52 protein-coding genes (1 of these 52 only partly in view) are annotated in these 56,061 nt (G+C 66.7%); 22 read left to right on the top strand and 30 right to left on the bottom strand.

Features of this window, described 5'->3' with window-relative positions; all coding sequences use genetic code 11:
- Positions 1-498, top strand: the 3' portion of a protein-coding gene (locus KLP42_RS20390; RefSeq protein ID WP_215568797.1) for a carbohydrate ABC transporter permease. Its footprint begins 339 nt before the window's first position; 498 of the gene's 837 nt are visible here — the last part of the coding sequence; its start codon lies off the left edge, out of view; the stop codon is at positions 496-498.
- Positions 499-531: 33 nt separating this feature from the next.
- Positions 532-1,800 (top strand): ABC transporter substrate-binding protein, encoded by a 1,269-nt coding sequence (locus KLP42_RS20385; protein ID WP_215568796.1) that lies wholly within the window; start codon positions 532-534, stop codon positions 1,798-1,800.
- 75 nt (positions 1,801-1,875) lie between these two features.
- On the opposite strand, the gene KLP42_RS20380 is transcribed toward KLP42_RS20385, so the two are convergent.
- From KLP42_RS20380 to KLP42_RS20370, 3 genes are all read right to left on the bottom strand, one after another.
- Positions 1,876-2,220, bottom strand: a complete 345-nt coding sequence (locus tag KLP42_RS20380; RefSeq protein WP_215568795.1) for a hypothetical protein — start codon at positions 2,218-2,220, stop codon at positions 1,876-1,878.
- 94 nt (positions 2,221-2,314) lie between these two features.
- A complete protein-coding gene (locus KLP42_RS20375; RefSeq protein ID WP_215568794.1) occupies positions 2,315-3,295 on the bottom strand; it encodes a substrate-binding domain-containing protein in 981 nt (326 codons plus the stop codon).
- A 151-nt stretch (positions 3,296-3,446) separates the two neighbouring features.
- Complete coding sequence (locus KLP42_RS20370) at positions 3,447-3,716, bottom strand: WGR domain-containing protein (RefSeq protein WP_252193125.1); 270 nt, start codon at positions 3,714-3,716, stop codon at positions 3,447-3,449.
- 228 nt (positions 3,717-3,944) lie between these two features.
- Here KLP42_RS20370 and KLP42_RS20365 point away from each other — a divergent pair, with 228 nt between their 5' ends.
- Entirely contained in the window at positions 3,945-4,934 is a 990-nt protein-coding gene (locus KLP42_RS20365) for a TAXI family TRAP transporter solute-binding subunit (RefSeq protein ID WP_215568793.1), read from the top strand.
- 92 nt (positions 4,935-5,026) lie between these two features.
- Positions 5,027-7,072 carry a TRAP transporter permease gene (locus tag KLP42_RS20360; protein WP_215568792.1) on the top strand — a complete coding sequence of 682 codons (2,046 nt, stop codon included), beginning with the start codon at positions 5,027-5,029 and terminating at the stop codon, positions 7,070-7,072.
- A 6-nt stretch (positions 7,073-7,078) separates the two neighbouring features.
- Here KLP42_RS20360 and KLP42_RS20355 read toward each other — a convergent pair whose 3' ends face one another.
- Entirely contained in the window at positions 7,079-8,725 is a 1,647-nt protein-coding gene (locus KLP42_RS20355; RefSeq protein ID WP_215568791.1) for an LTA synthase family protein, read from the bottom strand.
- Between the two features lie 113 nt (positions 8,726-8,838).
- Here KLP42_RS20355 and KLP42_RS20350 point away from each other — a divergent pair, with 113 nt between their 5' ends.
- The gene (locus KLP42_RS20350) at positions 8,839-9,792 is read left to right on the top strand and encodes a lysylphosphatidylglycerol synthase transmembrane domain-containing protein (protein WP_252193124.1); all 954 of its coding nucleotides are present in this window, start codon (positions 8,839-8,841) and stop codon (positions 9,790-9,792) included.
- Here KLP42_RS20350 and KLP42_RS20345 read toward each other — a convergent pair.
- Together KLP42_RS20345 and ribA are read right to left on the bottom strand one after the other, a co-directional pair.
- The gene (locus KLP42_RS20345; RefSeq protein ID WP_215568789.1) at positions 9,741-10,532 is read right to left on the bottom strand and encodes a CDP-alcohol phosphatidyltransferase family protein; all 792 of its coding nucleotides are present in this window, start codon (positions 10,530-10,532) and stop codon (positions 9,741-9,743) included. The genes KLP42_RS20350 and KLP42_RS20345 overlap by 52 nt on opposite strands.
- A 472-nt stretch (positions 10,533-11,004) precedes the next feature.
- Positions 11,005-12,111, bottom strand: a complete 1,107-nt coding sequence (ribA, locus tag KLP42_RS20340; RefSeq protein WP_215568788.1) for a GTP cyclohydrolase II RibA — start codon at positions 12,109-12,111, stop codon at positions 11,005-11,007.
- A 157-nt stretch (positions 12,112-12,268) separates the two neighbouring features.
- Here ribA and KLP42_RS20335 point away from each other — a divergent pair, with 157 nt between their 5' ends.
- The 4 genes from KLP42_RS20335 to KLP42_RS20320 are packed head-to-tail and all read left to right on the top strand — an operon-like array spanning position 12,269 to position 15,591.
- Positions 12,269-13,309 (top strand): zinc-dependent alcohol dehydrogenase, encoded by a 1,041-nt coding sequence (locus KLP42_RS20335; protein ID WP_215568787.1) that lies wholly within the window; start codon positions 12,269-12,271, stop codon positions 13,307-13,309.
- A gap of 16 nt (positions 13,310-13,325) precedes the next feature.
- On the top strand, positions 13,326-13,724 hold the full coding sequence (locus KLP42_RS20330) for a 6-pyruvoyl trahydropterin synthase family protein (RefSeq protein ID WP_215568786.1): 399 nt from the start codon (positions 13,326-13,328) through the stop codon (positions 13,722-13,724).
- Positions 13,721-14,788, top strand: coding sequence for a glycosyltransferase family 4 protein (locus KLP42_RS20325; RefSeq protein WP_215568785.1), 1,068 nt, complete (start codon positions 13,721-13,723; stop codon positions 14,786-14,788). Before KLP42_RS20330 ends, KLP42_RS20325 begins: the two co-directional genes overlap by 4 nt.
- Positions 14,785-15,591, top strand: a complete 807-nt coding sequence (locus KLP42_RS20320) for a class I SAM-dependent methyltransferase (RefSeq protein WP_215568784.1) — start codon at positions 14,785-14,787, stop codon at positions 15,589-15,591. Before KLP42_RS20325 ends, KLP42_RS20320 begins: the two co-directional genes overlap by 4 nt.
- Here the strand turns inward: KLP42_RS20320 and KLP42_RS20315 are convergent.
- The 5 genes from KLP42_RS20315 to KLP42_RS20295 all read right to left on the bottom strand — a co-directional run bounded on the left by KLP42_RS20315 (position 15,517) and on the right by KLP42_RS20295 (position 20,223).
- Positions 15,517-16,365 (bottom strand): RibD family protein, encoded by an 849-nt coding sequence (locus KLP42_RS20315; RefSeq protein ID WP_215568783.1) that lies wholly within the window; start codon positions 16,363-16,365, stop codon positions 15,517-15,519. The genes KLP42_RS20320 and KLP42_RS20315 overlap by 75 nt on opposite strands.
- Before the next feature lie 60 nt (positions 16,366-16,425).
- A complete protein-coding gene (locus tag KLP42_RS20310) occupies positions 16,426-16,953 on the bottom strand; it encodes a cytochrome b (protein ID WP_215568782.1) in 528 nt (175 codons plus the stop codon).
- 94 nt (positions 16,954-17,047) lie between these two features.
- Entirely contained in the window at positions 17,048-17,866 is an 819-nt protein-coding gene (locus KLP42_RS20305) for a WecB/TagA/CpsF family glycosyltransferase (RefSeq protein ID WP_215568781.1), read from the bottom strand.
- Positions 17,814-19,160 carry an O-antigen ligase family protein gene (locus KLP42_RS27295; protein ID WP_215568780.1) on the bottom strand — a complete coding sequence of 449 codons (1,347 nt, stop codon included), beginning with the start codon at positions 19,158-19,160 and terminating at the stop codon, positions 17,814-17,816. Before KLP42_RS27295 ends, KLP42_RS20305 begins: the two co-directional genes overlap by 53 nt.
- Positions 19,161-19,326: 166 nt before the next feature.
- Positions 19,327-20,223: a LysR family transcriptional regulator gene (locus tag KLP42_RS20295; protein ID WP_215568779.1), complete on the bottom strand. Its 897-nt coding sequence runs from the start codon at positions 20,221-20,223 to the stop codon at positions 19,327-19,329.
- A 133-nt stretch (positions 20,224-20,356) separates the two neighbouring features.
- Here KLP42_RS20295 and KLP42_RS20290 point away from each other — a divergent pair, with 133 nt between their 5' ends.
- Together KLP42_RS20290 and KLP42_RS20285 are read left to right on the top strand one after the other, a co-directional pair.
- Positions 20,357-21,343: an MBL fold metallo-hydrolase gene (locus KLP42_RS20290; protein WP_215568778.1), complete on the top strand. Its 987-nt coding sequence runs from the start codon at positions 20,357-20,359 to the stop codon at positions 21,341-21,343.
- A 118-nt stretch (positions 21,344-21,461) separates the two neighbouring features.
- Complete coding sequence (locus KLP42_RS20285) at positions 21,462-22,100, top strand: pyridoxamine 5'-phosphate oxidase family protein (RefSeq protein WP_215568777.1); 639 nt, start codon at positions 21,462-21,464, stop codon at positions 22,098-22,100.
- A gap of 61 nt (positions 22,101-22,161) precedes the next feature.
- On the opposite strand, the gene KLP42_RS20280 is transcribed toward KLP42_RS20285, so the two are convergent.
- The 6 genes from KLP42_RS20280 to KLP42_RS20255 all read right to left on the bottom strand — a co-directional run bounded on the left by KLP42_RS20280 (position 22,162) and on the right by KLP42_RS20255 (position 25,929).
- Positions 22,162-22,545, bottom strand: coding sequence for a YkgJ family cysteine cluster protein (locus tag KLP42_RS20280; RefSeq protein ID WP_215568933.1), 384 nt, complete (start codon positions 22,543-22,545; stop codon positions 22,162-22,164).
- Positions 22,546-22,691: 146 nt separating this feature from the next.
- A complete protein-coding gene (locus tag KLP42_RS20275; RefSeq protein WP_215568776.1) occupies positions 22,692-23,009 on the bottom strand; it encodes a hypothetical protein in 318 nt (105 codons plus the stop codon).
- A 28-nt stretch (positions 23,010-23,037) separates the two neighbouring features.
- Entirely contained in the window at positions 23,038-23,271 is a 234-nt protein-coding gene (locus KLP42_RS20270; protein WP_215568775.1) for a hypothetical protein, read from the bottom strand.
- A 170-nt stretch (positions 23,272-23,441) separates the two neighbouring features.
- Positions 23,442-23,651, bottom strand: coding sequence for a cold-shock protein (locus KLP42_RS20265; protein WP_215568774.1), 210 nt, complete (start codon positions 23,649-23,651; stop codon positions 23,442-23,444).
- Positions 23,652-23,858: 207 nt separating this feature from the next.
- Positions 23,859-24,719 carry a polysaccharide deacetylase family protein gene (locus KLP42_RS27165; protein ID WP_215568773.1) on the bottom strand — a complete coding sequence of 287 codons (861 nt, stop codon included), beginning with the start codon at positions 24,717-24,719 and terminating at the stop codon, positions 23,859-23,861.
- 28 nt (positions 24,720-24,747) lie between these two features.
- A complete protein-coding gene (locus tag KLP42_RS20255; protein ID WP_252193130.1) occupies positions 24,748-25,929 on the bottom strand; it encodes a glycosyltransferase in 1,182 nt (393 codons plus the stop codon).
- Positions 25,930-26,059: 130 nt separating this feature from the next.
- Between KLP42_RS20255 and KLP42_RS20250 the strand changes: the two genes are divergently transcribed.
- Positions 26,060-27,535, top strand: a complete 1,476-nt coding sequence (locus KLP42_RS20250) for a lipopolysaccharide biosynthesis protein (RefSeq protein WP_215568771.1) — start codon at positions 26,060-26,062, stop codon at positions 27,533-27,535.
- On the opposite strand, the gene KLP42_RS20245 is transcribed toward KLP42_RS20250, so the two are convergent.
- The 3 genes from KLP42_RS20245 to KLP42_RS20235 form a co-directional block, all read right to left on the bottom strand.
- On the bottom strand, positions 27,497-28,582 hold the full coding sequence (locus KLP42_RS20245) for a glycosyltransferase family 4 protein (protein WP_215568770.1): 1,086 nt from the start codon (positions 28,580-28,582) through the stop codon (positions 27,497-27,499). The genes KLP42_RS20250 and KLP42_RS20245 overlap by 39 nt on opposite strands.
- 187 nt (positions 28,583-28,769) lie before the next feature.
- Positions 28,770-29,264, bottom strand: a complete 495-nt coding sequence (locus KLP42_RS20240) for a GNAT family N-acetyltransferase (protein WP_215568769.1) — start codon at positions 29,262-29,264, stop codon at positions 28,770-28,772.
- 15 nt (positions 29,265-29,279) lie between these two features.
- Entirely contained in the window at positions 29,280-30,428 is a 1,149-nt protein-coding gene (locus tag KLP42_RS20235; protein ID WP_215568768.1) for an FUSC family protein, read from the bottom strand.
- A 243-nt stretch (positions 30,429-30,671) separates the two neighbouring features.
- On the opposite strand from KLP42_RS20235, the gene KLP42_RS20230 reads away from it, so the two are divergent.
- A complete protein-coding gene (locus tag KLP42_RS20230) occupies positions 30,672-31,703 on the top strand; it encodes an AI-2E family transporter (protein WP_215568767.1) in 1,032 nt (343 codons plus the stop codon).
- Here KLP42_RS20230 and KLP42_RS20225 read toward each other — a convergent pair.
- Positions 31,672-32,919, bottom strand: a complete 1,248-nt coding sequence (locus KLP42_RS20225) for a cation:proton antiporter (protein WP_215568766.1) — start codon at positions 32,917-32,919, stop codon at positions 31,672-31,674. The two genes, KLP42_RS20230 and KLP42_RS20225, sit on opposite strands and share 32 nt — an antisense overlap.
- Before the next feature lie 180 nt (positions 32,920-33,099).
- On the opposite strand from KLP42_RS20225, the gene KLP42_RS20220 reads away from it, so the two are divergent.
- Positions 33,100-33,582, top strand: coding sequence for a DUF421 domain-containing protein (locus KLP42_RS20220; RefSeq protein ID WP_252193123.1), 483 nt, complete (start codon positions 33,100-33,102; stop codon positions 33,580-33,582).
- Here the strand turns inward: KLP42_RS20220 and KLP42_RS20215 are convergent.
- From KLP42_RS20215 to KLP42_RS20200, 4 genes are all read right to left on the bottom strand, one after another.
- Positions 33,566-35,842, bottom strand: a complete 2,277-nt coding sequence (locus KLP42_RS20215; protein WP_215568765.1) for an FdhF/YdeP family oxidoreductase — start codon at positions 35,840-35,842, stop codon at positions 33,566-33,568. The two genes, KLP42_RS20220 and KLP42_RS20215, sit on opposite strands and share 17 nt — an antisense overlap.
- Before the next feature lie 187 nt (positions 35,843-36,029).
- The gene (locus KLP42_RS20210) at positions 36,030-37,211 is read right to left on the bottom strand and encodes a M20 aminoacylase family protein (protein ID WP_215568764.1); all 1,182 of its coding nucleotides are present in this window, start codon (positions 37,209-37,211) and stop codon (positions 36,030-36,032) included.
- Positions 37,212-37,303: 92 nt separating this feature from the next.
- Positions 37,304-39,643 (bottom strand): mechanosensitive ion channel family protein, encoded by a 2,340-nt coding sequence (locus KLP42_RS20205; protein WP_215568763.1) that lies wholly within the window; start codon positions 39,641-39,643, stop codon positions 37,304-37,306.
- A gap of 153 nt (positions 39,644-39,796) precedes the next feature.
- Positions 39,797-40,741, bottom strand: a complete 945-nt coding sequence (locus tag KLP42_RS20200) for a 2-hydroxyacid dehydrogenase (RefSeq protein ID WP_215568762.1) — start codon at positions 40,739-40,741, stop codon at positions 39,797-39,799.
- Between the two features lie 161 nt (positions 40,742-40,902).
- Here KLP42_RS20200 and KLP42_RS20195 point away from each other — a divergent pair, with 161 nt between their 5' ends.
- Positions 40,903-41,757: a D-amino-acid transaminase gene (locus KLP42_RS20195; protein ID WP_215568761.1), complete on the top strand. Its 855-nt coding sequence runs from the start codon at positions 40,903-40,905 to the stop codon at positions 41,755-41,757.
- Between the two features lie 51 nt (positions 41,758-41,808).
- On the opposite strand, the gene KLP42_RS20190 is transcribed toward KLP42_RS20195, so the two are convergent.
- A complete protein-coding gene (locus KLP42_RS20190) occupies positions 41,809-42,291 on the bottom strand; it encodes a MarR family winged helix-turn-helix transcriptional regulator (RefSeq protein WP_215568760.1) in 483 nt (160 codons plus the stop codon).
- Between the two features lie 182 nt (positions 42,292-42,473).
- Here KLP42_RS20190 and KLP42_RS20185 point away from each other — a divergent pair, with 182 nt between their 5' ends.
- Entirely contained in the window at positions 42,474-44,057 is a 1,584-nt protein-coding gene (locus tag KLP42_RS20185) for an AMP-binding protein (protein WP_252193122.1), read from the top strand.
- A 378-nt stretch (positions 44,058-44,435) separates the two neighbouring features.
- Positions 44,436-45,044 carry a GNAT family N-acetyltransferase gene (locus tag KLP42_RS20180; protein ID WP_215568759.1) on the top strand — a complete coding sequence of 203 codons (609 nt, stop codon included), beginning with the start codon at positions 44,436-44,438 and terminating at the stop codon, positions 45,042-45,044.
- Between the two features lie 195 nt (positions 45,045-45,239).
- Here KLP42_RS20180 and KLP42_RS20175 read toward each other — a convergent pair whose 3' ends face one another.
- The 4 genes from KLP42_RS20175 to KLP42_RS20160 form a co-directional block, all read right to left on the bottom strand.
- Positions 45,240-46,040 carry an ATP-binding cassette domain-containing protein gene (locus KLP42_RS20175; RefSeq protein ID WP_215568758.1) on the bottom strand — a complete coding sequence of 267 codons (801 nt, stop codon included), beginning with the start codon at positions 46,038-46,040 and terminating at the stop codon, positions 45,240-45,242.
- Complete coding sequence (locus KLP42_RS20170; protein WP_502941329.1) at positions 46,037-47,773, bottom strand: dipeptide/oligopeptide/nickel ABC transporter permease/ATP-binding protein; 1,737 nt, start codon at positions 47,771-47,773, stop codon at positions 46,037-46,039. Before KLP42_RS20170 ends, KLP42_RS20175 begins: the two co-directional genes overlap by 4 nt.
- 77 nt (positions 47,774-47,850) lie before the next feature.
- Positions 47,851-48,798, bottom strand: coding sequence for an ABC transporter permease (locus KLP42_RS20165; protein WP_215568756.1), 948 nt, complete (start codon positions 48,796-48,798; stop codon positions 47,851-47,853).
- Positions 48,799-48,808: 10 nt separating this feature from the next.
- Positions 48,809-50,374: an ABC transporter substrate-binding protein gene (locus KLP42_RS20160; RefSeq protein WP_215568755.1), complete on the bottom strand. Its 1,566-nt coding sequence runs from the start codon at positions 50,372-50,374 to the stop codon at positions 48,809-48,811.
- 262 nt (positions 50,375-50,636) lie between these two features.
- Here KLP42_RS20160 and KLP42_RS20155 point away from each other — a divergent pair, with 262 nt between their 5' ends.
- From KLP42_RS20155 to KLP42_RS20135, 5 genes are all read left to right on the top strand, one after another.
- The gene (locus KLP42_RS20155; RefSeq protein ID WP_286675493.1) at positions 50,637-51,506 is read left to right on the top strand and encodes an ATP-binding cassette domain-containing protein; all 870 of its coding nucleotides are present in this window, start codon (positions 50,637-50,639) and stop codon (positions 51,504-51,506) included.
- Positions 51,507-51,513: 7 nt separating this feature from the next.
- Positions 51,514-52,407 carry an iron-siderophore ABC transporter substrate-binding protein gene (locus KLP42_RS20150; protein WP_252193121.1) on the top strand — a complete coding sequence of 298 codons (894 nt, stop codon included), beginning with the start codon at positions 51,514-51,516 and terminating at the stop codon, positions 52,405-52,407.
- On the top strand, positions 52,404-54,449 hold the full coding sequence (gene fhuB / locus KLP42_RS20145; RefSeq protein WP_215568753.1) for a Fe(3+)-hydroxamate ABC transporter permease FhuB: 2,046 nt from the start codon (positions 52,404-52,406) through the stop codon (positions 54,447-54,449). Before KLP42_RS20150 ends, fhuB begins: the two co-directional genes overlap by 4 nt.
- Positions 54,450-54,644: 195 nt before the next feature.
- The gene (locus tag KLP42_RS20140; protein ID WP_215568752.1) at positions 54,645-54,866 is read left to right on the top strand and encodes a hypothetical protein; all 222 of its coding nucleotides are present in this window, start codon (positions 54,645-54,647) and stop codon (positions 54,864-54,866) included.
- A 57-nt stretch (positions 54,867-54,923) separates the two neighbouring features.
- Positions 54,924-55,220: a hypothetical protein gene (locus KLP42_RS20135; protein ID WP_215568751.1), complete on the top strand. Its 297-nt coding sequence runs from the start codon at positions 54,924-54,926 to the stop codon at positions 55,218-55,220.
- The last annotated feature ends 841 nt before the right edge of the window (positions 55,221-56,061 follow it).

The following is a 56,061-nucleotide window of genomic DNA, read 5'->3' as shown; positions in this document are numbered from 1 at the left end:
ATGCTGGGTCTGCTGGTGCCGATCCATGCCACCGCCCTGCCGCTCTATGTCGCCTTCGACAGGCTTTCGGTTCTCAACAGCTATGTCGCGCTGGTGGCCCCCTTCTCGATCTCGGTGTTCGGCATCTTCCTGTTCCTGCAGTTCTTCCGGGCCATGCCGGACGACCTGATCCACGCGGCGCGGCTCGACGGCATGTCGGAGCTTGGCATCGTGGCGCGCGTCATCGTGCCGAATGCCTGGCCGGCGGTCACCGCCTTTGCCATCTTCTCGGTGGTGGCGCACTGGAACGACCTCTACTGGCCGCTGATCGTGGTGTCGAACCAGGCCTATGCCACGCCGCCGCTCGGCCTTCTCTATTTCCGCGCCGCCGAGGCCGGAGACGATTACGGCGCCCTGATGGCCGCCACCCTCATCATCACGCTTCCCCTCGTCGCCGCTTTCCTGCTGGCCCAGAAACGCTTCGTCGAGGGCATCACCATGACCGGTCTGAAGGGCTGACCGGTTCCGCATCAATCCCACTGGAGACCTGCCATGCAGCATTTCAAGAAAATCCTGGCGGCCGCCGCCGTCACCATGGCCTTTGCCCTGCCGGCAAAGGCAGACACGGTGCTGACCGTGCATTACCCGATGCCGGGTTTCTTCAAGGACGTGATGGACACGATCTCGAAGAAGTTCATGGAAGAGAACCCGGACATCAAGATCCAGTTCGCCAATCCCTCGGCCACCTACGAGGAAGGCATCCAGACCATCATGCGTCAGGCCGGCACGGCCGAAATGCCGGATGTGACCTTCATCGGCCTCAACCGCCTGCGCATGGTCAACGAGCGCGACATCCCGGTCGATCTCGGCCCGATGATCGCCAAGGACAAGCAGAGCATGGCGGAGCAGGGCTTCTCCGACACCATCCTGAAGCTCGCCCAGGTCAACGGCAAGCAGGTGGGCCTCGCCTTCGCCACCTCCAACCCGATCATGTACTACAATGCCGATCTGGTGAAGGCTGCCGGCGGCAACCCGGACCAGCCGCCGAAGACCTGGGATGAGGTCATCGAACTCGGCAAGAAGATCAAGGCGCTCGGCAATGGCGTCGATTCCATCGACTTCCGCTGGCAGGGCGATGACTGGATGTTCTCCGCGCTGCTGTTCGGCGCCGGCGGCACCATGCTCTCCAAGGACGAGGGCCAGGTGGCCTTCAACGGTCCGGAAGGCCTGAAGGCCATGACCGTCATCGACCGCATGGTCAAGGAAGCCGGCATGCCGGTCTTCACCAAGGCGGCCGGCGAACAGGCCTTCGTGGCCGGCAAGGTGGGCTTTGCCTTCCAGACCACCGGCGCACTGCGCAACACCATCAAGAATGTCGGCGGCAAGTTCGACCTGCGCACCGCCGCAATCCCCCTGATCGACCCGGTCAACGGCAAGCTGCCGACGGGCGGCAATGCGGTCGTGATCCTGACCCATGATGCCGACAAGCAGGCCGCCGCCTGGAAGTTCGCCAAGTTCGCCGCCGGCCCCTATGGCGCCTCCGTCGTCGTTCCCGGCACCGGCTACGTGCCGAACAACGAGCTGGCCGCCAAGTCGCCGGATTATCTCGGCAACTTCTACAAGGAAAACCCGCTCTTCCTCGCCGGCCTCAACCAGATGCCGCGCATGATCCCCTGGTATGCCTTCCCCGGTTCGAACGGCGTGCGTGTCACGCAGACCATCGTGGACAACATCTCCCGCGTCGTCGACCAGTCCGCCACCCCGCAGCAGGCTCTGGACGATGCCGCCAAGGAAGTGAAGCGTCTGTTGCCGCGCACGTAAGCCGCGCGTTTCAGGCCGATCACGACACAGCCCGCCGTGTAACGCACGGCGGGTTTTCTGTTGGCTGTGGCGGCCTCAGGCCGGCTTTGTGAAGAGGGCCTGATCGCCCACCCCGAGGGCCATCATTGCCTCGCGGTTGCGATGCTCCGTATCGGCAAAGCGGTAACCGGTTTCGATCAGTTTTTTGGTATAGATGCCATTGTAGATGAAGGCCCAGATCAGGCCAACAATGAACCAGCCGAGGCCGACGCCCAAGGCGCCTGCGACGAAGCCCACGACGATCATTCCTAGCCCGACGCCGACATCGCCCCTGAACAGGGCGGGGAAGCCTCCAAAGAAAAAGCTTGTCCAGCTAAATCCGAAGTATCCGTTTTTACGAATACCGGTCGCCGGATGAATCATTTGAACACTGGTTGCCATGTATCGTCCCCAAGAAATGCGGCATATAATATCATTTTTACTTGGAGAGAGTTTTTGATTTCAAGTGAAATTCTCGAGTCAGCCGAAGTGGCAATCAGATCCGCCGTGCCGTGCCGCCGGTCTTCAGCGAGAAACCCACCTCCAGATGGCGGGGGGCGGCGCCGTTGTCGGCGATGTCGAGCAGCAGCGAGGCGGCCACCGCGCCCATGCTGGCATCCGGCATCTCGATGGTGGTGAGCGCCGGATCCATCAGCTGGCCGATGGCGATGCCGTCGAAGCCGGCGACCGAGATGTCGCCGGGCACCGAGAGGCCGAGGCGGCGCAGCGCGCCGATCACGCCGCAGGCGAGCAGGTCGTTGGAGGCGATGATCGCCGTCGGTGCGGTCTCCGCCAGCGCGGGCGACAGGTCGAGCTGGTCGGCCGCGCCGATGAAGGGGATCTGCAGCGCCGCAAAGTCCGGCAGGCCCTCCTGCCGCAGCACTTCCAGATGTCCGTCATAGCGCAGCCTCGCCCGGTCGGAGGCGCGAAAATCCCCGGAGATGAACAGGATGCGCCGGTGGCCGAGCGAAACGAGATGGCGGGTGATCAGTCGCCCGGCCTCGCGATTGTCCACCGTGACCGCCGCCGGAAAGCCCGTCGTCGGGCGGTTGTTCAAAAGCACGGTGGGCGGCAGCGGCTGCTTCAGCACCCGGCTGGTCTCGGCATTGCAGAGGGTGAGGATCAGGCCCGTCGGCCGTTCGGTGAGCAGGGCCGCCACAGCATCGGCCTCCTGCACCGGGTCGTAATTCGACTGGGCGATCAGCACGCCGTGGCCGGCAACCAGCATGCGGTTCTGGATTGAGGAGAGGGATGCGGCAAACACCGGATTGGTGATGCTGGGGATCAGCACGCCGACGACGGGGCGACCTGCGGCGCGCCGGGTCGCGGGCGGCGGCACGCGGTAGCCGAGATCGGCCGCCGCCTTGCGCACGCGCCGCATGGCCGTCTGGCTGACCGAGCCGGAGGCATTCAGCGCCCGGCTGGCCGTTGCGAGCGAACAGCCCGCCCGCTCTGCCACTTCCTGCAATGTCGTCATCGCTTCATCCTCATGGGAGTGGCTGATTAGCCGCCCAGCATGTCGGGCATGCGACAGGGCAAGATGGCGTGGACAGTCAGCTGCCCGAAAAAGACCCCCTCCACCCCTCCACCCCTTGCCGCAAGGGTGGGGGGCAAGCTGGCCGGCCCCCTCACAAAACCTCCCCCGCCACCCGGTAGCCCCGCCGGCGCTTGGCCTTCGCAAGGGCGGTCATTGCCTGCTCGGCGCTGGCGGTATCGGCAAATATTTCCTCCAGGCAGCGGCCGCGCGTGCCGATGCGGCCCCAGTTGCGGCGCAGGCAGGTTTCGCCGAACAGGTTGGTTTCGATGGCCATCAGGTAGAAGCGCGCCATGTTGCGCTCGGGCTCGATGCGATGCGCGAGAAACATGGGAAAGGCGTCGTTTTCCGTGGTATTTTTCATGCCATGCAGACTGGCGGATGGACTTTCTGCCGTCCAACGACAGTTTTGAATCGATTGCGCGGCACCGATTCAGACGCGTGATGGGAGGATGGCACCGCCCCGGCACCGCGTGCGGTATGGGGGCAGTCCTAAACAGGGGATGGCGGGGAGGTTGCGGGCGCGGCCCGTTGACAGTTTTGCCTCGCTTTGCCCATGGTAGCGCAAGCAAGAGAGAGAAAGGGAACAACAATGAGCTTCAGGAAGAGAATCGTGGCGATCGGCGCGGCTGTCGGCCTTCTGGCGGCGGGCGCCGGTCTGGCGGTCGCCCAGGCGCCGTCCTTCTTCCGCATCGGAACGGGCGGCACGGCCGGCACCTATTATCCGATCGGCGGCCTGATCGCCAATGCCATCTCCGGCGCCGGCGACAAGGGCGTGCCCGGTCTGGTCGCCACCGCCGTTTCCTCGAACGGCTCTGTCGCCAACATCAATGCGGTGCAGAGCGGCGCGATGGAATCGGGCTTCTCGCAGTCGGACGTGGCCTACTGGGCCCATACCGGCACCGGCCTTTATGAAGGCAAGGGCAAGGGCAAGGTCGAGGACCTGCGCCTGATCGCCACCCTTTATCCGGAAACGCTGCACCTCGTGGCCCGCAAGGATGCCGGCATCAAGTCCGTCGCCGACCTTAAGGGCAAGCGCGTCTCGATCGACGAGCCGGGCTCCGGCACCATCGTCGATGCCCGCATCGTGCTGTCGGCCTTCGGCCTCAGTGAAAGCGACATCAAGGCCGAGCACATGAAGCCGGGCCCGGCCGGCGAGCGCCTGCGCGATGGCGGCCTCGACGCCTATTTCTTCGTTGGCGGTTATCCGGCCGGCGCGATCTCCGAACTTGCCACCTCCACCGGTATCGCGCTGGTGCCGATCACCGGCCCGGAAGTGGACAAGCTTCTGAAGCAGTACAGCTTCTTCTCCAAGGATACGGTGCCGGCCGGCGCCTATCAGGGCGTGGGCGAAACTCCGACCATTTCGGTCGCCGCCCAGTGGGTGACCAGCGCCAAGCAGTCGGACGATCTCGTCTACAACATCACCAAGGTGATGTGGAACGATGCCACGCGCAAGGCGCTGGATGCCGGCCATGCCAAGGGCAAGATGATCACGCTGCAGAACGCGGTCACCAATCTCGGCATTCCGCTGCATCCGGGCGCCGAGCGCTTCTATCGTGAAGCCGGCGTGCTGAAATAAGGGCCCGAGGGCCGAACCATCCGCAGGGCGGCGGTCCGCAATCCGGGCCGCCGCCCTGGCTATTGCAAGAGGGAACCACCGGGGCAGACATCATGGCGGAAGACGACAACAGAATCGGGCGCATGGAACTCGACGAGGCGAAGGCGCGCGAGCTGGAGGAACAGTTCGATGCGGAAATCCGCTTCAGGCCGCTGGCGCCGCTCGCCGCGCGCATCGTCGGCCTGCTGCTGGTGATCCTCTCGCTGTTTCATTATTATACCGCCGGCTTCGGCCTGCTGTCGGAAACCCTGCATCGCGGCATTCACCTCTCCTTCGTGCTGGGCCTGATCTTCCTGGTCTTTCCCTTTTCCCGTCGCGGCTATACCGAGCCGACCGATTCCACGCTGCTGCGGCCGCTCGGCATTTCGCTGATCGACTGGGTCTTCGCGCTCGGCGCCGTCGTCGCCGTCATGCACGTGCCGCTGATCCCGCTCGATGATCTCGCCTTCCGGGTCGGCAACCCGACCCTGCTCGACGTGGTGCTCGGTGGCTTCCTGGTGCTGGTGCTGCTGGAGGCGACGCGGCGTTCGGTGGGCTGGCCGCTGCCGGTCATTGCCATCCTGTTCATGCTCTATGCGATCTACGGGCCGTCGATGCCGGGCATTCTGGTGCATCCGGGCGCCACCTTCTCGCAGCTCATCAACCACCTCTACCTGACGAGCCAGGGCATTTACGGCATCGCACTCGGCGTGGTGGCCACCTATGTCTTCCATTTCGTGCTGTTCGGCGTGTTTGCCACCCGCATCGGCCTCGGCCAGCTGTTCCTCGATTGCGCCGCCTGGGTGGCCGGCCGCTATGCGGGCGGGCCGGCCAAGGTATCGATCTTCGGTTCGGCGCTGTTCGGCATGATTTCCGGCTCGTCGGTTGCCAACACGGTCACGGTCGGCTCGCTCACCATCCCGGCCATGGTGCGCCTCGGCTACAAGCGCACCTTCGCCGCCGCCGTCGAATCCGCCTCCTCGACCGGCGGGCAGATCACCCCGCCGATCATGGGGGCCGCTGCCTTCCTGATGATCGAATTCCTCAACCTGCCCTATACGACGATCATCCTCGCCGCCGTGGTACCGGCTTTCATGCATTTCTTCGGCGTGCTGATCCAGGTGCATTTCGAGGCCAAGCGCAACGGGTTGCGCGGCATGACGAAGGAGGAACTGCCGGATCTGAAGGCGGCCTTCCGTCGCGACTGGCCGACCGTCATTCCGCTGGTGGTGCTGATTGCCGTGCTGATGTCCGGCTACACACCCTATCTCGCCGCCTTCTGGGGCATCACGCTCTGCGTTGCCGTCGGGCTTCTCAATCCGCGCCGGCGCATGAGCTTCGGCGAAGTCTTCGACGGTCTGCGCGACGGTGCGAAATATGCGCTGGCCGTGGGGGCCGCGGCAGCCACGGTCGGCATCATCGTCGGCGTGGTGACGCTGACGGGCGTCGGCTTCAAGATCTCCTACATCGTCACCTCCACCGCCGCGCAGATCGCGACCTGGGTCGGCACGCTGCTGCCTGCCGGCCTGTTTGCGCCGCAGACGCTGACGCTGCTCTTCACCCTGATCATGACCGGCGTGGTCTGCATCCTGATGGGCTGCGGCATTCCCACCACCGCCAACTACATCATCATGGCAACGATTGCCGCGCCGACGCTCGGCATGCTCGGCGTCGAGCCGATCGTCGCGCATTTCTTCGTCTTCTATTACGGCGTGCTGGCCGACATCACCCCGCCGGTGGCGCTGGCGGCCTATGCGGCGGCGGGCATGGCGGGGGCCGATCCGTTCAAGACCGGCAATACCGCCTTCCGGCTCGGCCTCGGCAAGGTGCTGGTGCCCTTCGTCTTCGTCTTCTCGCCCTCGCTGCTTTTGGTCACGGCGAACTTCACCTGGACGAACTTCTTCATCGCCTTCATCGGCTGCGTGCTCGGCATCACGTTCCTCGGCGCCGCGCTGTCCGGCTATCTGCTGACGCGCACCAAGGCCTGGGAACGGCTGCTGATGATCCTCTCCGCCGTGCTGCTGGTCGTGCCGGAGCTGACCTCCTCGCTGGCGGGGCTGGCGCTGATGGTGCCGGTGCTGCTGCGCCAGTTTTCCGCCCGGCGGCTCGCTGCCGCCTGAGGAGCGTCAGCGCGCCTGTTGCCCGAGCAGGCGGATCAGGCGGTCGCGCAGCCCGTCCATCCGCCGTTCGGGCAGGCTCGGCGGCGGCAGCAGGCCGGGCGCGAGGCCGTCCGCCTCGAAGCGGGCAACGAGCGCCCTGTCGCGGCTGACCACATGCAGGGGAACGGCGCGCGAGGCATCGGGCCCGGTGACGACCGCGGCCGGCTGGTGGTCGCCGATGATCAGGAACAGGGCGTCGCCGCCATCGCGGGCGATATAGCTGCCGAGCGCCGCAAGGCTGTAGTCGACGGTGTCGACATAATGGCGGCGTATGTTGTCCGGGTCGGCCCAGACCACGGCCGGCGGCTCGTCGCCCTCCGCCTGCCGGTCGAAGATCCGTCCGTCGCCGATCGCGTCCCAGTCGACCAGATGCGCTACCGGCGTCCAGGGCGCATGCGAGGAGATCAGCACCACCTGCGCCATCACCGGCCGGCGGCCCGGCCGGTCGCGCACCAGCCGCTGGAAGGCCGAGAGCGTGTACTGGTCCGGCATGGTGATCCAGTTGAAGGGTTTGCCGCGATAGCCGAGATCGGCGGCCGCCAGCACCCGGTCATAGCCGAAATAGGCCGATTGCGGCCAGTCCATGGTGATCGCCGGCATCACCGCGACGCTTTCCCAGCCGGCCTCGGCAAACAGCCGGTTGAGGCTGGGGCGGCTGCTGATCATCAGCCGGTCATAGCGCGCCTGGCTGTCGGTCCACAGCCCCGAAAGCAGGGTGCCATGCGCAAGCCAGCTCAGGCCCCCGACGGTGGGCGAGGTGACCCAGCCGCTGGCGCTGGCAAAGCCCTTGCCCGCCAGATCCTCTTCAATGCCGGCAAGGCGCGGGCGGATTTCCGGCGCATAGCGCGGATCCTCGATGGCGCTTCGGCCATAGGATTCGACGAAGACGAGAACGACGTCGCGGCCTTTGACGGCGGAAAACAGGCCCTTGCCGCTTGCCGGCCCGGCGGCCTGCGCCAGTTCCCGGTCGAAGGCGCGCAGATCGCGCACGGCGTCGGCAACCAGCTGCAGGCGGGCGGCGAGATAACGCGGCGCCTCCGCTGTCACCGGAGGGCCCGGCAGACCGGAAAATGCCTTCAGGGCGCCCGCCGCAACGAGCACGACAAGGCCTGCCGACAGCATCCGGTGCCGGGCGATGCCGCGGGTGCGGCCGATCGTGCCGAGCGCCATCCGGTAGAGCATCATAAGGGCGAAGAACAGCACGAGCGCGGCCGCCACGATCAGGAATGCCGTCACCTGGCCCAGATTGCCGGCGGCGATGTTCCAGCCGTCCACCAGCATCTTGCCGTCGAGATAGGGGTTGAACGGCCGCTGGAAAGCGGCCTGCGTGCCGATATCGGCGAGCTTGAGGAACAGGATGAGGGCGGCGAGCAGCGTGACGAGCCCGGCGGCCAGCGGCTGCCAGCGCCGGCCGACAAGCAGCAACAGCACCGCCAGCGCCGGCACTTCCAGCGGCAGGCGCAGGAAGAACTCGGCCTTCAGGGCGTCCGGGTGATCCGGCAGGTTGAGAAGCGTGCCGGTCACGACGACGAACAGCAGCCAGGCCGCTGCCTGAGGCAGGTGCCGGCGGCGGACGGCCTGGTCGGCATGGTGCGATTTGCGGATCAGGCCCATGGTCTGCCTCCTGCCTGCCTGCGTAGGATGGACAAGCAATGACGGAAAAAGGCCGGTGCAGCCTGCAGGCGCCGGTCGTTAAATGCCGTGAAGACGGCCGAAAGCGTGAAACCTTGTCCCTGAAAGCCCCTCTTCGCCTCGTCACCAGCCTGATTGCCGGGGCGGCTCTTGTCCTTCTGGTGCTGTGGGTCGATCCCGCCGCCATTCTGGCCGCGCTGTCGCATGTCTCGGCCCTGCATGTGGTGGCGGGCCTTGCGCTGGTGCAGGCACAGATCATCCTGTCGGCGCTGCGCTGGCGCTTCACGGCGGCGCGGCTGGGCCAGCCCATGAGCCGCGGTGCGGCAATCGGCGAATATTACGTGGCAAGCGCCGTCAACCAGCTTGTGCCGGGCGGCATGGCGGGCGATGTGCTGCGGGCCTGGCGGGTGGCGGAGATGGATGCGGGCGGCTTCCGGCGGGCGGCGCGGGCTGTGGTCTATGAGCGCCTGTCGGGGCAGATCGCCTTTCTGGCGCTTTGTCTTGCCGGCCTGCCGCTGTGGCCGCTGCTGCCGGCCCACGGGCTTGCGGTCGAAAGCCATCTGCTGCTGGCGGCGGGGCTGGCCGTCGCGCTGGCGCTTGCCGCTGCGCTGCTGCTGCGCCGCTTTGCCGGGCTGCGCGCCGAACTGGCGCGGGTCTTCCTGCAAGGCGGGGCAGGGCTGGTTCAGGGCGGTCTCAGCCTCGTGGTGGTCGGAGCCTATGTGGCGCTGTTCCTGCTCTGCGCGGATGCCGTCGGTGCGCCGCTGCCGCCAGAGGGCGCGCTGACCATCGTGCCGCTGACGCTTGCCGCGATGCTGATCCCCACCGGGCTCGGCGGCTGGGGCACGCGGGAGGCTGCCGCGGCCGCGCTGTGGCCGCTGGCAGGTCTTGCGAGCGCCGAGGGGATTTCGGCAAGCCTGCTCTACGGTGCGCTGGCGCTGGCCGGCGCGCTGCCGGGGCTCGTCGTCCTTGCCGTCAACCGTCAGCGGCGCAGCCTGACTCACGGCGCGCGCCGCCGCATGAGTGCAGCCACGTCGACGCCGAAGGAATAGATCAGTGCGGCAAGGGCTGTCGCGGCCAGAAGGGTGGAGACCGGCGGCACCACCTGCGGCACCAGCACCAGGCAGAGCACCGCCACCTGCACGACGCAGACCGCCTTGCGCCTCACCGAGGGCAGAAGTTCGGCGCGCAGCTTCGGCACGAACCACTGGGCGGCCACGAAGGCGTAGCGCATCAGGCCGATCAGCACCACCCAGGCCCCGGCCTTGTTCAGAACGGTGGCGCCGATCGAGAGAATGAGGATCAGCAGCGCATCCACCTCCATGTCGAAGCGGGCGCCGAGTTCCGACTGCTGGCGATAACGTCGCGCCAGATAGCCATCGACGCCATCCAGAGCCAGCGCAAACAGCACGGCCGCCACCGTCCACCAGATCAGGCTGTCGAAATGCGCCTGGCCGAAACTGTGCGAGAAGAGCACGGTGGCGCCGACCAGGCTGACGATGCCGGCGCGCAGCGAGGTGACGAGATTGGCAAAGCCGAAGCGCGGATGGCGGTGGGCCGAAAGGCCGAGCAGCACGAGGCCGAAGATGCCGGCCAGCAACCCGCCGGCAATGATCGGCACATGCATCTCCAGCGGCAGGTGCAGCGCCGCCATGCCCCAGCTGAACACCGAGGCGACATAGACGAGGCCGAGCACCTTCAGCGTATCGGCCAGCAGCGGATCGGTGCCGAGCGCGGATTCAACATGCCGTGGTGCCCAGCGAGCACCGGTGAGGCGACTCTTGATGGACATGGAACGGTTCTCCTCCCGCCTGCGGCGCCTGCCTCCCGAGCGGCGTCCTCTCCGGCGGATGTGATTGACGATGGTTTTCAGGGCCTCTGGGGCCGGTTATGGAATCAAGATATTGCTTCGGCGACTGGCCTTCATGCGGATGGTGAACAATCCCGTTTGACTGACCTCCGCCTCTCCTCGGCTTGTCGGCAACGAGCGGAGTGTCATTTCCGGATCCTGTCCGCCTGCCGCCCTCAAGAACGCCTCTGGCTGCCGCCATCTCCCCCACAAGGGGGAAGACCCCGTGTGGGGCCGCCCCGCCCGGTATCAGAACCAACCGAACAAACGGGCTTGTTCGTTCCGTTGGCATGCAGACCTGGTTCAATGGGAAACAGCGTTTCCGCCGGGTTGGCCCCTCCCTCTTTTGTGGAGGGGTCTTTTGAGGCTGGAGTGGCCTTGCGAGCGGATGAGAGTTTTCTCCCACCCGTCACCCTTACTCCGCCGCGACCAGCGTCTCGATGTCCAGCATGTGGCCGGCCCGCAGCGTCTTGGTGCGCAGGTAGTTCTCGTTTTCCGCCGTGACACGGCCGAGAACCGGGGTGCGGGCATGCACGCCGATGCCACCGGCCTTGAGTGCCGCGATCTTGGTCGGGTTGTTGGTATAGACGACCACTTCACCGATGCCGAGCAGCCGCAGCATGGCAACCGCCATCTCGTAGCGACGATGATCCTCGGCAAAGCCAAGCTCCGCATCGGCATCGATGGTGTCGAGGCCGCGATGCTGGTAGCCATAGGCGCGCATCTTGGCGCCGATGCCGGTGCCGCGGCCCTCCTGGTCGAGATAGAGCAGCACGCCGCCGCCGGCCTGTTCGAGAAGCTCCAGCCCGTTGCGCAGCTGGTCGCCGCAATCGCATTTCAGCGAGCCGCAGAGATCGCCGGTGATGCAGGAGGAATGGATTCGGATCGGCACCGGCCTGTTTAGGTCCGGCTTGCCGACCACGATCGCCACCTGGTCCTTCTGGGCAAGGCCGCCGCGGAACACGACGAACTGGGCATTGCCGTAATCCTTCAGCGGCACGCGCGTCTCGACCACCTTCTGGAAGTTTTCCCGTGCCGGCGAGAGCCGCATCAGCCGGTCGGCATGCAGGCGGCAGCAGGCGCTGAAGCGATCCTCAAGGTCGGTGACATCGGCCGCCACCATGGCCGGCAGCAGAAGCGCCGTGCGGGCAAGCTCCGCCGAAGACGACAGCAGCGCCTCGGCCGGGCGCACGCGCGCCGGCATCTTCGCCTCCAGCGCATAGGAAAGCCGCGAGGCCTCGTCGAAGCTCATGCCGGCAAGCGGCACCGCCACGTCGCCATTGGTCCGCAGGCCGAGCCGCGTGGCACGCTGGCGGGTGATCAGAAGTTCATGGCTGTCGCCCACCGCTTCGGCAAACTGGCCGAAGACCTGGGGAGACACGGCATCGAGCGCCAGCACCGCAAGCTGGCGCGTGTCGTTGCCGAACAGCACGGGGCGACCGTAGCGCAGCTCGGAAACGGCACGCTCCACCTCCATGGCGGGATCGGAAAATTCAAGCGAAAATGGGCTCTTGGCTGTCATGCTGGCCTCCTTGTCTTGTTAGGTGGCGCTACGCCCCGCCGAAGGCAACGGATCGCAGGGAGATATAAATTAAATTTGATGCGGGACACCGACGCCTTTTGATCCGCATGCCCTACATCCTGCCGACCGGACCACCGCCGAAAAGCCGAGGAGACCGATGGACAACCCGCCGGACCGCCTGCCCCGCACCGATGCCCGCATCGCCCGCGCCCTCTGGTTCGAGGCGCCGGGCAAGGCGGTGCTGCGCCAGGAACCGCTGACCTTCGACCGGCCTGCGGGCGGCGAGGCAGACTGCATGAGAGGCCCCGTTCTGGTGCGCGCGCTTTACAGCGGCATCAGCCGCGGCACGGAAGCCACCGTTTTTCATGGCCTGGTGCCCGACAGCGAGCACGAGCGCATGCGCGGGCCGCACATGGGCGGCGCCTTTCCATTTCCGGTGAAATACGGCTACGCCATGGTGGGCCGGGTGGAGGAGGGGCCGGCACCACTTCTCGGCCGGCCCGTCTTCGTGCTGCACCCGCATCAGGATCTGTTTTCGGTGCCGGCGGAGGCCGTGGTGCCGCTGCCGCCGGATCTGCCGCCGGAACGGGCGGTGCTGGCGGCCAACATGGAAACCGCACTCAACATCGTCTGGGATGCGCTGATCCAGCCGGGGGATCGCGTCGCGGTGTTCGGCGCCGGCGTGGTCGGCGCGCTGACGGCGCGGCTTGCCGCCTCGATCGCCGGCACCGAGGTGCTGCTGATCGACCGCGACCTGGAGCGGGCGAGCCTTGCCGCGGCGCTCGGCCTTGATTTTTCGCTGGCCGACCATGTGGAAGGCGAGTTCGACGTGGTGGTGAATGCCTCCGGCTCCGGGGCGGCGCTGTCGCGGGCGATCGATCTCGCCGGGCCGGAAGCGCGGCTGGTGGAGGCGAGCTGGTATGGCGCGCGCAGCGCAACGCTGCCGCTCGGCGGCGCCTTTCATTCGCGCCGGCTCGCAATCGTCTCCTCGCAGGTCGGCAGCATTCCCGCCCATCGCCGCGCCCGCTGGAGCTTCCGTCGCCGCCTCGACAAGGCCCTGCAGCTGCTGTCCGATCCGCGTCTCGACGCGCTGATTTCCGGCGAAAGCCGCTTTGCTGATCTGGCAGCGGATTACCCCCGTATCGTGGAACAGGCCGCCACGCTCTGCCACCGCATCACCTATCCCTGCGATCGTTAAAGGAAGAAAAGAACGCATGTTTGCTGTCGAAGTCCGTGACCACATCATGATTGCCCACAGCCTGCCGCGGCCCGTCTTCGGCCCGGCGCAGGGCATGCATGGGGCAACCTTCGTGGTGGATGCCGCCTTCTTCACCCGCGAGCTGGACGAGGACGGGCTCGCCGTCGACATCGGCCTTGCGACGCAGGTTCTCTCCTCCGTGCTGAAGCCGCTCAACTACCAGAACCTCGACGAGCTTGCGGTATTCAAGGGGAAGATCACCACCACGGAGGTGCTGGCAAAGCACATTTTCGACCAACTGAGGCAGGCCGTGTCGGAGGGAAGCCTCGGGCCGGGCAGCGGCCGCATCTGCCGCCTGCGCGTGCTGCTTAACGAAAGCCATGCGGCGCGGGGCTGGTATGAGGCCGATCTGTGAGGACGCCGCTTACCTTCGCCTTTCCTGGCCGCCTCGATCTCAACACCGGCGGCTATGCCTATGACCGCCAGCTGATCGTCGGCCTGTCGGCGCTCGGCTGGGCGGTGGAGCCGCTCTCGCTCGGCGAAGGCTTTCCTGCGCCCGATGCCGAGCAACTGCGTGGCGCCGAAGAGCGCCTGTCCGCCCTGCCGGACGGGCGGCTGGTGGTGATCGACGGGCTGGCCTATGGCGTACTGCCGGATTGGGCCGCACGCGAGGCGGGGCGGCTTGCGATCCTTGCCCTCGTCCACCATCCGCTGGCGCTGGAAACCGGGCTTTCCGGGGACGCGCAGGCCACGCTTCGCGCCTCGGAAATCCGCGCGCTCTCGCTTGCCCGCCATGTCATCGTCACCTCGCCGATGACGGCGCGCGAACTTGTCGCAAACTACGACGTGCCGGACGACAGGATCACCGTTGCCCTGCCGGGAACCGAACCCGGTCCACTGGCGCCGGGCGGAAACGAGCCGCCGCACATCGTCTCGGTCGGCACGCTGACCCGCCGCAAGGGCCACGACACGCTGCTGCAGGCGCTTTCCCGGATCACCGATCTCGACTGGCGCGCCTCGATTGCCGGCAGCCGCGACCTCGATCCGCAAACGGCGCAGGCACTTTACGCCCTGTGCAACGAACTCGGCCTCTCCGGCCGCGTCACCTTTCTCGGCGACCGGCCGGATGCGCGCGCGCTGATGGCGACCGGCGATCTCTTTGCACTTGCCAGCCGCTATGAAGGCTATGGCATGGTGTTTGCCGAGGCGCTGTCGCAGGGGCTGCCGGTGGTCGCCTGCCATGCGGGCGCTGTGCCGGAGGTGGTGCCGCAGGGGGCAGGGCTGCTCGTTGCCCCGGATGATCCGACAGCCTTTGCCGCGGCCCTTCGCCGGCTTCTCTCTTCGCCGCAGGAGCGCCGCAAATTTGCCGAGGCTGCGCGCGTCGCGGGCTTAAATTTGCCTGCCTGGCAGGATACCGCCGCAATCGTGTCCCGTCTCCTCACCGGCCTTGCGGCCGGCATTCCGAAAGGCATTTCATGAGCGGCTTCGACGCCAAATGGCTGACCCTGCGCGAACCGGCCGATCAGGCGGCGCGCAGCCCGGTTCTTCTGGACAAGGCAATCGCTTTCCTCTCCGCGCGGGCGGCTGCCGAAGGGCCGGTGACGCTGCTCGATATCGGCTGCGGCACGGGGTCCACCTATCGCAGCCTCAACCGGCATCTGCCGGCGCAAAGCCGCTGGCGGCTGCTCGATCACGATCCGGCGCTGCTTGCCGAGGCCGAGCGCCGGCTGGCCGGCGGGAACGTCGAATTCCTCGCCCGCGACCTCAATGGCGTGGAAAGCCTGCCGGATGAGGGCGTGTCGATGGTCACGGCGTCGGCCTTCTTCGACCTTGCTTCGGCGGCCTTCGTGGATCGCTTCGTGGCGCGGCTGGCGGAGCGGCGCATCGGGCTTTATGCGGTGCTGAATTACGACGGCAAGGTCAGCTGGGCGCGGCCGCACCCGCTCGATTCCCGCCTGCTCGGCGATTTCAACCGCCACCAGTTGAGCGACAAGGGGCTTGGCCCGGCCTTGGGTCCGGAAGCGGTGCCGCATCTCTCCGCCGCACTGCTGGCGAATGGCTACCGGGTGGAAACCGCGCAGACGCCGTGGCGGATCGGCGCGGCCGAGGCCGACCTGCACATCGCCTTCCTGCGCGGCATGGTCGATCCGGTGCTGGAGGTGGGGACGCTGCCGGCCGAGGTGATCGGCGAATGGATGGCCTTCCGCCTAGCCTATGTCCGGGGCGAGCGCGGCGGGTGCGAGGTGGGGCATCTCGACCTTCTGGCCCTGCCGCCGGGCTGAACCGGCGGCAAGGCCCGCCGCCACCGGGGCTTTCAGTGCGCAGTCGAACAGGATGTCGCTGCCGAGGTTGAACACCTTGGCGGCCGGGCGCTGCGCTTCGGCAAGCGCCTCGATCGGCGGCAGCGAAATGCCCGTCGGGCCGGAGCCGATGATCAGCGGGGCGATTGCCACATGCAGGCGGTCGACCAGGCCCTGATCGATGAAGCGGGACAGCGTGCGCGCGCCGCCTTCCACCAGGATGCGGGAGAGCCCGCATTCCGCAAGGGCATCGAGAATGGCCTGCGGACAGAGGCCGGAGGAGCCGAGCGGCAGGCGGATCACTTCGGCACCGCGCACCCTTGTCCTGGCCTCGCGCGACTGGATGAGGATCACCGGCGCGCCGCAATCATGGAACAGGCCTTCCTCGCCGGTCAGCTCGCCATGGCAATCGATCACCACCCGCACCGGATCGGGTCCCTTCACCTCGCGCACCGAAAGACGCGGATTGTCGGCCTTCACCGTGCCGATGCCGACGATGACGGCATCGACCAGCGCCCGGCAGCGATGCAGATGGGCAAGCCCGTCGGGACCGGAAATATCGCGCGCATCGCCGGCCGGCGTCGCCACGCGGCCATCCAGCGACTGGCCGACCTGGCCCAGCACGAAGGGACCTTCGGCAGCGGCAATCGGGCCGTAGAGTTCCAGCGCCGGGTTGGCGGCCTTCGGTGCCGGCGATCGCGCGCGCATGGCAAGCAGGCTCGCCCAGATCGTCTCGGTCATCTTGATGGTGCGCATGATGGCGTCTTTCCGGTCGTCCTGTTGCAGTCTGGGATCGTGCGCGTTGCCGCCTTCGCCTCACAGGATGCGAAACAGCGTGGCATCGCGGCGGATGAGGTGATGATAGAACACGCCCGCGAGATGTAACGCGAAAGTCGCAAGCAGGATCCATGCGCTCCAGGCGTGGATGGCGGAAAAGATCGGCGCGATCTCGGGCGCCTTGCCGATCGGGCTCCAGACGGGCAGGAGGCCGAACCAGGACAGCGGAAAACCGTGGGCATTGGTGGCCAGGAAACCGCTGACCGGCATCACCACCAGAAGCAGGTAGAGCAGGCCATGCACGGCGCGCGCGGCAACACCTTCCAGCCCCGGCGCCGCCTTCGGTACGGCAGGCGCCGTCAGCCGCGCGCCGATGCGCAGCAGCATCAGCCACAGCACCAGAAAGCCCAGGCTTTCATGCAGCAGGTAGAAATCGAGCTTCACCTCGTCGCGGGTGAAGCGGATGAGATAGCCGAGCGGCCAGACGCCGAGCACCAGCATGGCCACCAGCCAGTGCAGGGCGCGCAGACGGGCCGGGTAGCGGGTTTCCTCCCGGAATTGATGCATGTTCCTCTCCCTCTTGGCGGGGGAGTGTACGCCATCCCGGCCGGTCTGGATCGGCCAATGCGGCGAAGGGCCGATCAACTCCTCGCGAAGAGCCTCACGGCTTTCTCGCCCGGCTGGCCTTGCGATCCTCCGCGATGGCGCGGAAGAAGGACCAGGAGGAGACGAAATAGCGGCGTGCCAGCCGCCGGGGCTCGCAGATCACCCGCCACAGGAACTCGATGCCGGCGCGGCGGAGGAAGAGCGGCGCGCGCTGCTTGGTGCCGGCATAGAATTCAAGCGCCGCCCCCAGCGCCATGCCGTAGCAATCCGGCAATTGGCGGGCGTGCTCGTGCAGCCAGATCTCCGATTTCGGCGCGCCGAGCCCGAGGATCAGATGCGTGGTCTGCTGGCGGCGTGCGGCGGCGATCAGCCAGTGGCTGAACCGCCTGTCCTCCTCGAAATCGGGCGGTGCGGTCATGACGATGTGATCGGTGAAGCCGAGATTCTGCAGACGCTGGTAGAGCCGCCGGCTGGTTTCCTCCTGCGGCGAGACGAGCAGCAGGCGATGCGTGCCGGGCACGAGGTTTTCGATAAGCCGCGGAAAAAGGTCCGAACCCGTCACCTTGCCGGGCAGGGCAAGGCCGCGCAGCCGCGCATAGAGAAAGACCGGCGTACCGTCGACCACCGCCTTCCAGGCAAAGCGATAGGCCTCGCGAAAGCGCGCATTCTGGCGCAGGTTGACGATGTGATCGACATTGGCCGTGACGAGCAGCCGCAGACCGGTGCCGCGCGGAACCGCCTGGTCGCGAAGGCGGTCGACAAGCGCTTCCATATCGAGCCTGCTGAAGTGGATGCCGAACAGCGTCGCGCCCGCTTCCTTCTCACAGCGGGTGGACTCCGGCAGGGCGCTTGGCAAACGCTTGATGGTCGGCATGTTCGTTCCTCCTTGCCCCGGCGGCGTGGCAGCGGGCCTGATAGCCCAGGCCGAACAGGGCCACGCACAGGGAAAACCAGACCGGGCCGGACCGCGTCAGGAAGACGCTTTCCAGACCCGCGAGGAAAATCGAATATAACCATACCCTTAAGAACAGGCGTGCCAGAGCGTTAAAATTGTTCCTTTCCTGCGCTTTGGCGATGTGGCGCAACGGAAGATGAAGAACCCAGACCAGCATCAGCGCGAGACCCGGCAGGCCGGCATTGATGGCGGCATCGAGATAGGCATTGTGCGCATCCACCGCCTTCACCGCCCAGGTGGCGATGGACAGCGTGCTGTTCTCCAGCGCCGGTGTCTGCCAGAAACCGTCGAAGCCATAGCCGGTGATCGGACGCTGCGCGATGGCGTCCAGTCCCAGCAGCCAGATGTCGGCGCGTGCCGTATAGGTGGCATCGATGCCGAGCGACTGCACGAAATCGCGAATCGGCCGGATCGCCACCACGCCGACGGTGAGAAGATTGAGGAGCGCCACGCCGCCGAAGACGATCGGCAGGCGGGTGCGGGGAAAGCGTTCCACCAGGGTGGAGAGCACGAGCATGGCCGGCAGCATGGCCATTGAGGTCTTGGCGCCGGTGTGCAGCAGGAAGACGACGGCGGCAAGAGCGATGCCATAGCCGATGCGCTTCGACCAGGCGCTGGCGAGATAAAGCCCGACGAAGGTGATCAGCACCATTGCCACGCCCGCCTCGTTCTTCTGCATGTAGAGCCCGCGCCAGTGGCCGGCATGCTGCGGCTCGAGGAAATCGGTGGCCTGGTGGATGGCGCGGGTTGGGAAGGCGAAAACGCCGAGATAGCAGAGCCCGAGGACCAGCATCACGCCTGCGCCCGCAAGCCGGGCAAACTGCCGCTCATCACGCGGCAGCATCAGGAAGATGCTGGCGCTGACGGTAACGGTCATTGCAATCATGATGCGCTTCAGCGCGCTTGCCATGTCCGGCGAGACGGCGGCGGAAAAGACGAACCAGCCGAAGAGAAGGCAGAGGAAGGCACACGGCCGCACCACCATGGCGCGGATCTGCGGCCGCAGCGCATGGGCGATCAGGACCAGGAACAGGATTGCCGCCAGCATCTGCGACCAGCCGGCGGGTTTGACGAGAACCGGATCGATGCGGAGATCGGGAAAGGGGGTCAGCGTGATCCAGTAGAACAGGCCGACAAGGGCAAACAGCAGTTTCGCACCACCATTTGAATCCGCCTCGGCTCTGTCCGGCAGCGGCGGAAGGGATGTCGGCACGGCGAACGGCTCCGGTGGGGCAAGGGCAAGATGGGCGGTGGCGGAACCCGGCTCCGCCTCGGCCCACCCGCCCGGCAGGCTCCGTCGCGATCAGTGAAACAGCTTATGGTTTAAAAAGTGCAAAGGCCTTCCGTCGGCACCTTGCAACTCTGGGCCGGTGGCACTGTCACGATGCCATCTGCGTGCGCAGGCGCGGCGCAACCCAGTCCAGAAAGCAGCGCACCTTGGCCGGCAGCGGATCGGCCGGCCCATGCACAACATTGACCGGCAGCGGCTCCAGCGCGAATTGCGGCAACAGTTCCGTGAGAGCGCCAGAACCCAGATATTCGGCGACCTGATAGGACAGCACGCGGATAATGCCGATGCCCGCCAGACCAGCCTGAATGGCAGCCTCTGTCGTATTGACCGAAAGCTTGGGGCGTGGCTCGACGGCAAAGGCTGCACCATCCCGCCGATAGCGCCATTCGGGCGCCGTCGCAAATCCCTGAAAACTGATGCCGTCGTGACGGGCGAGGTCGTCTGGCTTGCGCGGTACACCATGGCGGGCGAGATAGTCGGGGCTTGCGCAGAGGACGCGGCGCACCGCCCCCACCCGCGTCGCGACAAGCGCGCTGTCGGTCAGGTGTCCGATCCGCACGGCAACGTCGATATGCTCATCCGCGAGGCTGAGCTGACGGTCGACGAGGTTGAGACGAAGGCTGATGTCCGGCTGTTCCTTGAGGAATTCCGGCAGGATGGGCATGAGAAAGCGCTCGCCGAACACAATCGGGGCGGTCACGTGCAGGCCGCCACGCAGCGCGCCGTAATCGCCGCTCGCCTGTCGTTCGGCTGCGTCCAGCTCGTCCAGGATACGACGCGATGCGATGACGAAGGCGCGCCCTTCTTCCGTGAGGGTCAGGCCCCGGCGCGTGCGCAGCACCAGCCGCGCGCCGAGATGTTTTTCGAGGTCGGAGACCTTGCGGCTGACCGTGGCGAGCGGCGCATTCAGCCGCCGCGCTCCGGCTGAGAGACTGCCGGCATCAACCACTGCCAGCAGCACGGACATCGCGTCAAACCGGTCCATGTCATCCTTCCAGAAAACGGGAATAAACTTCCCGAATGAGTATCATATCCTGCCGGTTGTGGATGTCATACGCTTTCTTCCTTAAAGGGGCGCAGCCCTGCTCCCCGCCTCGGATGATCAGGAGGAATACGTCATGCCTCAGCTTTCCCGCCGCGCCTTTGCAACAGCGCTTCCGCTCGGCCTTCTCGGCGGCAGCCTTTTGGGGGGACTAACGGCAGAACCGGTCTCTGCCCTTGCCGCGACGCAGGCGGCCGCAAGTACGCCTGTCGGCGTGACGCCGCTCGCGCAGATTTGCATCGGCCGTTTCACGGTAACAGCCCTGACCGACGGCTATGCCGACATGCCTTATGATTATTTTCCGGGGCGCAGCCCGGCAGACGTGGAGAAGGCGGCCGTTGCGCAGTCTACCGCCCGCCAGAGCGGCGTGCGGTTTCTCTTCAATCAGTATCTGGTCGAGGACGGTGAACACCGCATCCTCATCGATGCCGGCGCGGCCGGCTCCATCGGCCAGACAGGCCGATTACCCAAGGCGCTGGCGACGCTCGGCCTGACGCCGGACCATATCGATGCGATCATCGTGACGCACATGCACCAGGACCACATGGGCGGGCTGGTTCTGGGCGGAAAGAACAATTATCCCAGGGCCGAACTCTACATCGATCGTCGCGATGTCAGCCACTGGACCGATCCCGCCAAGCGCAGCGGCGCACCGGATTATCTGCAGACCAGTTTCAGGATGGCCGAGGAGATTGTCCGGCTCTATCCGAGGCTGCAGGCAATCGACGGGGAGCGCGAGATCGTGCGTGGCGTGTCGATCGTCGATCTCACCGGCCATACACCCGGCCATATCGGCGTGCGGATCGAAGATGGCGGCAAGAGCCTGATCATGGTCTCGGACATGGTCTTTCCGGTGGTGCATCCGGCCGCGACCGATGTGTTTTTCCTGTTCGAGCAGGATCGGGCTGCTGCGAAAGCCATGCGCGATCGCTTCTTTCCGCGTGCGGCGTCGGAGGGCGCGCTCATCGCTGCCACGCACATGCCTTTCCCCGGGCTCGGTCGTATCGTCGCCGAACGTGGCGGGATGCGCTGGGACGTGGCAGACTGGGCCCTGCAGGATTGAGAGCCGCGCGACGGGCTGAAGGATAGAATGTGCCGGGCTGCGGCTCGGCTTGCCAATGACGGACCGGCCCCGCATCGACAACCGATGATGCGGGTCTGCCGGTGCAGGGAGATCGGACATGCCCTATCATTTCCTCGAGGTCGCCGTGACGCCAAGTGTCCGTGCCGCTCAGGCGGATATGGGGGTGGAGGAAATATGGATGGGCGCGCACGACCGCCCCTCCGACAGCTTCACGGAGGCCGAGATCGCCTTCATCGCCGCGCGTGACAGCTTCTACATGGCGTCAGTCTCCGAAACGGGCTGGCCATATGTTCAGCATCGCGGCGGAAAGCCCGGCTTCCTCAAGATCGTCGATCCCCAGACGCTGGCGTTCGCGGACTATCGCGGCAATCGGCAGTATATCAGCGCCGGTAATTTCGCGGCCAACGACCGGACCTGCCTGTTCCTGATGGATTATGTGCGACGGGCGAGGCTGAAGATCTATGCGCATGTGGAGCGACTGACGCTCGACGCCGACCCGCACCTCGCGGATATGGTTTCGGACGCGACCTACAGGGGAAGGGCGGAACGGATCATCAGGCTTCGGCTGGAGGCGTTCGACTGGAACTGCCCGCAGCACATCACCCCGCGGTATACCGAGCAGCAGGTCGAACAGGCCGTGGCTCCGCTTCGCGAGCGCTTGCAAAGGCTTGAAGCCGAGAATACGGGCCTGCGCCGGCGGCTGGATAGGCGTGAATCTTCCGACGGAGGCGCCTGATGCCGCCTGCCGGCGCTGGTGCGGGGCAGAACCCTGCAAGACCGGCCCGAAGGCACTCCGCCTACCTTATCCCGTGTGCGGCGCGCGCGGTGCGGCAGGCATGGTCGCCGGGCAGGCAGTCGCGGCAGACCTCGGGGCGCACGGCATAGACCTGGCAGGCGGTATGTTCGCCGACCTTGCCGGCAAGGGCCGAGCAGCGATTGTCCTCGCAGTGCATGCCGCGCTCGTCGGCGGCGACGAATTGCGGCGGGATCAGCGCCAGCGCCTCATCGGTTTCGAGCGTGAAGCGCGGCCATTCGGCGGAATAGGAACAGCAGGCGCCGCAGGTCTGGCAGTTCCAGTCCGGCCGGGGTTCTGCCGCGTCGTCCGCTTCGCCGGTCGCCGTGGGCTCGGTCCATTCGGGGGCCCGATCGGGGGCCCAGTCGGCGGTCCAGTGGGTGGCCATGTGGGCGGCCCAGTGGTCGGGCAGCCGGGTGGCCAGATGGGCGGCGAGACGGGTGGAGGCAGGGGGCAGCGCGTCGGCGGCCCCGGCATCCGGACAGGCATCGGCGGGAGACGGCGTTTCCCGCTCTGTCGCCGCGGTCGTCCGGCTCATTTATGCTTCAGAAGCCACATCTTGCCGGCCATGGTGATGCCGTGCGGGCGGCCGGCCTCGGAGGCTTCCCCTTCGAGTTCGCGGATCAGCCCGGCATCGCGCAGCAGGGTGACGATCGCCGTGGTGGTGAACTTCACCTTGATCGGCCGTTCCTTGAAACGGTCGGTGCGGGCATAGGTCACGGTCGCATCGCGATGCGTCCAGCGATTGCCTTCCTGCGGATGGAGGTCGCCATCCTTGGCGAGCTTCAGCCCCCGCAGTTGCGTCGGGGTCAGCTCGATATCGGGAATGACGGTGGGCACATGGGTGTTCATGGTCTTGAGGTTCCTGTTGGTGCGTATGTTACAGGGTTTTGCAGCCTTGCGCACCCCTGACCGAGCCTTCGCCTTCGGCGCGCGCGGTTTCCAGCGCTTCCCTGGCCAGACGGGCGGCCCTGAGGCGCGACGTCTTCACCTGGCGGGCGAGATCGATGGTATCGACCTCCTGGAAGGCACGCTCGCGGCTGGCGGTCTCGACGCGGGTCCTGCTGAATGCCTTCTCCGCGGTCTGCCGCGCCTTGCTGTGCTTTTCGTTCATGGTGACTTTCCGGTTTGCTGCAACATGCAGAAAGAAAAAAGGCCAGGCGCGTAGGCCTGACCTCATGGTGCCGAGCCGATCCCGACCCGACGCATCCGTCGGGCCGGACCATGCTCTCTGCTTTCGGCAGTGCCAGTTCATCCGTGGTCAAAGGAAAGCAGAGGCCGATCTCAGGCAGCCTGCAGGTTGCAGGCCGACATCTTGCCGGACTTCCTGTCCTGCTCGAGGTCGTAGGAGAGCTTCTGGCCTTCGACGATCTCGCGCATGCCGGCGCGTTCGACGGCCGAAATGTGAACGAAGGCGTCTGCGCCGCCATTGTCAGGCTGGATGAAGCCGAAGCCCTTGGTGGAATTGAACCATTTTACGGTGCCAGTGGTCATGATAAACCCTTTCATAGCAATAGTGGGGACCGCAACGCGAAAGCGCGCCGCGGATGGTGATAACGATGCTTTAAAGAGAGGGTCGATCAACACGCGGTGCCAATCGCGCAGCAAACAAATCTCGGCAAGAAAATATCGATAGCTCTCAGATAGGCCGGCCGGGCCGGAAAGTCAAACTTTAGTTTTCGCTGAAGGCGCCGGGCGGCGTCACCCCCCTTGCCTTGCGCCGATCCGCGCCAGCGTCTCGGCGACGGTTTCCACCCGCATGCCGCGTCCTGCGACCTCCTCCACGGCCGCGCGGAAGAGGGCGGGCGAGCAGCCGATGGCGGTCGGGTTTTCGCGCACGTCATGGGTGTAGAAGATCAGCCAGCCGCGGCGGGCTCTTGCCTCGTCCAGCAGGGCGCCGAGCGAACGGCGGTCCTGCGCGGTGTCGTAAAGCTCCTGCGCCTTGAGGTGCGCAAGGTCGACCAGGCCGTGATTGATGCCGATGCCGATGCCGCGCAGACCCGGATAGCGGCCCATCAGCGCAAGCTTCGAGCGCGTCGAGACCATGCCGAACGGATAGGCGAAGGAGAAGGGGCGCCCGGGCGCGGCAAGAGGGCCGGCGAGGGCGGGGGCGACAGGGGGCGCGAAGGGTTGGGCAGCGGTGCGGGTGATGCGGCGGATCTCCCGCTCGTTTTCGGCCACATCGGCAAGAAGGGCGGCGCGCGGCGTGCGCTGCACGTTGATGTGGCCATGGGTGTGCCCGCCGATCTCGTGGCCGCGCGCGGCAAGATCGGCAGCCATGGCCGCGGTTGCGATCGGCTGGCCGTTTTCGGTGCGGCCCATCAGGCCGGTTGCCAGATAGAAGGTGCCGCGCATGCCGGCCGCTTCCAGCACGGGGGCCGCGGTCTCATAGGCGGAGACGGGAAAATCGTCGAAGGTGAAGGCAATGGTGGCTTCCGGCAGGTTCAGCCAGTGCGGGCGGAAGGGAATGTGCCGGCCGATCTTGCGGGAAACCCCATGCAGGATTTCCTTCAGGGATGCATCGCGCATGCCGCGCCCGGTCTCGTCCTTCATCATTCTCATGCTTCCATCCTCGATCTGCAGGCGGCCGTCAGCTCCGGCGCGTGTCTGCCTCGCTCTCCATGGCTGTTGCGGGGTTGGTGTCGAGCGCAAGGCCCGCGGCTTCCAGCACGGTGCGGAAGCGAAGGGCGGCGGCCTCGACGGCAAAGTCGCCGGCGCGGTGCATCAGAAGGGCGCTGTCCGGCGGGTTTTCGAGCGTGGCGGCCATGGCCGCGGAAAGTGCGGCGGCATCGCCCACCGGCACCAGAGCGCCGAAGCGGCCGCCGGCCAGGATGTCGCGCGGGCCATAGGGCGCATCGGTTGCCACCACCGGCACGCCGCAGGCCAGCGCCTCGACGATGGCATTGCCGAGGCCTTCATGCGTGGAGGCGCAGACGAAGAGTGCCGCTTCGCGCAGCCGCGCCACCGGGTTCGGATCATGACCGGCGAGCCGGGCGCGATCGCCGATGCCGAGCCTTGCGATCTCGGCCTCCAGCGCCAGCCGCTCCGTCCCCTCGCCGAGAATGGTCAGCGTCGCCTCCGGGTGGAGGGGGGCGAGCCGCGCAAAGGCGGCAAGCAGCGTGGAAAAGCCCTTTTCCGGCGAAAGCCGTCCCACGGAAACGATGGCGCCCGGCCGCACCCGGCGCGGGATCGCCGCGATCTGCCGGCGCATGTCGGCCGTCACCACGGTATTGGTGCCGAGATTGACGATACGGGAGGCCGGCACGTGGAAGCGGGTGATCAGATCCCCCCTGGCGCCCTCGGTGAAGGTGGTCACCAGATCGGCGCGCGGATAGGTGAAGGGGGCCAGGCGATAACCCAGCCGGTTCTGCCAGTAGGGATCGTTCGTCAGTGCGGCAGAGGGTGTCGCCACCTCGCGCAGCAGGATGAAGGGGCGCCGCCGGCGCGGGATGGTGGAGGCAACCAGCGAGACCAGCGCATTGGCGCCTGCCTCGGAAGCGATCAGCGCCCGCGGCGGGCTCTCGCGCATCAGGCGGCGCAGCGCCGGGCCCGCCAGCGCCAGCCGCAGCTTGCGGCCGGCGCCGAGATCGATCAGCGCAACCGCATCGGCAATCAGCGCGCGCAGCGGCCCGCTTGCCTGAAGCGTCACGATGGCGGTGGCGATGCCGAGGGCGGACAGCGCATTGGCCATCAGGATCGCATCCTTCTGCGCCCCTCCGCCATCGAGCCCCCGCACCAGGAAGGCAAGGCGGCCGCGCGCCGCGTTAGCCATGCCGGACAAATTCGGTATCCTTCCTCCGCGACAGGATGTTAAGCGCTTCCTGATAGATGAGGGCGCACGACCGGAAGCGGACGGGTGGCCCGGACGCAAGAGCTAGACGGAAAACACTAATTTTAGGCGAATGGCGGACACGGTAAACAGCGCGCAATCCGGCGAACGCGACGTCTCGATCTACCTGGCGTGCCGGGCGGTCGCGGCCATCGTCAATGTCTTGTCGGTGGCACTGTTCACGCGGCTGTCCAGCCCGGATCTCTACGGCCAGTATCTGATCGGCTTTTCCATCTGCTTCATCGTCTACAGCCTCACGGTGCAATGGGCGGTCTATGCCCATTTCGGCACCTTCCGGCAGGAGGCGGCGGATCGTTTCGCGCTGTCGCTTGTCGTCATTTCCGCACTCGCGCTCGCGCCGGCGCTGCTTTCCATCGGGGCGCTGGCGGGGCTTGGCATTCTCGAAGGCCACATCGCCTGGGGCAGCGCCGTGCTTGCCCTCTGCCTCGCGCTGCATTTTGCCGGAACCGAGGTCAGCCGCTCGCATCTGAAGCCGGGGCTGGTGGCGATCGCAACAATTTCGCGCAGCGTGCTGTCGCTGCTGCTCGGCAGTGCGAGCCTCATCCTGTTCCACGAACCGGCCGCCCTGCTGGTGGCGGTCGGGCTGGGCTATGCGCTGGGCGCGGTGCCGGTCTATGTGCATTTTGCCCGCTCGCTGCGGCAGGGGGGACTGCGCCAGCCGCTCGGCGCCGAAATCGCCGCCATGCTGCGCTATGGCTGGCCCCTGGCGATTGCCTTCGGCGCCTCGGCCGCGGCCATGAACATCGACCGCATCCTGCTCGAGCACCATACGGATGCGGCAACGGTTGCCCCCTATGGCGCGGTGATGGACCTGATGAAGCAGACCTTCCTCGTGCTGGCGGAAGCCATCAGCGCCGGCTATGTCGCCCATGCCCGCATCCACATGATGCGCGGCGAGACGCAGGCGGCGCGCGCCGTGCTGAAGCGCGATTTCGTCTCGCAGGCCTTCGTCGTCGTCTTCGGCACGGTGGCCTTCATCCTGCTCGGAAGGCTGGTGTTCAGCGTCGTCTTGGCGCCGGCCTATCTCGACATGGCGCTCGACGTGCTGCCGGCGCTTCTCGTCGGCAATGCGCTTCTGGTGCTGCGCGCCCATTATTTCGGGCAGGTGATCTATCTCGGTGCCTCCTCGCTGATCGAACTCGTCGCCTCCCTGGTGATGATCGCCGCCGCGGCCGGAGCCGCCCTGCTGCTGATCGATGCCATGGGGGCGCATGGCGCCGCGCTCGCCTTCGCCATCGGCCAGGCAGCCGCACTCCTCGTCTATGTCGTCGGCGCGCCGAAGGCGCTGCGCATGCCGGTGGACTGGCTGCGCGGCGGGCTTCTGCTCGGCGTCGGCGGGGCGATCCTTGCCGGGGGGCTGGAGGCGCAGGCGCTGTTCGGCCCGGCCGTGGGCACGGTTTTCTGCGTGTTCGCCATCGGCGTGGCGAGCCTTGTTCTTGCGATGCGCTGGAACATCTTCAACCTCAGCGCCATGGCGCAGAAGCTCGCCTCACCGCTGCTTGGCCTTCTGCCGAAGCGCGGCCTCTAGGAAATCGGCATAGAGCGCCAGCATGCGTTGCCGGCTGTGGTGGCGACGGTGATCGGCCGCGAAGCGGTGGCGCATCTCGGCCGAAGGGCGGTGGCGCAGCAGGTCCAGCACCGCCGAGGCCAGCCCCGCATCGTCGCCGACGGCGTGGAAACGGGTCATGGCGGCATTCGTCGCCACCTCGCTCTTTGAAAGCACCTCGCGCAGCACCGGCAGATCCGCGGCCACCACCGGCAGGCCGGCCATGGCCGCCTCCACGCCCGCCAGCCCGAAGGTTTCCCAGCGCGAGGGGAACAGATAGAGCGTGGCCGCCTCGAACAGATCGCCGAGGTCGGCGCGCTTCAGCGGCCCGGCCAGATGCAGGCGGTGCTGCACGCCAAGCGAGACGGCAAGCGTTTTCAGTGCCTTGTCCTGCGGCCCGTCGCCGGCAATGGCCAGATGCACCTCGGGCAGCTGCGTCAGCGCCCTCACGGCCGTTGCATGATCCTTCTGGTCCACCAGCCGGCCGGTCGCCACCAGCAGCGGCTGGCCGGCGGGAATGGCAAGGCGCCTGCGCCAGTCGATGCGATGTGCCGCCGGCGGCAGCGGATCGACGCCATGCGGAATGTCGACGAAGCGGGCACGGTAGCGCTCCGGCCATGCGGCAAAGGCGGCGCGGGTGGCCTGCGAGTTGATGATCAGGTGCGTGTAGAGGCCGAGCGTGCCGAAGGCGCGGTCGAGAAGGCGCCAGTGCGGCCGAATGCCTTCCGGCGATGCGGTGTGATGTGCAGCCCGGACCGGCACCTTGCGCAGGAAACCGAAGCCATTGCCGAAGATCGAGGCCGCCGCCTGATAGGTGAAGATGACGTGATAGCGGCCGGCAAGGATATCGCGGGCAAGGGCGGCCATGTTGGCCAGCGTCGCAAGTCGCCCCGGCACCTGCAGGGCGCGCTCTTCCACCAGATAGCCGTGCTCGCCAAGCCCCTCGCTGACCATTGCGACCAGCACGCGCACGCCGCCGAGCTTGTCATGCGTGACAAGCTGCAGCACCCGCGCCGGCGTGGCCGGCAAGGGCGCTTCCGGGGAGACCTGAGGGGAGGCCCTGGAGGGGATCTGAGGGGGCGCCGGAAATGGCTCTGTCATGAAGGCTCGATCGCAAACGGCGTGACGCTATCGCCAGCCGGGACCGGAAACGCCGGCGGCCCTGCTGCGGTTCCCCCTGTTCTACGCCCGGCTTTGCCAAGAAAGCGTTGAAGCCTCAGCTGGAAACGCCATCCGGCTTCGAGGATTTCAGCATGCCGCGATAGATGCCGGGCTCGGAGCCTTCGATCGGGGTGGCGCCGACGCTGCGCTTGTAGAAGCTCTGCGGTCCGGCTCCGCCGATCACCGCATAGGCATAGCCGGCCTCGGCCATGCACAGCAGCGTCTTCAGCAGCAGCGCCTGGCCGATGCCCTTGCCGCGTGCGGCCTCGTCCACGCCGGTCGGGCCGAAGAAGCCGCGCATGGTGGCGTCGTAGCAGGCAAAGCCCATCAGCCGGCCCTGCTGCGAGGCGATCAGGCAGGAGACGGGGCTGCGCGTCAGCGCCACCGTCATCTCGCTGACCCAGCCCTTGCCGAAGCGCGGCGCGATCCATTCTCCGATGGCCGAAAGTTCCGGCGGCAGCGCCCGGCGGATCGTCACCCCCTGTTCGGCCATGCGCCGGTCGATCTGCGGATCGGGCTTCAGGTCGTAAAGCTTGACGAGCATGTCCATGCGCTGCTGCCTTCCTCATCGGTGGTCCGGCGCGCCTGGCGCGCCTTCGCCTGCGGTCTCTCTGTCCGGCAAGGGGTATACCGCGGCGGCCGATTTGACCATGGCCTCGATATCCTCCAGCAGCTGATGGCCGGCAAACTGCAGGATGTCCAGCTTCTGCGCCTCGCTGCGGGAGCGGCTGATATGCAGCTCCATCCAGTCGAGGTCGTCGTGGCGCGGCAGGTCGAGGCGCCGCGGAGCCGGGCGGTTTGCCCGCTCGACGCTGCCGGCCAGCTGGCGCATCAGCCGCCCGCAATCCTGCGCCAGCCGCGCGATCGGCCGCGCCGCCTCGCGCGGCAGCGGTGCCGGGGCAAAGGCCTGCTGCAGCCGGTCGAGGATGGAAAGCGTGTACCACAGCCGTTCGATGCAGCCGACCAGCCTGTCGCGCGCGCGCCGGGTGCGGCCGCCGGGCAGGAAATGCGGGCCGGCGGATGCGGTGTCGCGAGCCGCCTGCAGGGCCTCGCCGATCGCCTTGTGGCGCGGCGATGCGTCGTGGCGCCTGCCGCGCGCCATGTCGAGCAGCGCCCTTTCCATCAGCGCGCCCAGCTGGCGCAGCGCCACCGCCAGATGCCGGTCCTCCGCATGGCGGGCGCTGCGCGGCAGGAGAAGAGTGGCGGCAACGGCCCCGCACAGCGCCCCGAGCCCGATCTCGGTGGCCTTCAGCAGCGCGTTTGCCAGCACTTCAAGCCCCGGCGCGAGGATCAGCATGGTCACCGTCACCAGCCCGTAGCTGAGGTTCGGCCTCAGGCCGGCAAGCAGCGCCATCGGCAGGATGCCGATCACAAGGGTTGCCACCGTCAGCCAGCCGCCGGTGCCGACAAGCCCGATGGCGGCAAGGCCGACGACAAGGCCGAGCGCCCCGCCGGCAATGCGGAAGATCGCGCTGCCGATCGTGCCGTCCAGGCTGGACTGCACGGTAAAGAGGGCGGAGAACACCGCCCAGCTTGGCTGCGGCAGGCCCGAAAGGCTGGCGGCGAGATAGGCAAGAACGGCGGCGGCTGCCGCCTGCAGTGCAACGCGCAGCGCCACCGTGTCGACCGTCCGCAGCAGCCTTGCCAGCCGATGGCCGGCAGCAGGGATCCGGGACCGTCGGCTAAAGGCGGGATGGGCGTCGTGGGCGGTCATGAGGGCCTTCTGGCTGCAAGGGGGCGGTGACAGCCGCCGCTTCCCGGCGGCTCGGGCCGTGGCCTGTTCAACTGGCCACACGGCCTGCGGTTCCCGCACCGCCCGCCCTGATGCCTCCCCGACGGCCCCCGCCAGTCGTCCGCCGCACGCCTTGGTGGCGCCCGGATGGCCTTGCGCCGCTCCATGCGCATGGAACCTGACCGGGTCCGGCACGTTCGACCGGGGACCCACCCGGAGCCCTGCATGTCGCGCACCCGCCTGTCCGTTCTCGTTCTCTGCCTTGTCGCCCTGCTGGCGCTGATCGTTGCGCCGACCGTCGTGTTCCTGGTGTTTGCCGGCCTGCTGTTTGCCATCATGCTGCATGCGGGCGGCGCGCGGATCGGACGGCTGACCCGCCTTGGCGACCGGGTAGGCGTGATGCTGTTCGCGCTGGCGATCACCGTGTCGCTGGTGCTGCTCGGCCTGTGGTTCACGCCCTCGGTCGCCGAGCAGGTGGACCAGCTGTCGCGCGCCATTCCCGATGCCGTCAAGCGGCTGGAGGAATGGCTCGGCGAATATCGCTGGGGCCAGGAGCTGTTGGCGCGGATCTCGCCGGAAACGCTGATGACCGGCAGCTTCCGCTCCACCGCCACCTCGGCGGTTTCCACCACCTTCGGCGGGCTCGGCAATATCGTCATCATCCTGTTCATCGGGCTTTACGGCGCGCTGGAGCCGGCCGTCTACCGCAAGGGCCTGCTGATGCTGCTGCCGCCCGGGCAGCGCGGCCGCGGCGAGGAGGTGATCGACCGCGCCATCTCGCGGCTCGGCCACTGGCTGAGGGCGCAGTTCTTCTCGATGCTGGCGGTCGGCGTGTTGACGGCGCTCGGGCTGTGGCTGATCGACCTGCCGCTGCCGATGCTGCTCGGGCTGATCGCGGCGCTGCTTGCCTTCATTCCCAATCTCGGTCCGATCATTGCCTGTCTGCCGGCGCTGTCGCTGGCATTGACGGACGAGCCGGTGATGCTGGTCTGGGTGGTGGTGGTCTATGTGACGGTGCAGACGGCGGAAAGCTATGTGCTGACCCCGATGATCCAGCGACACGAGACGCATCTGCCGCCGGCGCTGGTGCTGTCGGTGCAGGTGGCGCTCGGCGTGCTGTTCGGCATCCTGGGGCTGGCGCTCGCCACGCCGCTGACGGCGCTTGCCATCGTGCTGGTGCGCGAGCTTTACGTGCGCGACGTGCTGGAGCGCGGCCCGGCAAATGCTAGAGAACGACCCGCTGGACCAGCCGCCTGAGGGTCAGCCCCTGCACGATGATGGTGAAGACCACCACCGTATAGGTGGCGGCCAGGATCATCGACTTGTGCTCGCCTTCGGGAATGGACAGCGCCAGCGCCACCGAGATGCCGCCCTTCAGCCCGCCCCAGGTCAGCGTCGCCAGCGTTCCCCGCACGAAGCCGTACCAGCGCGACAGCAGCGCAAGCGGGGTTGCCACCGACACGAACCGCGCCAGAAGCACCACCGGAATGGCCAGGAAGGGCAGGAAGCCGAGCGAGGGATCGAGCCTCAGCACCAGCACTTCCAGCCCGATCAGCAGAAAGAGCACCGCATTGAGGATTTCGTCTGTCAGCGTCCAGAAGCCGAACAGATAGCGCTGGGTCAGATCGCTCATGGCGCGCTGCGGCCCGCGATTGCCGACGAAGAGGCCGGCCACCACCACGGCGATCGGCCCGCTCATGCCGAGCCGCGAGGCAAGCGCATAGAGCCCGGCCACCAGCGCCAGCGAGATCAGCACCTCCAGCGAATAGTTGTCGATGCTTCGCATGGCGAGAAAGGCGAGATAGCCGCCGGCAAGGCCGATGGCACCGCCGCCGAACGCCTCCAGCGCCAGAAGATGGGCAGCCCCGCTGAAGCCCGCCGCGCCGTGGCCTTCGCCCGTCGCAATGGTCAGCACGATGGTGAAGACCACAACGCCGATGCCGTCGTTGAACAGCGATTCCCCGCTCATGTCCGCCTCCAGCGAGGCCGGCACCTGAACGGATTTCAGCGTGGCAAGCACCGCCACCGGATCGGTCGGGCTGATCAGGGCGCCGAAGACCAGCGCCCAGACGAAGGGAAGCGGCGTGCCGAGCCACTGGCCGAGCAGCCAGAAGCCGGTGCCGACGAGGAGGGTCGAAAGCACCACGCCGATGCTGGCCATGGCGGCCACCACCCAGGCCCGGTCGCGCAGCGCACTGAAATCCACATGCAGCGCACCGGCAAACAGCAGGAAGGCCAGCATGCCGTCCAGCACCGCCTCGCGGAAATCGATCTGCCGCACGATTTGCGCCACGTTCCCGAACAGCGCGACCTGATGAAATACGTATTCGGCCCCGAGCAGCAGAAGCGAGGCGGCAAGCCCCATGACCAGCACGCCGATGGTTTCCGGCAGTTTCAGGAAGCGCTCGTTCAGCCAGCCGAACAGGGCGGTCAGCGCAAGCAGGACGGATATCAGTTCGAGGGGCGAGAGCATGGCATCTCCGGCAGGGGCGGGGGCAGGGGCAAAGGCATGGCGGCGGGCGGGACTTCAGGAACTTTCCGGCCCCGGCCCCGGTTCCATCCGTTCCCGCCAGACGCGCAGACCGACTGGCAATCCGATTGGCAGACCGACTGGCGGGCAGATGGACCGGCGGACAGGCAGGGAGAGCGGCACATGCACTGGGCGGACATGTTTTTTCAGGACTGGCAGGGCATCGTGCGCACGCTGGTGGTCGGCGCGCTGGCCTATGGGGTGCTGGTGCTGTTCCTGCGCATCTCCGGCAAGCGGACGCCCGCCAAGCTGAATGCCTTCGATCTGGTGGTCACGGTGGCGCTCGGCTCGACGCTGTCGGCGGTGCTGCTGCAGGAAAGCATCGCCCTGACCGAGGGGGGCGTGGCGCTGGGCCTGCTGATCGGCCTGCAATATCTCGTGGCCTTCCTGTCGGTGCGCGCCCCGGCCTTTGCCCGGCTGGTGCGCTCCGAACCGAGCCTGGTCGCCCGCGATGGCCGCTTCTGCAGTGGCGCACTGCGGCGGCAGCGGCTGACCGAGGACGAGGTGCTGGGGGCCGTCCGCGCCAATGGCGGACGGCAGATCGAGGATGTCGCGGCGGTGATCCTCGAAAGCGACGGCTCGCTCAGCGTCATCCTGCGGGGATGATGCGCACCGGAACCGATTTCGCCGCCGGCGTCTTCGACTGGATGTCGTGGTGCGACAGCGGGATCAGCCAGTTGAGCTCCGGATAATAGCCGCCGACACAGCCATCCGGCAGGTCGAAGGGCAGCACCTTCAACCCGGTCACGGCCCGCTCGCGCCCATCATCGGCATCGCAGGCGAGCCCCACCACCTCGCCCTCCGCAAGGCCGGCGCGCTGCATCTCGCGCGGATTGATCAGCAGCACGTCCCGCGTGCCCTCGATGCCGCGCAGGCGGTCGCTGTAGCCATAGATCGTGGTGTTGAACTGGTCGTTGCTGCGCAACGTGATCAGCCGGTAGCGTCCCGGCCGGTCCTCGAAGCCGGTGGCCGACAATTGCTTCGGCACGGTGAATTCCGCCTTGCCGCTTTCGGTCTTCCAGATCCGCTCGCGGGCGCTGTTGCCGCGATAGAAGCCGCCCGGCGTGAACATGCGCTTGTTGAAGTCGCGGAAATCCTCCGGATAGGTGGCCTCGATCAGGTCGCGCACCTTGCCGTAATCGCCGACCCATTCGTCCCAGGGCACGCGCGGATTGGCGGCGACGGTTGCCTTGGCGATGCCGGCGACGATGGCGAGTTCGGAAAGCAGGTGTTCGCTGGCGGGCTTTCGCCGGCCGATCGAGCCGTGGATGCAGCTGAACGAATCCTCCATCGTCACGGTCTGCGGACCACTTGCCTGCATGTCCTCTTCCGTGCGGCCGAGGCAGGGCAGGAGATAGGCGACCTCGCCATTGACGAGATGGCTGTGGTTGAGCTTGGTGGCGATCTGCACCGTCAGGCGCATGCGCTGCCAGGCCTCCTCCATGGCGCCGCGCTCCGGAATGGCGCGGATGAAATTGCCGCCGAGGCTGACAAAGCCCTTCACCTCGCCGGACAGGATGGCCTCGCAGGCCTCCACCGTGTTGAGGCCCTTTTCCATCGGCGGCTCGAAGCCGTAGAGGCGGGCGAGCTTTTCCATCGGCACCAGCTTCGGCTTTTCCGAAATGCCGACGGTGCGCTGGCCCTGCACGTTGGAATGGCCGCGCACCGGCGAGATTCCGGTTCCGTCGCGGCCGATATTGCCCTTCATCAGCAAAAGGTTGACCAGCATGGCGATATTCTCGAAGCCGTGCACCTGCTGCGTCAGGCCCATGCCGTAGATGCCGATCACCTTGTCGGCCTCCACATAGACCTGGCCGGCCGCCTGCAGCGCCTCGCGGGTCAGGCCGGAATTCTCCTCGATCTCCTCCCAGGAGGTGTTGCGGACCTTTTCGGAAAAGGCCTCGAAATCATGGGTGTGGCTATTGATGAAATCATGGTCGAGAACGCTGTCGCCGCGCGCCTGCGCCTCGTCCTCCTTCGCCAGCACATGCTTGCACATGCCCAGGATCGCCGCGATGTCGCCGCCGGCCTTCACCTGCAGGTACTGGCAGGAGATCGGCGTCTCGTCGCCGGTCAGCATTTCCGTCGGGCTCTGCGGGTTGATCATGGAGACCAGCCCCTTTTCCCGCACCGGGTTGAAGGTGACGATGCGACAGCCGCGTTTGACCGCCTCCTGCAGCGGATGCAGGAAGCGCGGGCTGTTGGAGCCGGTATTCTGGCCGAAGAAGAAGATCGCGTCGCATGTGGAGAAATCCTCGAAGACCGAGGTACCGACCGAGGCGCCGATCACCTTCTTCAGCCCCACCGAGGTCGTCTCGTGGCACATGTTGGAGCTGTCCGGCAGGTTATTGGTGCCGTAGAGGCGGGCAAATAGCGCATAGAGATAGGCGGTTTCCAGGCTGGCGCGGCCGGAGGTGTAAAAGACCACCGATTTCGGATCGAGCCCCTTCAGCTCCGCGCCGATGGCGGCAAACGCCTCCTCCCAGGAGCAGGGCACATAGCGGTCCTCGGCCCGGTCGAGCCGCATCGGATGCGTCAGCCGGCCCTGCTGCTCGAGGTCGTAATCGTTCCACTTCCGCAATTCGCTGACGGTGTGGCGGGCGAAGAAATCCGGCGTGCAGCGGCGCGTGGTCAGTTCCCACAGCGTTGCCTTGGCGCCGTTCTCGCAGAATTCGAAGGCGTGATAGTCGGCGGGCTTGGTCCAGGCGCAGGAGACGCACATGAAACCGCCCGGCTTGTTCTGGCGGGCCAGCGTTTCCAGCGCCCCCGGCGTCGACCATTCCTTGCCGAAGATGCGGGTGATGCCGCGGAGCGACCCCCAGCCCCCCGCCGGTCCGTCATATTTCACGGTGTCGTGGTCGGCCATGGCGCTTCTCCCTGCTCTGGTGACTGATCCACCGCCAACAGGGAAGGGAGGGACAAGGTTCCGCGCGCGCGGGGATTTGGCGGGGATTTGGCGGCCGCCGGACCGGCCCCCGCCCACAAAGGGGGAGGGGGCTTTTCACCCGGGGTTCAGGCAGGGATTTCTGGCCCCGGACAGGGGAAACCTCCCGTCACTCCGACAGGAAGCGCTCCGCCAGCCGTGCCCAGAGGGCGGCGCCCACGGGAATGCCGTCATCGTTGAAATCGTAGCGCGGATTGTGCAGGAAGGCCGAGGCAAGGCCGTTGCCAAGCCTCAGGAACGAGCCCGGCCGTTCCTCCAGCATATAGGCGAAATCCTCGCTGCCGGGGATCAGCGGGCAGAGGCTGACCTTGTCCGGCCCCAGCAGTTCCTCGGCAATGGTCTTCAGGAAGGCCGTTTCCGCCTCGGAATTCACCACCACCGGCGTGCCGCGTCCGTAATCGATCTCGACGCTGGCGCCATGGCCTTCCGCCACGCTGTTGGCAAGCGCGGTGATGCGCGCCTCAAGGCGATCGCGCACGCCGGCATTGAAGGAGCGGATGCTGAGCGCCATCGTCGCGGTCTCGGGGATGACGTTCGCCGCCTCGCCCGCATGGATGGCGCCGACCGTCACCACCGCCGTCTCGGTCGGATCGATGCTGCGCGAGACGACCGATTGCAGCGCCACCACCAGCATGCAGGCGACATAGACCGGATCGACGGCGAGATGCGGGCGCGAGGCATGGCCGCCCTTGCCGGTGATGGTGAGGCGCGCGGTGTCGGAGGCAGCCATGATCGGCCCGGAACGCAGCATCACGCGGCCCTCTTCCAGGCCCGGATGGTTGTGCAGGCCGAACACGGCATCGCAGGGAAAGCGTTGGAAAAGTCCGTCGGCGATCATGCGCTGGGCACCGCTTTTGCCGCTCGCCTCTTCCGCCGGCTGGAAAATCAGCGTCAGCGTGCCGGAAAAGCGGCGGGTGCGGGCGAGATATTCGGCCGCCGCCAGCAGCACGGTGGTATGGCCGTCATGGCCGCAGGCATGCATGATACCCGGCACCTTGCTCGCATGGGCAAGGCCGGTCTCCTCGGTGATCGGCAGCGCATCCATGTCGGCGCGGATGCCGATGGATTTCCTGCCCGTGCCGACGGTGAGGCGGCCGACGACGCCATGGCCGCCGATGCCGCGCGTCACCTCGTAACCCCAGCCTTCGAGCTTCTCGGCCACGAAGCGCGCCGTCTCGGCCTCCTCGTGCGACAGTTCGGGATGCTGGTGCAGGTGGCGGCGGATCGCCGTGAATTCGGCATGCGTCTCCTCGAAATCGGAGAGGCGGGCATAGGCGTTGTCGTGCAGCATGGGGGTATCCGGTCGAGATTATGCGGGAACCGCCACGATAGACCGCCCGCCTGACCGGGCGAAAGCCCTTTTTCGGCCGATTGCCGGCTTGCTCACCCCTGATGTGCTGCAAGCGGCACCACGGTCGCGGCCGCCCCGCCATCCTGAAGGCCGCCGCTGCCGGAGCGCACCACCACCGCATTGGAGGCCAGCGGCACGCCGGCATCCTTGAAGGCGGCGAGCAGGCGCTTCATCGCCTCGCGCTTGATCAGGCTCGGCTTGCCCGGCCTTGCGGTGAACTTGAAGCGGATCACCATCGAGGTCTCGTTGACGTCGAAGATGCCCTGCATCTTGACCGGCACCAGGAAGTCCTCGCCGAATTCCGGATGCTCCAGCAGCGACTGGCCCACCTTCTTGGCGGTCTTGCGGATCACCTCCACATCGGCATCGCGGTCGAAGCGCAGGTTGAACTTGGTGGTGCCCCAGTCGCGGCTGTAATTGGTGACGGAACTGATCTGGCCGAAGGGAATGGTGTGGATCGGGCCGTTGTGGTGGCGAAGCCGGAGCGAACGCAACGAGATCTGCTCCACGGTGCCCATCAGCTTGCCGGTATCGATGTACTCGCCGATGCGGAAGGCATCCTCGGCGAGGAAGAAGATGCCGGACACCACGTCCTTCACCAGCGTCTGCGAGCCGAAGGACAGCGCCAGGCCCAGCACGCCGAAGCCGGCGAGCAGCGGCGCGACATCGATGCCGGCGGACGAGACCACCACCAGGCCGGCAATGGCGATCACCGCGCCGAGGATGAGGTTGCGCACCACCGGCAGCACGGTCGTCAGCCGGCTCGTCTCGCGCTTGTGTCCCTCGTCCTCCATGCCGGGCATGATGACGGCAGCGCTTGGAGCGATCGCCTCGAAATAGCGCATCAGGAAGCTGCACAGGCTCCAGCTGACGATGAGGGCAAGGCTGATCCGTTCCAGCCACAGCAGCCATCCGGTGACGAGGGTGGAGGCCCCCATCATCAGCGGCTGCCACATGTCGACGATGAGATGCAGGCCGGTCAGCCAGACGGCACCGGCAAACGGCGTCCGCAGGCTCCAAAGGATCACCGAGGGAAGCCCGGGCCCGCTTGCCGCCTCGCGCTTGCGGGCGAAATGGCCGAGCAGCGAGACGATGGCAAGATCGAGGATCGGGATCATGACGATCAGGAACTGGGTGATGCCGGCGGCGCGCGCCCAGACCGTGTTCTGCGCCGTGCCGGCCACCAGCAGCCCGGCCAGCCAGATGATCACCGCCGAGACGATGTAGAAATCGGCTAGCGCCGTGCCGACGGCGCGGCGGAACTGGCCGGCATCCTGCCCGGCGAAGACGCGGGCGATATCCTGCCGGCCGGCGATGAACCACCACAGCTTGAAGATGGTCAGCACCGTGCTGGAGAGGAACAGCCAGCTGTCGGCCGCGGCCGGCTCCAGCATGCGGATGTCGGCCAGCCGCACGCTGTTGCCGATGAAGGCGTTGAGCGCGCCGTAGATGGCCAGCATGGCGAAATGCCAATTCGGCCGGGCAATCGGGATCAGCGGCCGGTGGCCGGGAAAGGGCGGGCGGAAGGCCAGCCGGCCGATCGCCATGTAGATCATCACGCCGGCAACCGAGGAGACCAGCGCCATGGCCACCTGATGGGAGAACATGCCGCGCGTAAGAAGCTGGCGCAGCACCGCATGGGCGACGGACAGATAGACGATGACGCCGACCGCATCGAACAGCAGCCAGGTGATGCCCCGCCAGGCCGGCTTTGCGGCCACATGCGGCAGCACCAGCATGGCGAGCGCCCGGTGCAGCACGAAGGCAAGCGCAAGCCCGATCCCTGCGGCAATCAGCGCCGAGACCACCGCATCGACGGGGCCGTGATCATCGCCCTGCAGGGTCTGCCAGCTGGAGCGGAAGGCGGCCGGCAGGCCGGCCAGCCCGTCGATGGAGCGCTGCGTGCCCTGGGCAAGCGCATCCCAGACATCGGCCACCATCCACATGTCGTTCATCGCCACGACCGGTGCGCCGCGCGCATCCGTTGCCGCAGCCGCTGCGGCTGCCGGCGCGCCGGCAGGCGGCGCCGCAGCATTTTTCGCGCCCGCCGCAGCTGGCGCCGCCGCGGGGGCGGGGGATGCAGCGGGGGTGGCGGCCGGTGCCGTTGCGGCTGTGCTCGCCGGGTGCTGCGCGGCGGCCGGCATTGCCTCGACGCCGGCCGGTGCGGCAAATTCCAGCTGCACCGGCCGGTTGCCGGCGGCCTTCACCGCCGCCTCGATATCCGCCTCGCTCTGGCCCGGCAGCACGCGGATGATCACCTGCGCCTCCTCGGCCCGCGCCATTCGGCCGGTGGCGGTTTCGAACAGCAGGCAGGCAAGGAAAAGCGTCACCGTCAGGCGGCAGAGGGCGAGGGAAAAACGCAATGGCGTCATCTACTTGGGTTCCAGGGGCGTGCGCCCGGCCATGATCGCGGCAAGGCACGGGCGGCCGCAAGTGCCGGACGTGATCGCCATCCGGCCGGATCATGCCTTACAAGCCGCGCGCTTGGCAACGGCGGGTTTTGGCCGCGGCGGCGCGTTGCGGCCTCAATAGCCGCGGCTGCGATCCACGGTGGCCGGCAGCGCACCGTTGCGCCGCCAGGTGGCGATGTTGCCGGCCACGATCCGCGCCGCCGTGGCCGGCGTGGTCGGGGCGGAAATGTGCGGCAGCACGGTGACCTTGGGATGCGACCAGAAGGGAGACGCCTCCGGCAGCGGCTCCACCTCGAATACGTCGAGCACCGCATGGTCCAGATGGCCGCGGTCGAGCGCGGCGATCAGGTCGTGCGCCACCACCACCGCGCCGCGCGCGAAATTGATGAGCGCGGCGCCCTGCGGCATGCGCGCCAGCCGTTCGGCGTTGAGGAGGCCGCGCGTCTCGGCCGTCAGCGGCAGCAGGCAGACCACGATGTCGCTGGCGGAAAGCAGCGTGTCGAGTCCGGCCTCGCCATGATGGGTGGCGATCTCCGGCATGTCCTTCGGCGTGCGGCTCCAGCCCTCGACGCGGAAGCCTGCCTCGGTCAGCCGCGCGGCACTGCGGCTGCCGAGCGCGCCGAGCCCGAGAAGGCCGACGCTGACTTCGGCGGGATGGCGATAGTCGCGCGGCGCCCAGCGGCGGTCGCCCTGCGCCGCCCGGTAGGCCGGCATGTCGCGCTGCAGGTAGAATGTCCAGGCCAGCACCGCTTCCGCCATCACCCGCGACAGCTCCGGATCGACGAGGCGCACGATGGGCGGCGCGGTGACGCCGAGTTCCATCACCAGCCGCTCGACGCCGGCCCACAGGCTGTGGATGAAGGAGAGGCCGGGCAGGGCCGCGACATCGGCCGGATCGGGATTGGCGACGATGGCGATCTCCGCCAGCCGCCGTTCCTCCGGCATCAGCTCGCGGAAGGGCAGGATGCGCTCCTCCGGCATTGCCCGCCGCAGCACCTCCAGCCAGTTCTGTTCCTCCTCGGTTGAAAGGCGGGTGACGAAGGCAATCGGCGGCAGCATGGCCAGAATCTCCGGATGAGGGCGTGTCCGCCTTGTGCGTCCGGGTCCCGCCAGCGTCAAGTCCGAAGCGCGGGTCTTTGCCGGCCGCATACCCGTTTGACGGACGGCGCCGGCGGGACCATAACCCGGGGAGCACGCAGCGGATTCGAATGGAGGCCTGAATGTCCCGCATTGTCTATCTGAACGGCGCCTGGCTGGAGGAAACCGAAGCGAAGGTCTCCGTCTTCGATCGCGGTTTCCTGTTTGCCGACGCCATCTATGAGGTGACGGCGGTGATCGGCGGCAAGCTGATCGAATATGCCGGCCATGCGGCGCGGCTGAAGCGGTCGCTTTCGGCCCTTGGCATTCCGCAGCCCGTTTCCGACGAGGCGCTTCTGGCGCTGCATCGCGAGATCGTGGCGCGCAACGGCCTTGCCGAGGGCCTGATCTACCTGCAGGTCTCGCGCGGTGCGGAAGATCGCGACTTCGTGTTTTCCGGCGATCTTGCGCCGACGCTGGTGATGTTCACCCAGGCCAAGGCCGTGCTCGGCAATCCGAAATGGCAGACCGGCATTTCCGTCATCACCTGGCCGGAGGGGCGCTGGGTCAACCGGCAGGTCAAGACGGTGCAGCTCCTCTATTCCTCGCTTGCCAAGATGGAGGCGAAGAAGGCGGGCGCCGACGACGTGTTCCTGGTGGAGGACGGGCTGGTGACGGAGGCAAGCTCCGCCAATGCGCATATCGTGACGAAGGAGGGCGTGCTGGTGACGCGGCCGCTGTCGAACGCGCTGCTGCACGGCATCACCCGCGGTTCCGTGCTGGATCTGGCGGCACGTGCCGGGGTGCCGGTCGAGGAGCGCGCCTTTTCGGTGCAGGAGGCGCAGGATGCCGCCGAGGCCTTCATCACCTCGGCTTCCGCCTTCGTGATGCCGGTGGTCTCGATCGATGGCCGGCCTGTCGGAGAGGGCCGGCCGGGGCAGGTCTCCAGGCGCCTCTTGGATATCTATATCGAGGATCGTCTGGCCTCGGCGATCTGAGGTTTTCCGGGGATACTATCGGCTCAACCCGAACCGGCCGCCCGCGCTCTGCTAGCCCCCGGTGGGGCGCTCGTAGAGCCGGCGCAGCAGGCGGATCAGGTCCTCGCGCTCGTCCTGCGAGATCACCGAGAGAAAACGCTCCTCGTGCCGGTCGATGATGCCGTGCACCTCGGCAAGCGTTTTCTCGCCCATGGCGGAGAGGCGGATTTCCTGACGGCGGCGGTCGATCTCGGAGGCGCGGCGTTCGATCAGCCCGCGTCCGAGCAGCCGCTTGACCATGCCCATCATGGTGGCGCGGTCCATGGAGAGCGCATTGGCAATCTCCACCTGCGATGCGCCGGGATTGGTGGCAATCAGTTCCAGCGCGGCGAGCTGCTTCTGCGTCAGCTCGAAATCGCCGACGGCCGCGACGAAATCGCGGTAGAGCGCCAGATGCGCCATGCGCAGGTGATAGCCCACCAGCTTCTTCAGCCAGGTGCGCTCCAGCCCGTCGCCCTGCGATGCCGCGTCCGGGGGCAGTCGCTTGCCATTCATCGATTCGTTCCTGATCAATTTCCGCGTCTATCAGGCATGCGGACGGTGCCGATGGCAAGGCCGGCGGGAAAGTGGCTGCCGATGTGCTTAACACGGGTGACGCTCTTGCCAAAGGACAGGTAAAATCGTATGCATTGCATACTAATTGATCGTTGGAGGCGATCAGCCGGAGGAACCCAGACATGCATACGACCGAAGTGGATATGGCCGGCTTTGCGCTCGGCAATTCCTTTACGCTGGTGGCCGAGGATCCGGTGGGATACCGGGCCCGCGTGGCGCCCGCGCGCCTTGCCACCCGCCTGCTCAGCGATGGCACGACGCTGACCTATGGCCAGCTGGATGACCGCATCGCCCGCTGCGCGGCCTTCCTCTACCAGCGCCTTTCCGGGCGCGGGGAGGGCTTTCGCGTGGCGGGGCTGGGGCGCAACAGCGTCGACCTGCTGGTGCTGGCCTTTGCCTGCCAGCGCATCCGCGCCATCTTCGTGCCGCTGAACTGGCGCCTCGGCGTTGCCGAGCTTGCCGGCATCGTGGCCGATTGCGCACCGGAACTGGTGGTTTACGAGACGGAATTCCAGGCCGCCGCCGAGACGCTGCGGGAGGGCCGCCCCGGGCTTTCGATCATTCCCTATGCCGGGGATCCGGCAAGCCTTGACGCGGCGATTGCCGAAACGGCGCCGATGCAGCGCCTGAAGGGAGATCCGGACAAGCCGGCGATCCTTCTCTATACCTCCGGCACCACGGGCACGCCGAAGGGCGTCATCCTGACGCGCCGCAACCTCTTCTACTCGGCGGTGAACTTCTCCTTCGTGGGCGAGGTGGTGCCGGGCTCCGTGACCTTCTGCGACCTGCCCTTCTTCCACACCATCGGCCTTGTGGCGATTGCCCGCACAACGCTGATGATGGGCGGCACGCTGGTGATTTCCGACCGCTTCCTGCCGGAGCGCACCATTGCCTGCCTCAATGACGATGCGATCGGTGTGACGCATTACTTCGCCGTGCCGCAGATGGCGACCATCCTGCGCGACCAGCCGGGCTATTCGCCGGAGCGCATGGCCCGGCTGAAGGCGATCTTCATCGGTGGCGCGCCGCTGCCGCCGCCGCTGGTCGATGCCTATCTCAAGGATGGCGTGGCGCTGGTCAACGGCTACGGCATGAGCGAGGCGGGCACCGTGATGCACATGCCGCTCGACGAGACCGAGATCGCCCGCCGCCACGGCAGCGTCGGCTTTCCCGCGCCGCTGATCGAGGTGCGCATCTGCGACGAGGCCGGCCGCGACTGCGAGACCGGCGCCGTCGGCGAGCTGTGGATCCGCGGCCCCTCCGTCTCGCCGGGCTACTGGCAGAAGCCGGAACAGACCGCCGCCGCCTTCGTCGATGGCTGGTTCCGCACCGGTGACATGGTGCGCTGCGACGAGGACGGCTTCCACGTGATCGCCGACCGGCTGAAGGACATGTATATTTCCGGCGGCGAGAACGTCTACCCCGCCGAAGTGGAAGCCGCGATCCTCAGCCATCCGGAGGTGGCCGAAGTGGCCGTCGTCGGGGTGACCGATGCCCGCTGGGGCGAGGTGGGCGCCGCCTTCATCGTGCGCCGCCCGGATGCCGCGCTGGATGCGGATGCGATCAAGGCCCATTGCGGCGAGCGGCTGGCCGCCTACAAGCGCCCGACGCATGTGATCTTCGTGGACGCCATCCCGCGCAATGCCGGCGGCAAGCCCCTGAAGCACGTGCTGCGCGCAGATTGGACCGCCCGCTCCGCCGCATGAGGCGGGACATGTGGGGCCGGGTGTGCTTGCATGAGGCGCGTTCCGGCCACCACAGACCTTGCTGTTCTTCGACCTCGCGAAGGACGGGAAAGCCGGTCTTCGGCCCAATCACCCAGCCATGCGAAAGCGTGGGAGGCGATAAGAGGCTATTGACCCGGTTTTCGATCTCGAACATTCTCGCAGCCATGAACATCGACTCCGGCTCCGCAAGTATTCTCCGACGCCGACGCTGCACGTTTGTGCGGCGTGGTGCGCTGATGCTGCGATGGCGTGAGTTGTCGAAGGGATAGTCATCCCTGCCATCCTGGAAGCGTCGCAACCTGCCCACCTCTCGGTCGGCGGGTTTTTTTGTCTGCATTGCCGAACCTTGGAGAAAACATGCCCTCGCATCCTGCGCTGCCGCCTATTGTCTTGCGGTCCGCCACCCCGGCGGACTGCGCACATCTCGTTCTTTTCGCCGACATGGCGACACGTCGCCTGACCTCGTTTCTGTGGGGACAGATGGCGGCTCCGGGGCAATCGGTTTTCGAGATCGGTCGCAATGTAATCCGTCATGCGGAAGGCCATTTCACGCATTTTGCCAACTGGCGTGTGGCCGAGCATGAGGGAGAGGTGGTCGGGGCACTGAACGGATATGTCATTCCGGAGCCGTCTGACATGGCCCCTGTGGTTCCCGAGGTTGTCAAGCCATTGAACGAGCTGAAAAACATGGCGGCGGGAACATGGTATATTTCCGCCGCTGCCATCTATCCCGAACACCAGGGCAGGGGCTTTGGCGCGCGCCTGCTGGCGGAAGGCGAAAGCATGGCGAGATCGGCCGGCAAGGCTCGAATGACGCTGATGGTTGGAAGCTTCAACCCCGGAGCCCATCGACTGTATCAAAGATGCGGTTTCACCGAGTGGGCCAGACGCCAGTTCTGCCCCTTTCCGGGGTCGGATGAGGGCGAATGGATACTGATGGTCAGGGATCTGGAGCGGACATCCTGATGGCTCGGGCCGACGGGCGGCGCCATCTCGCCACAGACACGTCCTTCGCTGGGATCTGTCGCAAGGGCAGCGTTTGGCGGCCGCCTTGCCCGGTGCTCAGACATTCCCGTCCTGTGCGACATTCGGCCCTATTCGGTCTTGCAAGGGGCGGTAATCATCCGGGCTGCTTCGCGCCGTCAAATGTCCCACCGGCCCTCACGCCCGCTTCAGCCGTGGGGCGCTGGCCAGCAGCCCTTCGGTATAGGGATGCACCGGTGTGGCAAACAGGGTGCGGGTCTCCTCCAGCTCCACCACCTCGCCGAAATGCATCACCGCCACACGGTCGGCGATGGCTTCGACCACGGCAAGGTCGTGGCTGATGAACAGATAGCTGAGGTTCAGCTCGCGCTTCAGCCGCTGCAGCAGCAGAAGCACCTGCGCCTGCACCGAAACATCGAGCGCACTGACCGGTTCGTCCAGCACCAGAATGTCGGCCTCGGCGGCAAGCGCGCGGGCAATGGCCATGCGCTGCGCCTGTCCGCCGGAAAGCTCGTGCGGATAGCGCGAAAGCGTGGCCTCCGGCATGTCGACGGCCTGCATCAGTTCGCGCAGCCGGGTCTCGCGCCGCGCCCGGTCATAGCCGCACAAAAGCCTGAGCGGCGCCGACAGGATCTCGCCGATCGTCTTGCGCGGGTTGAGCGAGGCGACGGGGTCCTGGAACACGTATTGCACCGTCTTGCCGAAGGCGCGCGGACCCTTGCGGCGCAGCCGGGCGGCATCCTCGCCGGCGATCTCCACCGCGCCGCCTCCCGGCGTTTCCAGCCCGACGAGAATGCGCGCCAGCGTGCTCTTGCCCGATCCGCTTTCGCCGACCACCGCCAGCGTCTCGCCCCGGCGAAGATCGAGGCTGACGGCGCGCAGCGCCTCGACGGCATGGCTGCGCCGGCCGAACAGCCGTCTTTCGCCGCCAAACGTCTTGGTCAGGTCGCGGATGCGGATGGCGGGGTCCTGGCTCATGCGGAAATCTCCCGGGCTTCCCGCGCCATCAGGCGCGCCACGCGCGGCAGGAAATTCTCGCCCTCGCCGATTTCCGGCACGCAGGCGATCAGCCGCCGGGTATAGGGATGGCGCGGGCGGGCGAGAAGCTCGCGGGTGCGGCCGGTCTCGACGATCTCGCCATCCTTCATCACCGCCACCCGGTCGCAGATGTCCGCCACCACGCCGAAATCATGGGTGATGAACAGGAGCGCCATTTGCCGCTCCTTCTGCAGCTGCCTGAGAAGGTTGAGGATCTCCGCCTGTACCGTGACGTCGAGCGCCGTTGTCGGCTCGTCGGCGATCATGATGTCGGGATCGTTGGCGAGCGCCATGGCAATGCCGACGCGCTGGCGCTGGCCGCCGGACAGCTGGTGCGGATAGTGCTCCGCCCGCCGCTCCGCGTCCGGGATCTTCACCTGCCGCAAAAGCGCGATGGCGCGCGCCTTCAGCTCCTGCCGGCCGAGCGGCTGGTGCGCGGCGACTGCCTCCATCACCTGCCGGCCGATGGTATAGGTCGGGTGCAGCGTCGTCAGCGGGTCCTGGAAGATGTAGGCGACACGCGCGCCGCGGCAGGCGATCAGCTGTGTCTGCGGCATGGACAGCACCTCGCGCCGGCCGAGATAGATGGCGCCGCCGCGGATGAGGCCGGGCGGCGAGGCGACGAGGCCCATGACCGACAGCGCCGTGACGCTCTTGCCCGAGCCGCTTTCGCCGATCAGCCCCAGGCATTCGCCGGCATGAAGATGCAGCGACACCCCCCGCACCGCCGGCTGGTACCGGCCGGCGCCGGCAGAAAAGCCGGTTTCCAGCCGTTCCACCGAAAGCGCCGCCTCCGGCTGGCTGTTTTCCGGCACGGGCCCCTGGCGCGCTATCGCCGTCACCGGTCCCGGCCGCGACAGCGCGCCGGACCTCAGCCGCGGATCGAGCGCATCGCGCAAGCCGTCGCCGAGCAGATTGAGGCTGATGACGATGACGAAGATCATCACCCCCGGCACGATGGCGACATGCGGCGCGGTGAAGAGCTGCGCGCGCCCCTCGCCCAGCATCGAGCCGAGATCGGCCTGCGGCGGCTGCGCGCCAAGGCCCAGAAAGCTGAGGCCCGCCGTTTCGAGGATCATCCAGCCCGCCGTGGTTGACATGGTGATGACGATGACCGGCGCCACGTTCGGCAGGACTTCGCTCAACAGGATCGAGACATGACCCTTGCCGGACAGCCGTGCCGCATCGACGAATTCCCGATGCGCAAGCGCCAGCGTCACGCCGCGCACATTGCGGGCGAAGAAGGGGATGTTGACGATGGCAATCGCATAAAGGGCATTCATCAGCCCCGGCCCGAGCGCCGCCACGATGGCAAGCGCCAGCAGGATGTAGGGAAAGGCCATCAGCATGTCGATGCCGCGCATCATCAGGTTGTCGGCGCGCCCGCCGGCATAGCCGGAGACGAGGCCGATCGCCGAACCGATGACGGCCGCCACCAGCGTTGCCGCCAGGCCGACCGCCACCGACACCCGCGCACCCCAGACGAGCCGCGAGAGCAGATCGCGGCCCAGCTGGTCGGTTCCAAGCAGATGCCCCTCGCTGAGGGGGCGCAGCAGCCGGTCGGCGGGCGCCGTGGCGTCCGGATCCGGCAGGGGCAGGATGGGGGCCGCCAGCATCAGAAGACACAGCAGCACGAGCAGGATGAGGCCTGCTGCCGCCAGCCGGCTGTTCATCAGCAGCGCGAAGGCGGAAAGCCGACGCGGCGGCCGGGCGCCGCCGCCGGCTGCGGAGGAGGACGAGGCGATCTCGCTCATGTGCGGATCCTTGGGTCGAGAAGGGTCTGTACCACGTCGGCGACGAGGTTGAACAGCACGTAGCTTGCCGCCACCACCAGCACGCCGCCCTGCACCAGCAGGATGTCGCGGGTGGAGATGGCCTTCACCATCATGGCGCCGATGCCGGGCCACTGGAACACGGTTTCGATATAGACGGCCCCCCCAAGCACGAAGCCGGCCTGGATGCCGATGACCGGAATGACCGAGACGATGGCGGCGCGCAGTGCATGGCCATAGATCACCCGGCGCTCCGAAAGCCCCTTGGCGCGGGCGGTGCGGATGAAATCCTGCCGCAGCACCTCCAGCATGGCCGAGCGCGACAGGCGGGCGATCACGCCGGCAGCCACCATCGAAAGCGTTGCCGCCGGCAGGATAAGGTGGCGCGCGACGTCCGCCGGGCCGCCGCCGCCATAGACCGCCGTCATGCCGCTCGCCGGCAGCAGCCGCCACTCCACGGCAAACAGCAGGATCAGCAGCAGGCCCAGCCAGAAGGAGGGCATGGAAATGCCCGCCAGTACGATGAAGGTGATGATGCGGTCGGCCCAGCCGAACTGACGCACCGCCGAAACGATGCCGGCCAGAAGCCCGATCAGCGAGGCCAGCACCAGCGCCGTGCCGGCCAGGATCAGGGTGGCGCCGAAGCGATCCGTCACCTCCGCCAGCACCGGCCGGTTCAGCGTGACGGAACGCCCGAAATCGCCCTGCAGCACGTTGCCGATCCAGATCAGGTATTGCTGCACCAGCGGCTTGTCGAGGCCGAGGTCGCGGTTGATGCGCGCCACGTTTTCCGGCGTGGCATAGGCGCCCAGGATGGCGGTGGCCGTGTCGCCGGGGATCAGCGCCATCACCAGGAAGACGATGATCGACAGGCCGAACAGCACCGGCACCATGGCCAGCAGGCGTTTTGCGATATAGGCGGTCATCGGCGCGCCATTACTTGCTCACGCCCCGAAGGTTCAGCAGGAAGGACGGCTCCAGCCGGAAGCCTTCGACCTGCGCCCGCGTCACCGCATTCTGCTTCCAGTTGGCGACGAACAGCCAGGGCGCATCGTCATGCACGATCTCCTGCACCTTCGCATAAAGGGCGGCGCGCTGCGACTGGTCGGTCGTGCGGCGGGCCTCGTCGAGAATGCGGTCCAGCTCCGGGTTCTGGTAGTAGCCGGAATTGAAGCCGCCTTCGGAGGGGAGTGCGCCACTGCGCAGCGTCAGATAGGGCAGCGTGTCCGGATCATTGGTCATCCAGGCCATTTCCGCCATGTCGGCCTTGCCTTCCAGCCCGGCATTCACCCGCGACAGGAAGCTGTTCCACTCATAGGTCTCGATCTTCACCTTGAAGCCGACCGCCTGCAGATCCGCCTGGATGGCGGCGCCCATGGTGATCGGGTCCAGCATGCCGGAGCCGCCTTCGGTGACGTAGAAGGTAAGTTCCGGATTTCCGACACCGGCCTCGGCGAGCAGGCTCCTGGCGCGCTCGGGATCATGGGGATAGGGCGCAACCTTCGAGGTCACCCAGTTGAAGGCCGGCGGAACCGGGCCGGCGGAGACGGTTGCCGTGCCCTGCAGCACGTTGTCGACGAGGCTCTGCTTGTTGACGGCATAATTGGCCGCCTGGCGCACCCGCTTGTCGGCAAAAGGGCCTTCCTTCGTGTTGAGGATGGCAAACCACACATGCGGACCGGCCTGCTCGGCGACGCGGAAACTGGCATCGTTGCGGAAGCCGGCGAGATTGTCCGGCGGCACTTCCACCATCACGTCCAGCCCGCCCGCCATCATCTCGGCAACGCGCGTATTGGCATCGGTGATCGGCCGGAAGACGACGGCATCGAGCGCCGGCGCGCCGTCCCAGTAATCGGGATTGCGCTCCACCACGACCCGCTGGTTCGACTGCCATTCGACGAAGCGGAACGGCCCGGTGCCGGAGGGATGGCGGCCGAAATCCTTGCCATATTGCCTGACGGCCGCCGGCGAAACGATGAGGCCGGTCGGATAGGCGAGGTTGGACAGGAAGGGCGCAAACGGCTCCTTCAGGCGGAATTCCACCGTCAGCGGATCCTTCACCGTCACCGTGTCGATGGCGGAGAAATTGAAGGAGAGCGGGAAGGGGCCGGTGTCGTAGAACGGATGGTTCTCGTCCAGCATGCGCTCGAAGTTGAACTTCACCGCCTCGGCATCGAAATCCGATCCGTCATGGAACTTTACGCCGCTGCGCAGCTTGAACGTATAGGTGAGGCCATCGGGCGAGACCTCCCAGCTTTCGGCAAGGGCGGGTTCCACCTCCAGCGTGCCGGGCCTGTAGCGCACAAGGCCGTCATAGACATTGACGAGGATGCGGAAATCATTGGTGGCGGTCACCGTGTGCGGGTCGAGCGACTGCGGCTCGGCGATCTGCCCCACGATCAGCACGCCCGGCGGCGTCTGGGCCAGTGCCGCGGGAGCGACAACGGGAGCGACAAGGGCAAGGGCGGCAACGGCAACGATGCTGCGAAACAGCCTCTTCATCGGGGAAATCCTTTCGATTTGGCGTGTCGGGCGCGGGCGTCCCATCGGGCCTAACTATGCCGCAGGCGCCGCCTGACAACCTTTCGCTGCCATAAAAAAGGCGTGTTTCGGCCGCCGCCGCTGGCTTTGGCCGGCAAAATCGCCGGAAAACCGGGCGTTTCGCGCCGGTTCCGCATTCATACTTGAAACAACTAATCATATTTTGTAGTCCCGTCGCACAGGCTGATGCAGACAGGGCCGTCCGGCGCTGCGGGAGAGACCGATGAACACCGTAGAGAACGCGCAAGCCATGCAGGGCCGGCACCACGGCCACGCCGCCGGCCTGCCGGCGGCAGATCCTTCCGGCGAGGGCCGGCAGCGGCCGGCGCTGAGCGCCGAGGGCCTTTTCTTCTCCGTGGAGGGTCGCGATCTTCTCAAGGATGTGACGATCCGCTTCCGCCCCGGCGAGATGGCCGGGCTTGTCGGCCACAATGGCTCCGGCAAGTCGACGCTGCTGAAGCTGCTTGCCCGCCAGCAGATGCCGAGCCGCGGCGTGGTGCATTACGGCGAGCGGCCCGCCGCAGCGCTCGGCGCGCAGGAATTTGCCCGCAAGATCGCCTACCTGCCGCAGGACGTGACGGCCGCCAATGCCATGACGGTGCGCGAACTGGTAGCCTGCGGGCGCTATCCCTGGCACGGCGCGCTTGGCCGCTTTTCGCCGCTCGACCGGCAGAAGGTCGAGGAGGCGCTGGCGCTGACCCATCTGGAACCGATGGCCGAGCGGCTGGTCGACACGCTGTCGGGCGGCGAGCGCCAGCGCGCCTGGATCGCCATGCTGATGGCGCAGGACACCGAATGCCTGCTGCTCGACGAGCCGACCTCGGCGCTCGACATCGCCCACCAGATGGACGTGCTGGCGCTGGTGCGCCGCCTGTCGCATGACAGGGGCCTCAGCGTCGTGATCGTGCTGCATGACATCAACATGGCCGGCCGCTTCTGCGACCGGCTCTATGCGCTGAAGGCGGGCGAACTGATTGCCGAGGGCCGCCCGGCCGAGATGATGACCCCGGAAAACCTGCAGCGCATCTATGGCATCGCCATGAACGTGACCCGCCATCCGGGCCTCGACATTCCGCTGGCCTATGTCTGCTGAGCGGGGCATGAGGCGTGCCGTCACCCGGCGCGGCGCGCTGCGGCTTGCCGCCGGCGGACTTGCCTGCCCCGCCCTGATCGGTGCGGCGAAGGCTGCGGCGCCGCAGCGGATCGTCAGCCTCGATTACGGGCTTGCCTCCACGCTTCTGTCGCTCGGGCTCTCGCCGGTGGCCGTCGCTTCCGGCGAGGACTGGGACAAGTGGGTGGTTGAGCCGCCGCTGCCGCCTGGCGTTGCCGATCTCGGTTCCTCCTGGGAAATCAATTTCGAGGTGCTGACCAGCCTGCGGCCGGACCTGATCCTGACGACGCCCTATAATGCGGCGCTGACCCCGCGGCTGGAGGCGATCGCGCCGACGCAGACCTTCGGCGTCTACACGGCGGAAGGCGGCGACGTGCTGCCGAAGGCGGTGGCGGCGACGCGCGGCCTGGCGCAGGCGGTGGGCCGCGTGGTCGAGGGCGAAGCCTTCATCACCCGCACCGAGGCCTTCTTCGACCAGTGCCGGGCCCGGCTGGCGCGCCTTGCGCCGCCGCCGCTGGCCATGCTGAGCTTCCTCGATGCCCGCCATGCCCGCATCTACACCGCGCCCGGCCTGTTTCACAACGTTGTCGAGCGCATCGGGCTCACCAATGCCTGGACGCCGGCCGGCAGTTTCTGGGGCTTCGAGACCATCGGCATTGAGCGGCTGGCGGAAATCGCCGATCCGGCCGCCCGGCTGATCGTCCTGGAGCCGGTGCCGGCCGATGTGCTTCCGAAGCTTGCCGAAAGCCCGCTCTGGCAGGCGCTGCCCTTTGCGCGGCCCGGCCATCTTTCCGTGCTGCCCGCATCGCTGATGTTCGGCATGCTGAACGATGCGGTGCGCTTTGCCCGCATCCTCACCGACCATCTGGAGCAGACGGCATGAGGGATGCATCGAGGGCCGCGGGCCGGCGGCAGGCGGAGACGGCGGCACAGGCGCCCGATGCTGCGGCACGGGCGCATCTGGTGCCGGCGCTGGTGGCGGGCGTGCTGATGGCGCTCGGGCTCATTCTGGCCTGGCAGCAGGCGGCCCCGGTTCTGGCCGCGGCAAGGCCCGCACCGGATGCGGTGACCGCCATGGCCTCGACGCTGTTCTTCTTCTCCACCCTGCCGCGCATGGCGACGGCCCTTCTGGCCGGTGCGTGCCTCGCGCTGTCCGGCGCACTGTTCCAGATGGTGCTGCGCAACCCGCTCGCCTCGCCCACCACGCTCGGCATTTCGGCCGGCGCCAATCTGGCGCTGGTGGCGGCCACGCTGTTCGTGCCCGGCCTGCTCGGCTTCGGGCGGGATCTGGTGGCGCTGGCCGGCAGCCTGGTGGCGGCGGGCCTTGTGTTTCTGATGGGGGCGCGCCACCAGTTCTCGCCCTTTTCGCTGGTGATGTCCGGCCTTGTCGTCAGCCTGTGGTGCGGGGCGCTGGCGGCCGTGCTGACGCTGCTGAACGACCGCTATCTGCTCGGCCTGTTCATCTGGGGCGCCGGCTCGCTGTCGCAGCAGAGCTGGACCATTCCGCTGTCGCTGGCGCCGAAGCTTGCGCTGGCCCTCGTCCTTGTCGGGCTGCTGCTGAGACCGCTGGTGCTCAACGAACTGGGGGAGGCGGGGGCAAGAGCGCTTGGCCTGCGCACCGCCGAGCTTCGTCTGGCGGCGATTGCCGTTGCGGTGGCGCTGGCCGCCTTCGTGACCAGCGCCGTGGGCGTGATCGGCTTCATCGGCCTTGTGGCGCCGACCATTGCGAGGCTCTGCGGCGCGCGGCGGCCGGGCGCCCAGCTGCTGTGGTCGACGCTGATCGGCGCTGCCCTGCTGTTTCTTACCGATACCGTGCTGATGACGATTGCCGGCCGCTTTGCCGATTTCCTGCCGACCGGGGCGGTGACGGCGGTGTTCGGCTCGCCACTGCTGCTTCTGCTGCTGCCGCGACTGAAGACGCGTCACCGGGTGATGCAGGCACCGGCGCCTGGAAAGGCGGGCGCTGCCGGCCGGCGTCTCGACAGCGCGCGCCTGCTGCGCCTCCTGCTGCCGGCAGCGCTCCTGGTGCTGCTCCTGGCGCTGGTGATCGGCCGCAGCCCCGATCTCGGCCTTCGCCTCATGCCGGCCGATCTGGCGGGCGATCTGCTGTCGCTGCGCCTGCCGCGCATCCTTGCCGCCTTCGCGGCGGGCATGATGCTGGCGGCGGCCGGCACCATCCTGCAACGGCTGACCGGCAACGAGATGGCGAGCCCGGAAGTGCTGGGCATCAGCGCCGGCGCGACGCTGGGCGTTGCCGCAGCATTGTTCCTGATTGCCGCGCCCGGCCTCGTGCTGCAGCTGGGCTTTTCGGCGCTCGGCGCCTTTGCGGTGCTGGCGGCGATCTTTCTCGTCTCGGCCCGCTCCGGCCTGCAGCCGGAACGGGTGCTGCTGGCCGGCATTGCGTTGAGCGCCATGGCCGATGCGGTGATCGGCGCGATCGGCGCGGCCGGCGATCCGCGGCTGGTCTTCCTGCTGCGCTGGATGAGCGGCTCGACCTATGGCGTGACGATGGAGGGGGCCGCGCTGGCGCTGATTGCCGCGCTGGTGCTGCTTTTCCTGACCGGGCTTTGCCGCCGCTGGCTGGATCTGCTGCCGCTGGGGGCTGCCGCAGCCGGTGCCATCGGCGTGCCGCTGCGCCCGGCAAGGCTTTGCCTGATGGCGCTGGCCGGACTTTTGAGCGCCGCCGCCACCATGAGCGTCGGGCCGCTGAGCTTCGTCGGGCTGATGGCGCCGCACCTTGCCCGCCAGCTCGGCCTCACCCGCGCCGCCCCCCAGCTCCTCGCCGCCTGCCTGTTCGGCGGCATGCTGATGGTCGCCGCCGACTGGATCGGCCGCAGCGCCGTCTACCCCTACGAAATCCCCGCCGGCCTCGTCTCCGCCCTCATCGGCGCACCCTTCCTGATCGTGCTGATGCGGCGGCGGTGAGGATTGACCGGCATAGTTGTCGCAAGCGCTGGCAATTCGCCAGCTTCATGCCGATTACTTAAGACCGATCTGGCCGCTACAACTCAAGGCTCCAAAACAGAAGCTTGCCCTTCAGTTCTGTCTGGCGCACATTGCCGTGGCCTTTGCCTCGGGGGTTGCATTATAGTGTTTTTCTGGCTCTGGAGGGTGTAAGTCATGATCAAATCCATGGCGCTCACGATGTTTTCCATCGCTGTTGCTTTGGCGCCGTTTCCCTCCAAAGCGGCCAATCCCACACTGGAAAAGTGCACTTGTGATCTTGCAAGGGAAAGCGTGCTCAACAACGGTGCGTCTGTAAGGAATGCGACAGCATGCTGGTCAACTGAGGACCGCGATCGTCAGTGGTGCGATATCACGGTTCAAGCAATCGAGGGCTAGAACCGGAAGCAGACGATTATCAGCCAGCTTGTGCTTCTTCAAAGCGATCCGAGGGGGATGACCGCGTTTTTGCAGCAGCAAGCAGAGGAGGCTATTTCCGGCGGTGTTGCCACAGAAGGCAACCAGAATCTCGGTCAAGCGATTGCAGAGCTTCCTTCTCTCATCAAGATGTCTGACAAATTGACGGTCGCGTGTGTTCGAAATTTTTTGGAGAACAGAGAGAATAAAGGAATTTTTCAAGCAATTAATCAAGATGCATTTTCGTGCAATGTGGGGGTGCATACAGGCTGGCTTCGCATGGCGTTTCGCATTAGAAATATAAATTTTGTTTTTATGATTTCACCCAATGCTTAAAACTATCTGCAATAATAAAGGTCTTTTATTTTTTGTGATGACGGCAATTTTTCAGGCCCTCTAGGTGATTTTGGGAGTTCTATGTTTTCTTGGGCTCTGAGTATATTTTCAAATCATCAAAATTTAACAATTGATTTCAATGATGTCCAAGGCTGCGCACAGGGAAATATTGCTGATATAGCCAAACGTCAGATGGATAATGTCGAACTTACCAATGGCGCTGATTCTCTGACAATTTGCGACAACCAAGCTCTTGTTGGCATCCGCTCAGAACTGCCGCGAGAGTTAGCGAACAGAATACCTGGTTGCTTGAGTTGGCGTGGCATGGAGAGCGGTGGGCTCACGTTGGTACGCAAGAGCAATTCGGTATGTGCGCTACCTGGCGGTAAGCATTTTCTTTGCGATGGACCAAGTGCACGGGGCGCCCTCGGTTACAATGCCGTTGGAAGCTCCCTTGACCCTATCAAGCCATGCTCAAGTGAACAACTGCGCCGCTTCGGTTTCAACTCTTAGGTTGCCTCGCTTTTGTGCGTCTAGCACCCCCCAAAAAAAGCCTCACCCCCCGCAGCGCCCCTCCTTTACCGGGCAGATTGCGCCGCAGCCGCCGATGCTCCGGATGGCGTAGCGCAGGCAGCAGATGCGGCGGTGGCCGGCATAGGCGCCGGTCTCGTCCAATTCCACGCGGATGAGGCGGGCAAGCGGGTTTTTCCAGCCGGACGCCTCGATTTACCCCGATTTTCTCCGTTGACGGTCCAGTCTGAGCCTACCGCCGCTTTCGGCGGTGATCTTTGAACTGTTTTGATAGCGGCATTCCCGCCCCTTGCGGGGCGGCTGTCATCAT

Source organism: Rhizobium sp. CSW-27 (assembly GCF_018760785.1).
Lineage (GTDB): Bacteria > Pseudomonadota > Alphaproteobacteria > Rhizobiales > Rhizobiaceae > Neorhizobium.
This window is presented reverse-complemented; position numbering and strand designations above follow the sequence as displayed.

Coding starts and splice junctions, on each gene's coding strand:
- KLP42_RS20385 (WP_215568796.1), top strand. CDS start 532: ATGCAGCATTTCAAGAAAATCCTGGCGGCCGCCGCCGTCACCATGGCC.
- KLP42_RS20380 (WP_215568795.1), bottom strand. CDS start 2,220: ATGGCAACCAGTGTTCAAATGATTCATCCGGCGACCGGTATTCGTAAA.
- KLP42_RS20375 (WP_215568794.1), bottom strand. CDS start 3,295: ATGACGACATTGCAGGAAGTGGCAGAGCGGGCGGGCTGTTCGCTCGCA.
- KLP42_RS20370 (WP_252193125.1), bottom strand. CDS start 3,716: ATGAAAAATACCACGGAAAACGACGCCTTTCCCATGTTTCTCGCGCAT.
- KLP42_RS20365 (WP_215568793.1), top strand. CDS start 3,945: ATGAGCTTCAGGAAGAGAATCGTGGCGATCGGCGCGGCTGTCGGCCTT.
- KLP42_RS20360 (WP_215568792.1), top strand. CDS start 5,027: ATGGCGGAAGACGACAACAGAATCGGGCGCATGGAACTCGACGAGGCG.
- KLP42_RS20355 (WP_215568791.1), bottom strand. CDS start 8,725: ATGGGCCTGATCCGCAAATCGCACCATGCCGACCAGGCCGTCCGCCGC.
- KLP42_RS20345 (WP_215568789.1), bottom strand. CDS start 10,532: ATGTCCATCAAGAGTCGCCTCACCGGTGCTCGCTGGGCACCACGGCAT.
- ribA (WP_215568788.1), bottom strand. CDS start 12,111: ATGACAGCCAAGAGCCCATTTTCGCTTGAATTTTCCGATCCCGCCATG.
- KLP42_RS20335 (WP_215568787.1), top strand. CDS start 12,269: ATGGACAACCCGCCGGACCGCCTGCCCCGCACCGATGCCCGCATCGCC.
- KLP42_RS20330 (WP_215568786.1), top strand. CDS start 13,326: ATGTTTGCTGTCGAAGTCCGTGACCACATCATGATTGCCCACAGCCTG.
- KLP42_RS20320 (WP_215568784.1), top strand. CDS start 14,785: ATGAGCGGCTTCGACGCCAAATGGCTGACCCTGCGCGAACCGGCCGAT.
- KLP42_RS20315 (WP_215568783.1), bottom strand. CDS start 16,365: ATGCGCACCATCAAGATGACCGAGACGATCTGGGCGAGCCTGCTTGCC.
- KLP42_RS20310 (WP_215568782.1), bottom strand. CDS start 16,953: ATGCATCAATTCCGGGAGGAAACCCGCTACCCGGCCCGTCTGCGCGCC.
- KLP42_RS20305 (WP_215568781.1), bottom strand. CDS start 17,866: ATGCCGACCATCAAGCGTTTGCCAAGCGCCCTGCCGGAGTCCACCCGC.
- KLP42_RS20295 (WP_215568779.1), bottom strand. CDS start 20,223: ATGGACCGGTTTGACGCGATGTCCGTGCTGCTGGCAGTGGTTGATGCC.
- KLP42_RS20290 (WP_215568778.1), top strand. CDS start 20,357: ATGCCTCAGCTTTCCCGCCGCGCCTTTGCAACAGCGCTTCCGCTCGGC.
- KLP42_RS20285 (WP_215568777.1), top strand. CDS start 21,462: ATGCCCTATCATTTCCTCGAGGTCGCCGTGACGCCAAGTGTCCGTGCC.
- KLP42_RS20280 (WP_215568933.1), bottom strand. CDS start 22,545: ATGGCCACCCACTGGACCGCCGACTGGGCCCCCGATCGGGCCCCCGAA.
- KLP42_RS20275 (WP_215568776.1), bottom strand. CDS start 23,009: ATGAACACCCATGTGCCCACCGTCATTCCCGATATCGAGCTGACCCCG.
- KLP42_RS20270 (WP_215568775.1), bottom strand. CDS start 23,271: ATGAACGAAAAGCACAGCAAGGCGCGGCAGACCGCGGAGAAGGCATTC.
- KLP42_RS20265 (WP_215568774.1), bottom strand. CDS start 23,651: ATGACCACTGGCACCGTAAAATGGTTCAATTCCACCAAGGGCTTCGGC.
- KLP42_RS27165 (WP_215568773.1), bottom strand. CDS start 24,719: ATGAGAATGATGAAGGACGAGACCGGGCGCGGCATGCGCGATGCATCC.
- KLP42_RS20255 (WP_252193130.1), bottom strand. CDS start 25,929: ATGGCTAACGCGGCGCGCGGCCGCCTTGCCTTCCTGGTGCGGGGGCTC.
- KLP42_RS20250 (WP_215568771.1), top strand. CDS start 26,060: ATGGCGGACACGGTAAACAGCGCGCAATCCGGCGAACGCGACGTCTCG.
- KLP42_RS20240 (WP_215568769.1), bottom strand. CDS start 29,264: ATGGACATGCTCGTCAAGCTTTACGACCTGAAGCCCGATCCGCAGATC.
- KLP42_RS20235 (WP_215568768.1), bottom strand. CDS start 30,428: ATGACCGCCCACGACGCCCATCCCGCCTTTAGCCGACGGTCCCGGATC.
- KLP42_RS20230 (WP_215568767.1), top strand. CDS start 30,672: ATGTCGCGCACCCGCCTGTCCGTTCTCGTTCTCTGCCTTGTCGCCCTG.
- KLP42_RS20225 (WP_215568766.1), bottom strand. CDS start 32,919: ATGCTCTCGCCCCTCGAACTGATATCCGTCCTGCTTGCGCTGACCGCC.
- KLP42_RS20220 (WP_252193123.1), top strand. CDS start 33,100: ATGCACTGGGCGGACATGTTTTTTCAGGACTGGCAGGGCATCGTGCGC.
- KLP42_RS20215 (WP_215568765.1), bottom strand. CDS start 35,842: ATGGCCGACCACGACACCGTGAAATATGACGGACCGGCGGGGGGCTGG.
- KLP42_RS20210 (WP_215568764.1), bottom strand. CDS start 37,211: ATGCTGCACGACAACGCCTATGCCCGCCTCTCCGATTTCGAGGAGACG.
- KLP42_RS20205 (WP_215568763.1), bottom strand. CDS start 39,643: ATGACGCCATTGCGTTTTTCCCTCGCCCTCTGCCGCCTGACGGTGACG.
- KLP42_RS20200 (WP_215568762.1), bottom strand. CDS start 40,741: ATGCTGCCGCCGATTGCCTTCGTCACCCGCCTTTCAACCGAGGAGGAA.
- KLP42_RS20195 (WP_215568761.1), top strand. CDS start 40,903: ATGTCCCGCATTGTCTATCTGAACGGCGCCTGGCTGGAGGAAACCGAA.
- KLP42_RS20190 (WP_215568760.1), bottom strand. CDS start 42,291: ATGAATGGCAAGCGACTGCCCCCGGACGCGGCATCGCAGGGCGACGGG.
- KLP42_RS20185 (WP_252193122.1), top strand. CDS start 42,474: ATGCATACGACCGAAGTGGATATGGCCGGCTTTGCGCTCGGCAATTCC.
- KLP42_RS20180 (WP_215568759.1), top strand. CDS start 44,436: ATGCCCTCGCATCCTGCGCTGCCGCCTATTGTCTTGCGGTCCGCCACC.
- KLP42_RS20175 (WP_215568758.1), bottom strand. CDS start 46,040: ATGAGCCAGGACCCCGCCATCCGCATCCGCGACCTGACCAAGACGTTT.
- KLP42_RS20170 (WP_502941329.1), bottom strand. CDS start 47,773: ATGAACAGCCGGCTGGCGGCAGCAGGCCTCATCCTGCTCGTGCTGCTG.
- KLP42_RS20165 (WP_215568756.1), bottom strand. CDS start 48,798: ATGACCGCCTATATCGCAAAACGCCTGCTGGCCATGGTGCCGGTGCTG.
- KLP42_RS20160 (WP_215568755.1), bottom strand. CDS start 50,374: ATGAAGAGGCTGTTTCGCAGCATCGTTGCCGTTGCCGCCCTTGCCCTT.
- KLP42_RS20155 (WP_286675493.1), top strand. CDS start 50,637: ATGAACACCGTAGAGAACGCGCAAGCCATGCAGGGCCGGCACCACGGC.
- KLP42_RS20150 (WP_252193121.1), top strand. CDS start 51,514: ATGAGGCGTGCCGTCACCCGGCGCGGCGCGCTGCGGCTTGCCGCCGGC.
- fhuB (WP_215568753.1), top strand. CDS start 52,404: ATGAGGGATGCATCGAGGGCCGCGGGCCGGCGGCAGGCGGAGACGGCG.
- KLP42_RS20140 (WP_215568752.1), top strand. CDS start 54,645: ATGATCAAATCCATGGCGCTCACGATGTTTTCCATCGCTGTTGCTTTG.
- KLP42_RS20135 (WP_215568751.1), top strand. CDS start 54,924: ATGACCGCGTTTTTGCAGCAGCAAGCAGAGGAGGCTATTTCCGGCGGT.